Raw genomic sequence first — 55959 nt, 5'->3', positions numbered from 1 at the left:
CATCGGTCGGCAGTTGCGCCGCTGCAGACATTAACTGCCATTTTTTCGACAGCCATTTTTAGAGACTCAGGGAGTTCCAGATGATCCTTCGTCCCCTTTTCGCCGCCATCGGCCTGCTCTGTTGCACCTTGCCCGCCCTTGCCGACGGCCAGGTGCAGAAGCTGATCACGCCTGCCGACAAGACCCGCCTCGATAAATATGCAGAGACGCGCAAGGCAGCACTCGCCGAGGCGAAGGCGGGTAACGCGGCCGATGTCAAACAGCTCGATGCCTTGCTGGCCAAGCCGCTGGTGTCGTTCTCCGACAAGGACCTGACCGGCACCTGGAAGTGCCGCACGATCAAGGCCGGCGGTTTGAGCCCGCTCGTCATCTATGGCTGGTTCAAGTGCAAGGTGACCGACGATGGCTCCGGCTGGCGGCTGGCGAAAATCACCGGCTCGCAGCGAACCCAGGGCCGCTTCTTCGACGATGGCGAGAAGCGTGCGATCTATCTCGGCTCCGGCTCCGTCAACGACGACCGGGCAAAACCCTATGGCAGCGGTGCACAGACCGATCAGGTCGGCTATGCCTTCCGCACCGGCGCCGGCGAATGGCGCATCGAGCTTCCCGCCCCGTATTACGAATCGAAGCTCGATATCATCGAGTTCAAGCGTTGACGGAGTCCCTTGCCCCAATCGAAGGTTCCCGGCACACCAAGGATTAACCCGCCTGCCCTAAGGTCCGCCGTCTAAGCCGGTCCCTTGGAGCATGGCAAGATCAATGGCAGCGTCGGAATCCAATCCGAAACCGATCGTGGTCGTCACCGGCGGCGGCCAACATGTATGGGCCATGATCAACGCCATCGCCGATCGCGTCGGCCCTGTCAGCGTCGTCCTCGAAACCCCTGAATCCAAGAAGCAATTGCTGCTTGGCCGGGCCCGTCGCCAGGGCTGGGTCTCGGCTATCGGCCAGCTTGGCACGATGGTGCTGAGCCGGTTGGGCAAACGGTTCCTGATCGCTCACGCGGCGCGTTTGATCGCCGAGGAGAAGCTCGAGGTCGAGCCGCGGCCCGGCCAGGAAATCATCCAGGTGGCCTCGGCCAACGGGCCGGAGTGCTTGCAGGCGATCCAGAAGATCCAGCCTGGTGTCGTGCTGCTCAACGGGTGCCGGCTGATCTCGAAGGAGATGCTGAGCAAGATGCCTTGCCCGGTGCTCAACTATCATGCCGGCATCACACCGAAATATCGCGGCATGAATGGCGGCTATTGGGCGCTGACGTCAGGCGACCCGCAGAATTTCGGCACGACCGTCCATCTGGTCGACGCCGGCGTCGACACTGGCGGCGTCCTGAAACAGGCGCGCGGCAAGTCGAAAAAAGGCGATACGATTTCCAGCCACGCGCTGCGCCAGACGGCGTTCTCGCGCGACATCTGCGTCGAGGCCATCCGCGATGCGCTTGCCGGGAACCTCACGACGATCGATCCCGGCCTGCCTTCCAAACAGTGGTACCACCCGACCATCTGGTTCTATGTCTGGACAGGAATCCGAACCGGCATCTGGTAGCGCGTCCTCCGTCCGCGGCAGTATTTCCAGGTTGGCGGGCTCTTCGCCGGCACATGTCGAAATCGAATAAACACGCCTTTCATTTTACGACATTGAAATGCGTCGCTTTTGAATGCGCGCGCGTCGTCCCATAACAAGCGGGTCCATTGCGCTTGCGGCAATGCTCTGACATCGAGGAGCGAGAATTCATGGCCGATCTTATCGTCGTCTACTGGCGCGACATCCCTGCCCAGGTCATCGTCAAGAGGGGCCGGCAGAATGCCAAGCGCGAGCTGCCGCTGCGCTTCACCGAGGCCATCGATATGTGCGCCATGCGCACCGGCGCCGGCGGCACCGACGACTACCTGGCCGAATGGCGCAAGGCGGACCCGGTTCCTGTCGGCGACGATCTCGAAGCCGAAGTCGAAAAGGCTTTCCAGGACCTCGACACGAAATATGACCGTGAGCGGCTCGTCGCTCTGGTCAAGGCGGGCGGCAAAGAAAATGTCTGAGCAACAGCCGGCGGTTACCCAGGCCACCCTGGTCAAGAAGGCAGCGCCGAAATCCGACTACAAACCAGCCGACGTGTCGCCGCAGCGGCGCGTGCAACGCTCCTTTGCGGTCAGGTTGTGGTCGATCCGGCATTCGCGCCTGCTCGAATGGTTCTACAGCAGGTTCGCCGATGCCTTCCTGCTTTTGCATCCGCTCTGGAAAGGCCTCGGCTACGGACGCGTCGAGGCCCCAATCAAGTTCGTCGAAAAACGCGTCAAGGGTTTCATGTTCGACTGCCGCATGTGCGGCCAGTGCATCCTGTCGTCGACCGGCATGTCATGCCCGATGAATTGCCCCAAGCAGTTGCGCAACGGCCCCTGTGGCGGCGTGCGCGCCAACGGCAATTGCGAAGTCGAGCCGAATATGCCCTGCGTCTGGGTCAAGGCCTGGGAAGGTTCGCAGAACATGGTCAACTCCGACAAGATCCTGACGGTACAGAAGCCGGTCGATCAATCGTTGCGTGAGACGTCCGCCTGGCTGCGGGTGACCGCGCAGGCGGCGGCAGCCCGTGAAGCCGCGGCCGCGCCAAAGACCGGAGCCGCCGCATGACCCCCCGTCAGCGCGACGAGAACCCGGCCGGCATTCATCTGCCGCTCGACCCCCTGCCCGGCCACTCCTCGCGCGGCCGGCTGGAACGCGTGTTGCGTCGCGGCGAGTTCGCAGTGACCACGGAGCTCAATCCGCCCGACAGCGCCGACCCGGAAGACGTCTACAACAGGGCCAAGATCTTCGATGGCTGGGTCGACGCCATCAACGCCGTCGATGCATCCGGCGCCAATTGCCACATGTCCTCGGTCGGCATATGCGCGCTGCTGACCCGCATGGGTTATGCCCCGATCATGCAGATCGCCTGCCGTGACAAGAACCGCATCGCCATCCAGGGCGACGTGCTGGGCGGCGCGGCGATGGGGGTCGCCAACATGCTGTGCCTGACCGGCGACGGCGTGCAGGCCGGCGATCAGCCCGGTGCCAAGCCGGTGTTCGACCTCGATTCCATGTCGCTGCTCGAAACCGTCCGCATCATGCGCGACAACGGCAAGTTCCTGTCCGGCCGCAAGCTGACCACGCCGCCGCAGGTCTTCCTGGGCGCCGCCGTCAATCCGTTCGCGCCGCCCTTCGACTTCCGCCCGATCCATCTTGGCAAGAAGATCGCCGCCGGCGCGCAGTTCGTGCAGACGCAGTATTGTTTCGACGTGCCGATGTTCAAGACCTTCATGCAGAAGGCGCGGGACCTGGGGCATACGGAGAAGGTCTTCGTCCTGTGCGGCGTCGGCCCGCTCGCCTCGGCAAAGACGGCCAAGTGGATCCGTTCCAACGTGCCGGGCATCCACATCCCGGATGCCGTCATCAAGCGGCTGGAGGGCGCGCAGGACCAGAAGAAGGAAGGCAAGCAGCTCTGCACCGACATCATCAACGAGGTGAAGGAAATCCCCGGCGTCTCGGGCATCCATGTGATGGCCTACCGCCAGGAAGAATATGTCGCCGAGATCGTCGATGAATCGGGCGTGCTCAAGGGCCGCCAGCCCTGGAAGCGCGAAATCCGTCGCGACGACCAGATGGTTGCCGACCGGCTCGATCACATCCTGCACGACGAGATTACCGAAACCCAGGTGGACATGGTGAAGACCGCGCATTGATCCGCGCGGAGAGCGACCATTCGCTTGATCGACAAGAGATAACGATATAAAGAACTCTTTATATCACGACGGAGAGATTTCATGACCCGGACCATCGTCGCCTCGGCGACACGAGAAATCATCATCGGCTTCGACCAGCCCTTCTGCGTGATTGGCGAGCGCATCAACCCGACCGGCCGCAAGAAGCTTGCCGCCGAAATGGTGGTTGGCAATTTCGAGACCGTCATCAAGGACGCGCTGGAACAGGCCGCCTGCGGTGCCACCATGCTCGACGTCAATGCCGGTGTCACCTCGGTCAACCCCAACGAAACCGAGCCTGGCCTTTTGGTCCAGACGCTGGAGATCGTTCAGGGTCTCGTAGACCTGCCGCTGTCGATCGACTCATCCGTCACCGCCGCCATCGAGGCGGCGCTCAAGGTCGCCAAGGGCCGCCCGCTGGTCAACTCCGTCACCGGTGAGGAAGAAAAGCTCGAGGCCATCCTGCCCCTGGTCAAGAAATACAACGTGCCGGTCGTCGCCATCTCCAACGACGAGACCGGCATTTCGATGGATCCGGACGTACGCTTCGCCGTCGCCAAGAAGATCGTCGAGCGCTGCGCCGATTTCGGCATTCCCGCGCATGACGTCGTCGTCGACCCGCTGGTCATGCCGATCGGCGCGCTGGGCGATGCCGGCCGCCAGGTGTTCGCGCTGCTGCGCCGCCTGCGCGAGGAACTCAAGGTCAACACCACCTGCGGCCTGTCAAACATCTCGTTCGGCCTGCCGCACCGCCACGGCATCAACGCCGCCTTCATCCCGATGGTGATCGGCGCCGGCATGACCTCGGCGATCATGAACCCGGTGCGGCCGCAGGAAATGGAAGCCGTGCGCGGCGCCAACGTGCTGAACGGCACCGACGAGAACTGCACCAACTGGATCCGCACCTACAAGGACTACAAGCCGGCCGAGGGCGGCCATGCGGTTGCAGCCGCGACGCAGGTCAACGCGCCTGGCGATGGCGCTGCCGCTGGCGGGCGCCGCCGTGGCGGCCGTGAAGCCCGCATGGGCCGGGGATAAGCGCGCAATCGTGACCAAAACCGCAAACCAGGCTGGACCGATCGCATCATCGATGCGGTCGGACGGCTCTGCCTTGCGTTCAGGCCATGCCCAATACGACGTCGAACAGCGCCATTCCTGCCCACGATCCGAATATGCCGGTCACGCCGCCTATGATGAAATCATCGTCATAGGCAGGCCAGAACCCGTGCAGCACCAGTACCGCGACGATCGCGCCGAGAATTCCGGTCGCCAGATATTGCGGATTGCGCAGCCATGGCCCCTTGAGCAACCGCACCATGGTAAAAGCGGTGAATATGCCGGACAGCAGGAGATCGGACATGATTGGCCTCTGGACCATCAGACACTCCGCCCAAGACTGAAACGATCCGTTAAACGGTATCGACAATTCGTATCGAGACACGTGAACGCATGAACTCGCCTGCCAATATCACCGATCCACTCGTGCTGTTCATGCCGTCGGGCAAGCGCGGGCGGTTTCCTGTCGGCACGCCGGTGCTCGATGCCGCGCGCCAGCTCGGCGTCTATGTCGAGAGCGTCTGCGGCGGCCGCGCCACGTGCGGGCGCTGCCAGATCGAAGTGCAGGAAGGCAATTTCGCCAAGCACAAGATCGTCTCCTCCAACGACCACATATCGCCCAAGGGCCCCAAGGAAGAGCGCTACGAGCGCGTGCGCGGCCTGCCTGAACGGCGCCGCCTCTCCTGCTCGGCGCAAATCCTCGGCGACCTCGTCATCGACGTGCCGCAGGATACCGTCATCAATGCGCAGACCATCCGCAAGGATGCCGACACCAGGGTGATCGCCCGCGATACGGCTATCCGCATGTGCTACGTCGAAATCGAAGAACCCGACATGCACAAGCCGCTGGGCGACCTCGATCGGCTCAAGATCGCGCTGATGAAGGATTGGGGCTTCAAAAACCTCGAATTCGATTTCTACCTGCTGCCGCAGGTGCAGGGCATATTGCGCAAGGGCAACTGGGCTGCCACCGCCGCCATCCACAAGGATGCCGACAGCGACATCGCGCGGGTCATCGCGCTGTGGCCTGGCCTCAAGAACGAGGCCTATGGGCTGGCCTGCGATATCGGCTCGACCACCATCGCCATGCATCTGGTGTCGCTGCTGTCGGGCCGCGTCGCTGCCTCCTCCGGCACCTCGAACCCGCAGATCCGCTTCGGCGAGGATCTGATGAGCCGCGTCTCCTATGTGATGATGAACCCGGATGGCCGCGAGGGCATGACGGTCGCCGTGCGCGAGGCGATCTCCAGCCTTGTCGACAAGGTGTGCGCGGAAGGCAATGTCCAGCGCAACGACATCCTGGATTCCGTCTTCGTCGGCAATCCGATCATGCACCATCTGTTCCTCGGCATCGACCCGACCGAACTCGGCGGTGCCCCCTTCGCGCTCGCCGTCTCGGGCGCGGTGCGCATCAAGGCCTCCGACATCGGGCTCAAGCTCAACCAGGGAGCTCGCCTCTATATGCTGCCCTGCATCGCCGGCCATGTCGGCGCCGACGCGGCGGCGGTCACGCTGTCGGAAGGCCCGCATCGCCAGGACGAGATGATGCTGATCGTCGACGTCGGCACCAACGCCGAGATCGTGCTTGGCAATCGTGCGCGGGTTGTTGCCGCCTCCTCGCCAACCGGCCCGGCCTTTGAAGGCGCCGAAATCTCCGGCGGCCAGCGCGCGGCGCCGGGCGCCATCGAGCGCGTGCGCATCGATCCTGACACGCTGGAGCCGAAATACCGCGTCATCGGCTCGGAACTCTGGTCCGACGAGCCCGGTTTCCTCGACAGCGTGCAGGCGACCGGCGTCACCGGCATCTGCGGCTCCGGCATCATCGAGATCGTGGCCGAGATGTATCTTGCCGGCATCATTTCCGAAGATGGCGTCGTCGACGGATCGCTCGCCGCGCGTTCGCCGCGTGTCGTCGCCAACGGCCGCACCTTCTCCTATGTGCTGAAGGAAGGTGAGCCCAAGATCACCATTACCCAGACCGACGTGCGCGCCATCCAGCTGGCCAAGGCAGCGCTTTATGCCGGCACCAAGCTTTTGATGGAAAAGCAGAACACCGAGCATGTCGACCGCATCCATTTTGCTGGCGCTTTCGGCTCGTTCATCGATCCGAAATACGCCATGGTGCTGGGCCTGATCCCCGACTGCGACCTCGACAAGGTTTCGGCCGTCGGCAACGCCGCCGGCGCCGGCGCGCGCATGGCACTCTTGAACCGCGGCTATCGCCGCGAGATCGAGGAGACGGTGAGCCAGATCGAGAAGATCGAGACCGCGCTGGAATCGAAATTCCAGGAGCATTTCGTCTACGCCATGGCGCTGCCCAACAAGGTGGATCCGTTCCCGAAACTGTCGGCGGCGGTGAAACTGCCGCCGCGCAAGACGGTCAGCGAAGACGGTGTCGCCGGCGACGCCGCCCCGCGCCGGCGCTCGCGCGAAGGCCACGCGGCAAGGCGCGGCCGCGAGTAAGCGCGACTTTCAGCGGCCGCTTCAAACCTCAAACTCATTTGCATGCAAATGTTTCCGGATCGCCCGATCCGGAAACCGAAACGGCGTTTTCGTGAAATCCGGCCGATACATGCGTGATGCATTTACCCCGGCATAGAACGGCGCTCCAGGGATAATCCCGGCTCGCCGTTGTTCAAGGGAGATGAAAAATGCCGATGTTCGAAAATCTTGGCCGCTTCGGTGCGACCATCAGGAAGACCCATGCCAGGAACAAGGCGATCCGCGCGCTGAACAGCCTTCCGGCGCATGTCCAGAAGGACATCGGCTGGCCGGCCTCGCCGTCCAGTGATCCGCAGGCCGCGCTCATGTCGCTGCTTCTGGGCACGGGGCGCTGATGACCTTCGCCGACAAATGCAAATTGCTCGGCAGACGCCGGGGATCTCGGACATCCCCGGCGGCAACCGGCAACCGGCTGTGCGCCGCACTTTTGCCGCGCCGCTGAACGCGGTGGCGTTGGAACAAACGGCCTTGTGGCACTGCGTAAATCTTGACATTTTCGGCCGAGGTACGATCTTCGCAAGAGAGGGGGAATTCTCTTAGTCGGCTGCCGCCGGAATTCGTGTATCCGTATGCCAAGTTTGAAAAGCCACGTCGTGTCCTTCGTGCTCAGGTACAGCCGCAAAAAGGCCTTTTCCAGCCCGGAAAACCTGCAGCGCTGGATCGCGGCCGCGCGCAAGACCGAGGATCACCATCCGCCGGCCTCGCTGCAGCAGCGTTTCGACATCGAGACGCGCGCCGTCGACGGCTTCCCCGTCTACGAAATTGCCCCAAGAGCCGGCGAGCAGAAGCGGATCCTCTACCTGCATGGCGGCGCCTATGTGTTTGAGATTACGCCCTATCACTGGCATCTGATCGCCGACATGGCCGACCGGCTGGGCTACGGCATCACCGTGCCGATCTATCCCATCGCGCCCGAGCACGATTTCCATGCCATGTTCGGCATGGTCGGCGATGTCTATCGCCAGATGCTCGACGAGACGGAGGCGCAAGACATCATCTTCATGGGCGATTCCGCCGGCGGCAACATGGCCGTGGTGCTAACCATGATGGTAGCCGAAGAAGGCTTGTCCCTGCCGTCGCGCCATGTGCTGATCTCACCCGGCCTCGATATGTCGCTTTCCAACCCAAAGCTGTTCGAGGCAGAGCGGAACGACCCCTGGCTCGGGATTCCGGGCGGCCTCGAGGCGATCCGGATGTACAGTGCAGGCATCGACCGCAGCGACTGGCACATCAGCCCGGTCTATGGCGATCTCTCGGTACTGCCGAAAACGCTGATACTGACCGGCTCGCGCGATCTTCTGACCCCGGACAATCTGATCTTCGCCGAAAAGGCGCGTGCCGCCGGGGTCGAGGTCGATGTCATCCACGAGCAGGGCATGTTCCACGTCTGGCCGCTGATCGACATGCCGGAATCGCGGCGCGCGCGTCAGCACATCGCGGCGTTTCTCAATGAGAGCCCCTCGCCGGTCAGGCAAGACAGAAGCACAAGGTTCGAAGCGCCCTCCGCCGTGGCGGCGGAGTAGCGCTCCTGCTTTCTATCCGCCGGCGGATCAGAACTTGCCGGTTTCCCTGAAAACTTCGAAGGTCGCGCGGATATGGTCGGCCACCGCCTTGACCGGCGCGCTGGCGTCCGGCGCCACCACCATGGCCAGATTGTAGGTGCCGATATCGGGCATGCCATCCTTCGGGCAGAGCTCGACCATGTCGTTGCCGAGGAACGATCGTGGCAGTGGCGCGACCGCGAGGTCGGCCATGATGGCGGCACGCTGGCCTGCCGTATGCGCGCTCATATAGGCGACGCGGTAATTGCGGCCCTCGCGTCCCAGCGCATCGAGCGCGCCGGCCCGCCAGGCGCAACCTTCCTCCCACAGCGACACCGGCAGCGGCTCGCGCAGATGCGCGCAACCCCCCTTGGCGCCAGCCCAGACGATCGGCTCGGTCAAAAGCACTTCGGCGCCGAGCGCGCTGGTCTTGTAGGAATTGGTCAGAAGCGTGATGTCGAGCGCGCGGTCGTCCATGCGGCGGCGCAGATTGCTGCTCTGGTCGATGGTGACGTCGACGGCGATCGCGGGGTGCGACTGCGCGAAGCGCTTCAGCACATGCGGCAGCACGCGCTCGCCATAATCATCCGGTGAACCGAGCCGCACCACGCCGACAATCTCGGGAATGATGAACTTCGACACCACCTCGCGGTTGATCGACAGCAGGCGCCGGGCATAGCCGAGCAGCATCTCGCCATCCGTGGTCAGCGACACGGAACGGGCGTCGCGCGCGAACACCGAGCGGCCCAGGATGTCCTCCAGCTTCTTGATCTGCATGGAGACCGCGGACGGCGTGCGGAAGACGGCATTGGCGGCGGTGGTGAAGCTGCCGGTCTCGGCAATCGCCACGAAAGTGCGCAAAACGTCAAGATCGAGCAGCGGCAGCGGATGATTGAGCGGGGCGTTCATGGGGAACCAGCCTTCAATTTTTCTGATACAAAACATCATTCCATTTCGTTTGATTGAACACCGGATAAGGAGGATAGTCAACTCCATCGGTTGAGGTTGCTGCCACAAGCAGCCACGAGACGACCACGTCGCAGACCTGCAATCGACTTGAAATGGGGTTGAAACACGCCGCGTGTAGGGCCCCAAACATCAAAGGCCGGAATGTTTCTGGCCCGCCACCAAAGGAGAATGAAATGTCTATCCTGTCGTCCCTCGGTCGCATCGCGACTGAATTCAGCGCAGCCCGCGCCCGCTACCAGACCGAGCGCGCCATCCGCTCCCTGCCTATCGAACTGCAGAAGGATATCGGCTGGCCTGAAGCTTCCGACACCAAGACCGGCATTCGCAACGGCGCTGGATCCTGGGCTGGAGCGAAGTAAACCGTGTGTATCAAATGCTGACGGCCTGCCGCGCGCATCCAGCCCGGCAGGCCTTCTCTATTCCCCGTCAGCCCTCTGCACTTTATTTGCATTCAAATGAATTTTGGAGCCATGTCACCAACGCATGGCGCATATGAGCAAGCCGCATAGCGGCTCCATTTCAAATTAATGCCTTGTAAACAATCATAAATTCCGAGCAGCTTGCCCAAATTTGTCGCATTTGGTGTCGCATTTCATATCAAGCGCTTCGCTTTTGCGATTTAGTTTCTGCTCACTCAAGCCTATATGACCACCAGCAAACGAGCTGCCCCACTCCATCAAGCGAAGGCGACCCGTCTGAGCAACCGATTGGAGATGATCATGAAGCTTTTTGCCCGCCTCTTCGCCCGCCGCGAAATGAACCTGACGACCGCTCTCGAGCGTCAGCGCCTTGCCAACACCATGCCCGGCCAGACCGGTGCGATGGCCGCGGCGCGCCTTGGCTTCGTCGCCTGACCATTTTTCCAGGCAGCGCCTCCCTGCCGCTGCTTTAAAACTGTAACGCCGCCCGGCTCCAGCCAACGCGGCGTTTTTGTTTTGCCTTTGCGCATTAGCCCGTCGCGCGAACAGTTGCCGCCGATCCCCTGACCATCTTCCCGATGCATTGGCGCACAGCAATTGCCCATTTGCGACCATGTCGCAAATTTTGTCTCGCCAAGGCAGCGTAGCCGATTGACAGGCAAGGTTTTTCCTGATGTCGCTATGCTATTCGCGACATCCTGTTCGCGCCATGGCCAGATGAGGTTCCCCGTGAACGCCGTCAAGCATCCGATCAAGCGATCGTTTGTGTTCTTCCTTGTCCCCGATTTCACCATGATCGCTTTTGCGACCGCGCTCGATCCGCTGCGCTCGGCCAATCGAATGCTCGGCTACGAGGCCTATTGCTGGCGCCTCGCCAGCATCGACGGCAAGCCCGTGCGCGCCTCGAACGGCGTCGAATGCGCGGTCAACACCTCGCTGGAGGAAGAGCGCAAGAAGATGGCCGGACCCGAGCGGCCGAACATGGCCATCGTCTGCAGCGGCATCAATGTCGAGCGCTACCAGAACAAGTCGGCCTTCGCCTGGCTGCGCGAGGAATATAATCGCGGCGTCGCCGTTGGCGGCCTGTGCACCGGCGCGCACATCCTTGCCGCCGCCGGCCTCTTGTCCAACAAGCGCTGCGCCATCCATTGGGAAAACCTGCCGGGCTTTTCCGAGGCGTTTCCAAAGGCCAACGTCTTTGCCGACCTGTTCGAGATCGACCAGAACGTCTACACCTGCGCCGGCGGCACCGCCGCGCTCGACATGATGCTGAAGCTGATCGGCGACGATTTCGACGAAAGCCTCGTCAACCGGGTCTGCGAGCAGGTGCTGACCGACCGCGTGCGCAGCCCGACCGATCGCCAGCGCCTGCCGCTGCGTGCCCGCCTTGGCGTGCAGAACTCGAAGGTGCTGACCATCATCGAACTGATGGAAGGCAATCTCTCCGAGCCCCTGTCGCTGATCGAGATCGCCGACCATGTCGACCTGTCGCGCCGCCAGATCGAGCGGCTGTTCCGCACCGAGATGGGACGCTCTCCTGCCCGCTACTATCTGGAGATCCGGCTCGACCGCGCCAGGCATCTCTTGATCCAGTCCTCGATGCCGGTGGTCGAGGTGGCGGTTGCCTGCGGCTTCGTCTCGGCCTCGCATTTCTCCAAATGCTACCGCGAGCTCTACGCCCGTTCGCCGCAGCAGGAGCGTGTCGACCGCAAGCAACTGCTGGCGGCCTGATCCGAACGCTCCGGATCAGGCCTCGGCCGGCTGGCCCTGCGCCGTGCGCATCGCCTCGACCCGGATGTCCTCGGTCAGCCGCGCCTTCAGCGCCGAGAATTCCGGACTGGTCTTCAGCGTGTAGTGGCGCGGATGCGGCAGGTCGACGGCGACATCCGATTTGATGCGGCCGGGCCGCGCGGTCATCACGATGACGCGCGAGGCCATGAAGATTGCCTCCTCGATGTCGTGGGTGACGAACAGCACCGTCTTCTTGCGCCGCTCCCAGATGCCGAGCAACAGCTCCTGCATCAGCCCGCGCGTCTGGTTGTCGAGCGCGCCAAACGGTTCGTCCAGCAGCAGGATCTCCGGATCGTTGGCCAGCGCACGGGCAATCGCCGTACGCTGCTGCATGCCGCCGGAAAGCTGCTTTGGCCAATGGTTCTCGAACCCTTTCAGCCCGACAAGATCGACATAGGACGCGACAATGCCGTCCATTTCCTTTTGCGCCATGCCGCGTTCCCGCAGGCCGAAGGCGATGTTTTCCGCGACCGTCAGCCAGGGAAACAGCGTATAGGACTGAAAAACCATGCCGCGGTCCGGTCCTGGCCGGATCACCGCCTTGCCGCCGAGCAGCACGCGGCCCTCGCTCGGCGCTTCGAGACCGGCGACGATCCTCAACAGCGTCGACTTTCCGCAACCGGACGGCCCCAGAATGGTGATGAAATCATTGGCGGCGACCGCCAGGTCGACCGGCATCAGCGCCTTGACCGGCTGCCCCCCACGCACGCCCGCAAAGGTGCGCGATACGCCCTCGATGAGAAGCTTGCTCACGCCAGGCTCCACGGAAAGAGCCAGCGGTTGAAGGCCTTGAAAGCGAAATCGGACAACAGCCCGATCAGGCCGATGACGATGATGCCGAAGATGATCTGTCCGGTCGCCAGCCGCGACTGGCTGTTGATGATCATGTAGCCGATGCCTGACGACGAGCCGATCAGCTCGGCGACGATGACATAGGTCCACGCCCAGCCCAGCACCAGCCGCAGCGTCTCGGCGATTTCGGGCGCATTGGCCGGCATGATCACCCGTTTGACGATGCCGTTGTTGGTCGAGCCCAGCGTATAGGCGGCCTCGACCAGATCGCGCCGAGTGGACCCGACCTTGACGGCGACGATCAGGATGATCTGGAAGACCGAACCGACGAAGATGACCAGCAACTTTTCCAGCTCGCCAATGCCTGCCCACAGGATGAGCAGCGGAATGAAGGCCGAGGCCGGCAGATAGCGGGCAAAGGAGACGAAGGGTTCCAGGAAGGCCTCCACCGGCTTCCAGGCGCCCATGGCGATGCCGATAGGCACCGCGACCACCGACGCCAGCACAAAGCCGCCGAAGACCCGCCAGATCGTGATCAATATGTCGAGCCAGAAACGGTCCTCGACCAGCAGCCTCCAGCCGTCCCTGAGCATCGACAGCGGGTCGGCGAGGAAGATGCGATTGACGTGGCCGCCAAGCGTGATCCAGGCCCAGAAGGCAATAAACAGCACAAAGAAGGAAATGCCGAGCATGGTTCGCATGCCCGGCGAGACTGGATGCAAGGGGCGCATCTTCACATGGTCCCCATCAAATGGTCGCTTGTCCAGGAAAAGGCGGTGGCGCCAGGCACCGCCGCCTGATGGGCAAAAGCCTGCCGGGCGATCAGTTCGCCACCGCGCTGGTGTCGGCCAGCGTGGTGACATCGGGCGCTTGCTTGATCAGCCCCATCTGCAACAGCAGGTCGCCCGCCGTCTTGGAAAAGTCCGGGAATTCCTTGGTGAAGAACTCCTTGTTGGCGGCCTTGTCAGCCCACTTCAGGTACTTCGCCGAATCCTCGAATTCCTTGGCCGACTGTTTCACATCGGCACCCATGATCTCGTAGGATTTTTGCGGATCCTTCTTGATCAGGTCGAGCGCGTCGAAATAGCTGTCGGCGAGCGCCTTGGCGGCGTCGGGATTGGCCTTGAGGAATTCTGGAGTGCAGCCGACCGTGTCGAGCACCATCGGATAGTCGAGCGTGGTCGCCAGGATGTGGCCCTGGTCGGCCTTGTCGCGCACGGCGGAGATGAACGGCTCATAGGTGACCGCCGCGTCGTTCTGACCCGCAAGGAAGGCCTGCGCCGCCGCGTCCGGCTCCAGATTGACGACGGTGACGTCCTTGGTCGACATGCCGTTCTTGTTCAGCACCCAGGCCAGCAGGAAATAGGGCGACGTGCCGGGCGCCGAGGAGGCGACATTCTTGCCCTTGAGATCGGCGACGCTCTTGATGTCGTTGCGCACGACAATGCCGTCGGCCCCATAGGATTTGTCGAGCTGGAAGATCTGCTTGGTCGTCACCCCGCTGGCGTTCCACACCAACCAGGTCTCGACTGTTGTGGCTGCGCATTGCAGGTCGCCGCTGGCGATGGCGAGCGGACGGCTGGCTTGCGGCACCTTCTTCAAGGTCACGTCGAGGCCGTGCTTCTCGAAGAGGCCTGCCTGCTTGGCAAGCGTCAGCGGCGCAAAACCGGTCCAGCCGCTGATGCCGATGGTGACCGAAGTGGCGGCCATCACCGGCGCGGACAGGCCGGCGGCAAGCGTCAAGGTTACGGCAAGTACGGCGATCCTGTTCATGTCGGTTCCCCTTTTGTTTCTCTGGGGGAAATTGTTCACAGACGCCAATCGGCTTGTCAATCAACAGGAACGTGTTCGGCGGCAACGTCGTTGGGCCGCCTTGTCGCCGACGCTTGGCGAGGCTGCAGCCCCGGCGCGGTCAATAACCGTCGCAATAGCACTCGGCCGACGAGATGCGGTCGTTCCAGTCACCGCCCAGCTCGCGAGCCCGGCGCCTGATCTCGATCGATTCACCCCTCATATTCGTATCCTCATAGGCAACGAGCGTGCAGCCGCGGCGAACGAATACAGACGACACGCGGTCGTTCCAGAACTGGCCGCCACGAAAATTCACCGAATCGTCGGGGCCCATTTCGATCGACCGCCCACGAAAATTCACATGCTCGAACATGACGCAGGCAGGCTGGTCGTCATATTGGGCGCTGGCGCCGCCGGTAAAAAGCACGGACGCGACAGCAGTCAGGATGGCAAGGCGTTTCATCTGATGTTTCCTCGGTTCGACCGCGGCCCCCACCGGCTGGATAGCGCGGTCCGGCCGTTTTGCCAATGCTTCGGTCGGACAGGCCAATAACCAGGGGCGACTGAGGCACTTGAAACCCGCAGCGCAGCGGAAGGAGCATCCGGACCGTCACAGAGGCCACGTTGGGACGACCCGTCTCTGGACGTATCCAACCGGCGGTCTTTGTCATGACGCTCCACTCATGTTAGCCGCGTTTTCGCCCGTGAAATGGCTGGCCTGGAACGCTTTCCCAGGCAAGGAACCAGTCCAAAAAAGGTGTCCAGACTGTGACGATATTACTACAGCATTTTCAATGATATACGCCTACAAGCGACCCCATCGCGGGGTCGACACATGTTTAAAATATTCTACGCATCGGTGGCTCTCGTCGCTCTGACAGCACCAGCAGATGCCCAAAACGTTGACTGGACGGGCTATTATGCCGGCGCTGAAATTGGCGCAGGATTTTCGCACCCGGGCTTTAGCGGTGGTAATGTCGTCGGCGGTTCTGACTTCAACGATACTGCGTTTGTCGGCGGTGTCTTCGTCGGTCACGATTGGCAATCTGGCCAGTTTGTTTACGGCGGCGTGGCGAGCTTTGACTTCCTTGGTTTCCACAGCCAGACTGCCGAAGATCCGATATTTGGTGGCAAAACAAATTCGTATACTTATGATCTCGATTGGGTCGCTTCTGCCAGAGCACGCGCTGGCTTGCTAGCTTCGGACCAATTGTTGTTGTACGGAACGGCTGGTGTCGCAGTTACCCGCATCAAGACGTCATCGGATTTGTTTATTGTGGGCGCGGATACCGTGAACAAAACGCGTGTCGGCGGGGCATTTGGAGCGGGTTTTGAGTACGCCTTCGCTCCAAAATGGTCTTTCAAAACGGAATATGTCGAATATCTGTTCGACAAGGTCGAGGTAGCGAATTCAATTGATTTCAAACCGCGTTTCGGAACCCTGAATTTTGGGATTTCCTACCGGTTTTAGTTCTGCTTACGGCCAAACGATCTCGCGGTTTCTCGCACGAACTCCTTGGCAAGGCCGGGTCCTTCGAAAATGGGAAGTTTGGCCGCAACACGCACGCGGCTCTTAAACTCATCGATCGTCAGTGCGAAGATCAGTTGATCGAGCCTTTCTCCCGTCTTGGCGTCTAGACGGTGGGACCGCAATTCGCCCTCTTGGCGTAACATCCCAAGTCGGCAAGCAGTAACCGCCGCTTGATTGCGGGACAGCGGCTCAAACATCAGCTTTTGCAGGCCGCGCTCAGAAAACATGTGCCAGATCGCAAGCGTGACTGCTTCGAACGAAATTTGGAGCCGTCGATGGGCGATGTCCCCAACGATGAGATGCAATGATCCGACGCGGTGCCTTTGATCAATCTCTGCCATGATCAAGCCAATAGGCTCGTCGCTCTTGGTACGGATTGCCAGCAACATGCGCCGCACATTGTCGAAACTCGCGACATACGCTCGAAACGCCTCTGTGCTGAGCACTGTACCGGGCATATTCAACCCGGCTGCTACAGCCGGGTCGGCGAGCCAGCCTTCGATCCGTTTGTTCACCTCGTCTGGCCGTAAGGTGCGTATTCGACAGTATTCGCCGGATCGCTCAACAACTATCGGTTTGTGAGCTACTGCTTTGATCGATGAAAGGTTCAGGCGCTGGCCTGCCTGGGGCATTTTCGGCATAAGCGGACTCGCTCTCCCGGTGTAGAATTCTCAGCACACTACCGCGCCCCGTCAAAGCGCGCCTACCAGCTTCATTGCATAGCAGTGTTGGTCTCCACCGTTTGATATTCTCGCAGCCAACAGGCAAGCTTGAAAGGGACAAAAGGCTTTCGGCAAAGGCCATGCTCGGTGCGCAAAGAGCGTTAGCGGCTGTCCAACATCCAGCTGCGGTTGCGCCACATTTTCTCGCCGATCTGGCAGTCGGCGGGCGGCTTGTCCTGCGCCAGCACCACTGGCGGATGATCCGCCTCCTCCACCGCCCATTGCGGTGACGCCGGACCGGCGAGTTCGAGCACCAGCTTGCGGCGGATGGCTTCGGGAAATTGCGTCCAGTCGTTGACCGGGATCATGAAGGCGCCAGGGCCGCCGATGACGCAGTCGCTGTAGTAGCGGTCGAGATCGTTGACGTCGTACGCGCCGGAAAAGCCGCCCCGGGTCATCAGCGGCAGGCCGTTGATGACGATGCCTTGCCTGACCACGTCATCGCGGGTGAGATTGACCGGCGCACCCTGATTGTTGGGTCCGTCGCCGGAAATGTCGATGACACGCTTGGTTCCCTGGTAGCCGCTTTCGGCGAACAGATCGGCACCGAACTCCATCGCGCCGGAGATCGACGTGCGCCGCGCGCTGTCGGGAGGATGGGCATCGAGTTGCGCCACCACTTTTTCCGCATCGGCCCGGCTGGCAATCACCGTCCATGGCACGATGACCTTCTGCCATGTGGTGCCGGCCCATTCGACATAGGTGACGGCGATCTTGCCATAGGCGCCGTCGGCGATCGCCCGCAGCACATTCTCATGCGTCAGCGCCGCCGCGTAGCCGTGACGCTGGATCTCGAGCTCGTCCGCCGACATCGATAGCGAAACATCGACCGCCAGCACCAGCTCGACATCGACCGGCTCGTCCGCGCGCGATCCCGGCGCCAGCCACAGCATCAACGCCAGCGCGGCGCAGGCGGAAAGGAGATGTCTTGCGCGGGAACAAGCAGACATGCCGTAAGGGTAAGCGAAAACCGCGCGCTTAAAAAGACAAAAGCCCGGCTAGAAGCCAGGCTTTTGCAATCAATCCACTCTCGGCTCAAGATCAGCTGCGGGGCTTCAAATTCTCCGGATCGTAGAGCGGCTTGTAGCCGACACCGGCCACTTCGACCGGATAAGTCTCGCCGAAATACTCGACATTGAGCTTGCGGCCTTCCTGTGCATACGCGTGCGGCAGGTAGGCGAGCGCGATGTTCTTGCCGATGGTCGGGCCATAGGCAACCGAAGTGGTGAAGGAGCGGCGGCCGAGTTCGTCGACCAGCGTCTCTCCAGTGGCGGGATCCAGCACCGGCATGATGCCGACGGGATAACGCGCCACGCCCTTGGAATCGGTGTTCTCCGTCATCACCAGCGTGCACAAGGTCGCCGGTTGGTGCTCACGGGCCCGGTATTCGACATGCTTGGCCTTGCCGCAGAAATCGTTCTCCTTGACCTTCGGACGGGCGAGATCAGCTTCGAGCAGATTGTACTCGGTCAGAAGGTCGGCGTTCTGCAGCCGCAGGCTCTTTTCCATGCGCCGCGTATTGGCATAGGTCTCGACGCCGAACGGCATGACGCCGGTCGAGCGCAGCGCGTCCCATACGGCAAGCCCGTCCTCGTAACGCATATGCAGTTCCCAACCTTGCTCGCCGACATAGGAGATGCGGAACGCTGTGACATCCTTGCCGCCGATCCTGACCGGCTTGATCGCCGCGAAGGGGAAATTCTCGGGCGAAAGGCCCTCGGGGTTTTCGACCACCTTCTGCAAGGTGACGCGGGCATTCGGCCCCCAGATGCCGATCGTGACGTATTTCTCCGTGACGTCGGTGATCGTCGCGTCAAAGCCTTTGTCCTGCGCGGTTCGCTGCATATAGCGGAAATCGCGCGGACCGGCGTCGGCGCCATCGATCACTCGGCAGCGGTCGGCCATGCGGATCACGGTGAAGTCAGCGCGTACCATGCCTTCCTCGTCCAGGAAGTGGGTGTAGATGCCCTTGCCGATGTTGTTGTCGCCGCCGATCTTCGCCGCGCACAGCCACTCCAGCAGCGCCACATGGTCCGGTCCCTCGACGTCATACATCGAGAAGTGCGAGAGGTTGACGATGCCGCAATCCTCGCTCATCGCCAGATGTTCGGCATTGGAGACGCGCCAGAAATGGCGGTTGTCCCACTCGTTCTCGCGCACAGGCACCCGGTTGCCGTACTTTTCCAGCAGGTGCTCGTTGGCGGCGTAACCATGCGCACGCTCCCAGCCGCCAAGTTCCATGAAATAGCCGCCGAGCTCTTTCTCGCGCTCCCAGAACGGCGAGCGCCTGATGTTGCGGCCCTTGGAGAATGGCTCGCGCGGATGCACGGCCGGATTGTAGACCTTCATCGCCGTCTCGGTGCAGCGATCCCAGATGAACTGTTCCTTGGTCTGGTGCGGATAGAAGCGCGCATAGTCGATGGCGTGATGGTCGATCTCCGTGCGGCCGTCGGTCATCCAGTCGGCGATCAGCTTACCCATGCCTGGGCCGTCCTTGACCCAGATGGCGACGGCATACCAGAGGCCCCTCACCTTCTGGCTTTCGCCCATCGACGGGCCGCCATCGGCGGTGACTTGCAACAGGCCGTTGAAGGAATGGCTTTCGTTGTAGCCGAGTTCGCCGAGGATCGGCGTCAGTTCCATCGCGCGTTCGAGCGGCGCCAGGATCTGCTCCATGTCGAGGTCGCGCTGCGACGGCGACAGCCGCGCTTCATTCTTCTCAAGCAGGTCGCGTGGATGGCAGAGGCGCGGGTTGTTTTCTTCGTAATAGCCCCATTCGATCTGGCCGCCCTCGGCGGTCTTGGGATCGCCGGTATCGCGCATATAGGCCGAGTTGCCCTGGTCGCGCAGCAGCGGCCAGCCGATCTCCTTGCCGGTGCCGGCGAACTCATTGTAGGGGCCGAAGAAAGTCAGCGGATGGTCGATCGGCATGACCGGCAGGTCCTCGCCGACCATTTCCGCAATCAGCCGGCCCCAGATGCCGGCGCAGACGATGACATAGTCGGCTTCGATCGTACCGCGATCGGTCACCACGGCGCTGATGCGGCCATCCTTGACCACGAGCGACTTGGCCGGCGTATTGGCGAAGGATTTCAGCTTGCCCGAGGCTTCCGCCTGGTCGACGAGCTTGCCGGCAACGGTCTGCGAGCGCGGAATGACGAGGCCGGCATCCGGATCCCACAGGCCACCCTGCACCATGTCCTGCTCGATCAGCGGGAATTTTTCCTTGATCTCGGCCGGTTCGATCAGGCGCGCGCGTGTGCCGAAGGCCTTCGCCGAAGCGATCTTGCGCTTGATCTCGTCCATGCGGCCGTCGTCGCCGACACGGGCGACTTCGAGGCCGCCGATGCGCGCGTAATGGCCCATCTTCTCATAGAAATCGATGGAATAGAGCGTCGTCCAGCAGGACAGGAAATCGTGGCTGGTAGTGTAACAGAAGTCGGAGGCGTGCGCGGTCGAGCCAATGTCGGTCGGGATACCGGACTTGTCGATGCCGACAATGTCGTCCCAGCCGCGTTCGATCAGGTGATGCGCGATCGATGCGCCGACGATGCCGCCGAGGCCAATGATGACGACCTTCGCTTTTTTCGGAAACTCTGCCATTGCCCGCGACTCCAAGATGATAAAGCGGGCGCGCCGGCGCCCGTTCGAATGGCGCACAATATGCAGAGGACGATGATTGAGCTACCGCCTGTTTGCGACACGCCGCAGGTACGGCGCGACCCAACCCACAAGCGGACCGTCGAACGCGCTTATCTCAGCCGAATGCCCAGATATCCTCGGCCTGGAAGCCGACCTGATAGCCTGCCGTCTTCAGCTTGACCACGACCTGGCCGATCTCCGTGGCGGGCAGCGCGCCAACCTCGACCTTGATCATGCCCGGGCGGTAGCGCTTGAGGTCGAGCTGCTCGAAGACAATCCAGTCCGCGCCTTCGCAATCGACCAGGAATGCGTCGATATGGTCGATGCCGTTGCGGTCGAGCAGCGTCTGCAGCGTTTCCGAAGGCACTTCGATGTCCTTCAGGTGCGGTGCGAATTTGTTGAAGTTGGCGTCGGTCTCGCCCCAGGCATTCTTGCCCGACATCAGATTGGTGTCGGTGACCGAAGAGCAGCCGATGAACTCGATCGGTAGCGTGCCGGCCTCGAGGGCCGCGGCGTCGAAAGTGTGAACGGTGATCGTGCCCTTGGTCCTGGTGACCGCCACCGGCTCGATGATGAAACGGTCGGTATCGGGATAGTTGGCGCGCAGCCGCTTCTGATTGTACGGGATCGGCTCGACCAGCATGGCGCGGGCGCCGGAAATCTTGTGCAGCCACGGTGTGACATCGTCGAACAGCGCACCGTCGCAGGCGCCGACATTGACCATCTGGAACGGTCGCCCTGCTCCACCGAAGCGCGCTGTCAGCGCCGCCTTGGCGAGGAATTTCGTGCCGCGCAGCGACGGCCCGCGATCGAGCAGGCCAGAGGGAAGACCGAGCGACAAGACGGTGCGCGCCAGGCTGGATAGCGAACTCATGGCTTGTCTCCGGGAATGATTTGCAAGGCCACGCTCTGTTGGCCACGAACCGATACTGCCCACAGCGCCATGAACGGCGTCGCCAGCAGCAGGAAGGGCGGGATCAGATGCGGGAAATAGATGCGGGTGTCGTGGATCGGAAACACGGTGAACTTCGCCAGCGCACCCAGCACCAGGGCCGCGAACAGGATACCGGCACGACGGTCGAGACGAACACCGGCTCGGCCGGCGGCGAACCAGCCGGCCAGTGCCAGCACCGAAACGCCGACCCAGCTGTTGAGATTGACAGCGCGCAGCAGCGATGCGGCGAACGCCTTGAGATAGGCGGTGACCGAGAACGCCGGCTCGAACCCGTCCATATTGTAGTGCTGCTCGATGCTGGAGAACCACAGATGCGGCCACCAGCCGGGATGATGCGCCCAATGCGAAATGGCGAAATAGGCGACGAAGGACGCGGCAAAGCCGGCCAGCGCGCCCCATGCCCTCTGCCGGAACACGACCAGAAGCACAGCGAATATGGCAAGGAAAACAATATTGTCCGGCCGCACCATGAAAGCGAGGAAGAGCAGGATCGCGGTTGCCGCGTCGCGGCCACGCATATAGGCGTAGAGCCCGCCGAGCAGCAGTGCCGACGTCAGCAAATCCGGCGTCGCGGCACGCGCCGCATCGCCGAAATCAGCCATGATCAGCACCGCGCCGATCACCGGTGCCAAGGCCAAGGCCTTTGCCCAGCGCAGCCAGAGCAGCGTGATCACGCCGAACAGCAGCGCCGAGAACACCTGCACCAGGCGCATCGTCTCGACCGGCGACATCACGGCGCTCAGCGTCGACAGGATTTCGGCATAGAGGAACTTGATCCGGTACATGCCGAGCAGCGAATGGAAATCGGCGGCATTGTCCGTCATGTGGCTGCGGAAGCCGCCGCCATCATCGGTCAGCGTCTTGTACTCTGCGGCCGACACGCCCGCTTTGACCGTGCTGTAGGCGTAATCATGCAGCGCCTGCGCATCGGGATAGGTGCCCTCTTCGGCAATGGCGAGATAAGGCAGCATGTCCCAATTAGCGTCGGGCATTACCCATGCCGTGAACGCGGTCAGAAGCACGTAGAGGGCGAACGCCGCCGCGCCGATCGGTGCCGCCAGCCGCGCATAGGTCCCCTCGCCCCACGCCAGGCCGGTGTCGGCGAGCCGGTCGAGCGGGTTTTGCGGACTGGGCGACTTGGTCAGCATGAGGATGCTCAACGGACTTTGCGTTTAACGAACCTGGCTTTTGACGAAGTCCTTCACGATCGAAACGATGCCGCGCGACAACAGGCTGTCGAGAGCATCGACGAAGCGGTCGACATGCTCGCGCTGGCAGATCAGCGGCGGCTCGAGCCGGATGACGTTGCGATTGTACTCGGTGAAGGCGACGAGCACGTCGTAGTCGCGCAACAGCAGCGCGCCGACGAAACCCGACAGCGAGCCCTTCAGCTTGTCGTCGAGCACACTGACGATCGGGCGCAGCACCATCGGCAAGGTCTGCGAGAAGTCATGGAACTCCAGCCCGATCATGAAGCCTTTGCCGCGCACATCCTTGATGATCTTGGGATATTTGTCCTTGAGCGCCTGGAGGCGGGCGAGCAGATAGTCACCGGTGACGGCGGCATTGTCGATCAGCCCCTCGTCATAGAGCACGTTTAGGCCTTCGATCGAGGTGACGCAGGCCTCGCCCATGCCGCCAAAGGTCGCCATGGCATGGATCATCGCTGTCTTCGGCGTGCCATAGGCCTTCATGTAGACCTCGCGGCGCGCGATCATCGCGCCGACCGCCGCCTTGCCGGCGCCGAGCGACTTGGCCAACGCCGTCACGTCGGGAACGACGCCGTAATGCTCGAAGGCATAGAAGCGGCCGGAGCGGCCATAGCCGCACTGCACTTCGTCGGCGACCCACAGAACGCCATGCTGATCGCACAGCGCCCGCAGCTTCTGCCAGTATTGCGCCTCTGCCTGGATGATGCCGCCGCCACCCTGGATGGTTTCGAGCACGATGACGCCGACCTCTGGATCGCTGCGGAACAGGCGCTCGACCGCCTCGATGTCACCGAAGGGAATGCGCACCGTATTGTCGGCCACCTTGAAGTCGGCGCGGTAGAGCTGGCCATCGGTAATGCCGAGCACGCCCTTGGTCTTGCCGTGGAAGGAATTCTCGGCATAGACGATCTTCGGCCGCTTCGGACCGGCGGCGCGTTCGGCAAGCTTCACCGCCGCCTCCATCGCTTCGGAGCCGGACGACCCCAAAAACACCATGTCGAGATCGCCGGGTGAGCATTTGGCGATGTTGTGGGCGAGCGCAGCCGCGTATTGCGACATGAAGGCGATGGCGATCTCCTGGCGCTTCTCCTCCTGGAACTTCTTGCGTGCTTCGAGGATGCGCGGATGGTTGTGGCCGAAGGCCAACGAACCGAAGCCGCCGAAGAAATCGAGGATCTTGCGGCCGTTCTGGTCGATGTAGAACATGCCCTCGGCACGCTCGATCTTGATCTTGTGGAAGCCGAGCAACTTCATGAAATGCAACTGGCCGGGGTTGAGATGCGCCTTGAACAAATCGGTCATGCGGGCAACGTCCATCGCCTTGGCCTGCTCGACGCTGATCAGATCGGGTTTGGCGATGGTGGCGGGCGACAGCGCCGGCGCGCTGACCAGGGTGCGCGCATTCGCCTGTTCGGGCTTGGCCATGACGGTCATTTCAATCTCCTGTCCGCGCTGACGACCAGCGTCGTGCGCCGTGAACTGCTTGGCGAACCCGCTATTCGGCGGGCACATGTTTGGCGGCGACGGCGGGACCGGCCTTGTTGGCGCGGTATTCGCTGTAGGCGGCGATCAGCATGTCCTCGTCGCGATATTGCGGCACCCAGCCGAGCTGACGCTCGGCCTTGAACACGTCGAGCACGCACTCCTCGTCGGCGATCAGATATTGCTCCGGGTCCATGATCGGCATGTTCATCAGGTCGAGCAAATCGAGCGTGCGCTTGACCGCCCAGCCGGGCGTCGGGATCAGCAGCGACTTCGACCCGGCATGCCGGATCAGGTCGCCGAGCAGCTTCTTCACCGGCGGCGGATTGAGCGAGCCGAGATTATAGGCCTCATCAGGTACCCCGGCCTTCCAGGCCGCGCGCGCGGCTTCGGCGCAGTCGAACACCGAGATGAACTGATAGGGGTTTTTGCCCGAGCCGATCATCGGCACCGGAAGGTTCCAGTCGATCAGCTTGAACAGCTTTTCGAGGATGCCGAGCCGGCCGGGGCCGATGATCAGGCGCGGCCGGAACAGCGAGATCGACATGCCGCGCTGGCGCCATTCGGCGGCCAGTTCCTCGGTCTTCTGCTTCGACCAGCCATATTCGCCGAGCGGCGCGACCGGATGGTCCTCGGTCATCGGCTGGGTGATCGTGTGGCCGTAGATCATGTCGGTCGTGTAGTGGACAAGTTTTGGGGCACCTGCCTTGTCCATGGCCTGCATGATGTGCTCGGTGCCATGGAAGTTGACCGGGAAGAAGAAATCGTGCCGCTTGGCGCGCACCTGGATCGGCGACAGCATCTTGGCCGACAGATTGTAGACCATGTCGTCGGCCTTCAGCCCGACGGCGGCGACCGAGGCAGGATCGGTGACGTCGCAACGGGCGAACCGGACGTTGCGGTAATGCGGCAGGTCGCTCTTGACGATATCGGCGACGACGACCTCTTCGCCATCGGCCACGAGCTTCGGGGCAAGGTGACGACCGACGAAGCCGTCACCGCCGAAAATCACATGTCTCATCGAACGGTCTCGTTTGCAGGGATCTTGATGGAAGCGGTCTGGTCTTCATGCCCTCGCCCGCTTTGCGCAATCAGCACCGTGCCGACGCAGATGAAGGCGATGCCGGCGATGCGCCATCCATTGAGATCCTCGCGGAAGACGAAATAGGCGAAGACGGCGACAGCGACATAAGCCAGGCTGAGGAACGGATAGGCGAAGGAAAGCTCGACCTTGGACAGCACATAGAGGTGCGACGCCATGGAAATGACGAAGGTGCAAAGGCCGAGGAACACCCAGGGGCTGAAGACGATCTGTAGGAGCTTGACGAGCGGATTGACGCCCTCGAACGAGATCGGCCCAAGCGACATCATGCCTTGCTTCAGCATAAGCTGCGCAGCGGCATTGGTCATGACCGTAAAGAGTATGAAGACGATATATTTCATGCCAAATCACCCGCCCGTATCGTCGACTAATACAAACCTGAAAAGATTTCGTGAACTCACGATAGTGTTTTGAGTAAACTTCAGATTTAACTATTTGCTAACCACGATTTATTCCAATTTTATCTATTCGGCTGCTTCGGCGCCACGCCGTCTGAGGTCGATGCTGCCGGCCGTACGCGCCCAGAAATCGGACATGAAGGCGGGGTCGCGCAGCGCCTCCAGCCTCGGCCAGTCCGCGAAGGAGGCGGCGAAGGTCGCAGCGCTCATGCGCGCATCCTTGTAGGGGTTGACCGCCCCGCCCGCCTCGACCGTGATGCGGTCGAGCACGGCAAGCAGCCTCAACGTCTTTTCGCCTCGGTTGGGGAAATCCAGCGTCAGCGTATAACCTGGCCTGGGGAACGACAGCAGCGCCGGCGAGCGGATCGAACCGAAGCGTTTCAGTACGGTGAGGAACGACGCCTGCCCGACCTGCCGGGCAGCCGCGAGCAATTCCGGCACGACGATGCGCGCAGCCTGTTCCGGCACCACGCTCTGGTGCTGGAACAGCCCCTTGGGGCCATAAAGCCGGTTCCAGTCGCGCATACCGTCGAGCGGAAAGAAAAAACCGTGGTAGCTGGTCTGGCGCGGCACGGTCGCCCGGCCCTTCTTCCACCGGTAGGCGGCATTGAAAGCGGCCAGGAACGGCCGGTTGAGCACATTGAACGGCGGCTGGAACGGCACGGAAAGATTGCGGCCGGCGCGCGAGGCCACATGTGAACCATGCTCGGCGTGATTGCCGGTAAACAGCAGCCCGCGCCCGCTGCCGCGGCCGCCGGCGAGCTGGTCGATCCAGGCGACCGCATATTCATTGGCCAGATCCGCCGCAGCGGCCAGATCGAAAAATTCGCCGAGATCGCGGAACGGCGTCGCCTTCTCGACGATGTCGAGCGACTGCACCCGCATCAGCCGGATCGAGGCCGACAGGATCAGGCCGGTCAGCCCCATGCCGCCAATGGTCGCCGCAAACAGGCGCGGATTGTCCGCGGCCGAGCAGCGGTAGGTCTTGCCGTCGGAGCGCAGCAGCGTGAAGCTCTCGACGTGGCAGCCGAACGTACCGCGCCGGTGGTGGTTCTTGCCGTGCACGTCATTGGCGATGGCGCCGCCGAGCGTGACGAATTGCGTACCCGGGACCACCGCTGGAAAGAAGCCATGGGGTGCTGCATGCGCGATGATATCCGAAAGCAGCACGCCCGCGTCCGCTTCGAGCACACCGGTCTCGGCGTCGAAGGCGCGGATATGATCCAGGCTCCGCATGTCGACGACCACGCCGACATGGTTCTGGCAGGAATCGCCATAGGAACGACCATTGCCATAAGCGAGCAGCGATCCGTCCTTCGCCTGGCCGCCCTTCAGCAGCGCGATGGCATCGTCGGCGTGGATCGCTCGTGGTGTCGGCGGCGTGACGAGGCCGAAGCTCCGAAAATGTTCGGTCATGCCTACCAGCCTCCGATGACCAGCAGCACCGCGCCGATCAGAACCACGATCTGGCTGCGCCAGTCGCGGATGATGAAGACGACCGGGTCGTCATGCATCTCGTCGCGGCGTGCCAGGATCCAGACACGCATGGTGAGGTAAAGCACGATCGGCGGCAGAGGCCAGATCAGCCACGGATGCGGATAGAGTTCGCGCACCGCGACACTGTCCATATAGAGCGCCAGCACCAGCGCCGAGGAGAAGGCCGACGCCATGCCGGCCTGGGCGACGATCTCCTGGTCTTCGGTGCGATAGCCGCGGCCGGCAATGCGTTCGCCGGGCGGGATGGCGGTGGTTCTAAGTTCGACGAAGCGCTTCACCAGCGCCAATGACAGGAAAAAGAAGATCGAGAAGGCGAGCAGCCAGAACGAGACGTCGACGCCGGTCGCCGCCGCGCCGGCGATCACGCGGATCGTGTAGAGCCCGGCCAGCGTCAACACGTCGACCAGCAGCATGCGCTTGAACGACAGCGAATAGGCCGTGGTGACGACCATGTAGCCGCCAAGCACCGCCAGGAATTCGGGCGACAGGAAGAGCCCGGTGGCGATGCCGATCGCCAGCAGAACCGCGATCGCGCCGAGACCGAACGGGATCGACAGCGCGCCGCTGGCGAACGGCCGGTTGCGCTTGGTAACGTGCTTGCGGTCGAGCGCGAGGTCGAAGAAATCATTGAGGATGTAGATCGCCGACGCCACCGCGCTGAACGAGATGAACGCCAGCAGGCATTCCCAGATCATGTTGGAATTGAAATATTCGTGCGACAGCACCATCGGCACGGCGATCAGCGAGTTCTTCAGCCATTGGTGCACGCGCAGCATCTTGACGATGGTCCGCGTGGTCAGCTTTGGCGCCGGCATTGTTTCGGCGCCATGCGCCGCCTGCCAGCGCGCGGCATGGCGGTCGGGCGCGACAACGATTGCATTGCGCGCGGCGTCGAAGACCTGGAGGTCGTGGTGGCTGTTGCCGGCATAATCGAAGCCGCCATCGCCATAGGCAGCGACCAGCGAGGCGCGCTTCTTGCCCGAGGTGAGATTGTCGAGACCATCGGTCGCCAGCACCCGGTCGAAGATCCCGAGGTGGCAGGCAATGGCGTCGGCGAACTTACGCGGCGTGCCGGTTGCCAGCACGATCTTGCGGCCCTCGGCGTGCTCAGTGCGGAGCCGATCGAGCAGCGGCGCGCGATAAGGCAGCGACGCGGGGTCGATATCGATGTGCTGCGCGATGGCCTGCTTCAGCCGCGCCGGCCCGGCGGCCGCCCAGAACGGCACCAGCAAGATGTAGAGCGGATTCTTCTTGAGCAGAAGGAACAAGCCCTCCCACAACAGGTCGGTCGCGATCAGCGTGCCGTCGAGATCGACCGCAAGCGGTATTGCGTTCCTGTCCGACCGCGCATCCATCTACGTCCTGCCCCTGCCGCCGTTTTCCGGTAAACCGGAATCTCGTTGCGCACCGTGTTTCGGCGTCTTGGGGCTGGTATAGCGGGGTATAGCGTAGCGAACGTTAAAACGCCTGGTTGCAGGCGGCTGCCGCACAGGTATTTCCGGCGCCATTGTTAAGTAACTGCTACCGGAAACGATAAAAGGCCGAGCAAATGCCCGGCCTTTCCAACTATGCCCTTGTTATTACTTGATGCGGGCGACGCCGCCGGAAATCTCGAGGATTTCCGAACCCGTCAGGGCTTCAAGATCACCATTGGGCAAGGTAACGAAGCAGCCGCTCTGGCAGAACTCGACGGTTTCACCGGCGGCCAGCGCGAGTTCGGTCTTGCTGCCGCCCTCCGTCACGACCAGCGTGCGGGTCTCGGCGTCCTTGTTGACCGCGCTGGCGGCATGGGCCGAGCCGCTCACGGCGAGCATGGCGACGGCAGCGACGAGAGACTTCCACATTTTGCAATATCGGTGTTCCCACCGCCTCTGTTGCATTTCGCAAGGCATTTTCGCCCTTTGCATGGAGCTTATATGAGATGGAAGCTGAACCGCAACTGAATGCCGCATTCATGCCGCAATTGGCTTTGGGTTGTGCGCAGGCACGTCCAAGCCTGTTAATTTCGCCGACCGGCACGATATGATGCAGGAGGCGGCCAACGCGAAGAAATGACCATGCACGACAACTGGCTGGAAACGATCGGCGTTGCGGTTGAGTCGCGAAGGATTACCGCAGGTGTAACCCACTATGTGCCCGCATCCATCAACCATCGGCTTGGAGTCCATGTTGGAGCAGCAGTCAATGCGTCGTGCAACTGCGACGGCAAACATCACCGTCGGGTTCAGTCGGACGGCGACATCGACATCGTGCCCGCCGGGCTCGATGGCGACTGGCAGGATGACGCGGATTGCACCATCCTGCGACTGTGGGTCAGCCCGGCGCTGATCCGCCGTGCCGCCGAGGATCTCGAAATCGATCCGGACCGGGTCGTTATTCGTCCGCAGTTCCAGCGCCGCGACCCAAGGATCGAACATATCGCCCGTGCATTGGCGACCGGGCTGAGCCCGGACGTGCCATCCGACCGGGTGTATTTCGAAAGCCTCGCCAGGGCGTTGGCGGTGCGGGTCATCCAGGGTGCTGCATCAAGACCGGACGTTCGAGCCATGCAAGCGCTTTCCCCCGGCCAGAAGCACCGGCTGGCAGATTTCATCGAAGCCAAGCTCGATCAGGATCTTTCGCTGGATGAACTGGCGCAGGTGGCAGCCATTAGTGTCTCGCATCTGAAAGTGCTGTTTCGCCGCACCTTCGGCATGCCGCCCCACCGATATGTCATCCATCGCCGGGTCGAGCGGGCCAAAACGTTGCTGCACCAGGGGAAAATGCCGCTGAGCGAAATCGCGCTCGAAGCAGGTTTCGCACATCAGAGCCATATGGCCCAAAGCATGAAGCGCATCCTCGGCGTCACGCCGGGCGTCCTGATCCGCATGCGGCGCTAGCCGGCTGTCCGGCATTTTTTTCCCAGGTTTGTCAGTTTTCAGAACCGATCATCCGTTTTTGTCTTCCACCGTCCATATCTGGGCGACCTCAGCCCTCGGATCCGGCATTCCTGACCTCCCTTGTTGAGCATGAAGGATAAGGGCATGTTTGTCATTTTGGGTGCGGCAGGAAAAATCGGACGGGCCACTATCGGTGCGCTGCGTAGACATGACGTTCCGGTCAGAGCCGTGGTACGAAATTCCTCGCGCGGCGAAGAGTTCCGTGTCCTCGGCTGCGAGGTGGAAATTGCCGATCTGCGCGACGCCGCGGCCTTGGCGCGGGCAACAAAGGGCGCCACCGCCGTCCAAGTCATCTGCCCGACCGGTGTCCGGGCCGAAGATGCATCGGCGGAGATGGACGACACCATCAAATCCGTCGTCGACGCACTCGGTCAGACCCGGCCGCAGAGCATTCTGGCGATCTCGGACTATGGCGCCGAGCTCGCCGCCGGCACCGGCATCACGCTCGCCTTCCATCATCTGGAATCGCAACTGAAGACCATACCGGCGGCGCTCACGGTGCTGCGCTCAGCCGAGCACATGCAGAACTGGAACCGGCTGGTCGGCCGCGCGATCCAGACCGGCGTGCTGCCGAGCTTGCATCATCCCATCTCCAAACTGTTCCCGACGGTGTCGGCCGGCGATGTCGGCCTGTTGTCGGCCGATCTTCTCCTTTCCGGCAGCGGCGAGGCGCTGCGCGTGGTCCATGCCGAGGGACCCGATCGTTACAGCGCAACCGATGTGGCGCGGACGATTGGCGAGATAGCCGGCCGGGAGATCGTCGCACGCCAATTGCCGAGGCAGGACTGGGTTCCCGCGCTCGTCGGCGGCGGCATCAGCGCGAGTTACGCCGAACTGGTGGCGACGATGTTCGATGCTCACAATGCCGGCCGCATCGACATCGAACACGGCGTCGGCGAGATCAGGCGCGGCAAGACCGATCTGCGTACGGCATTGGCCGCCCTGATCGAGGGCCGCCAACCAGCCTAATGTGGATCGGGCTTACGCGGCTTCCGCCCCGCTTTGGTGAGCTTTTTCGCCTCGGCCGCGGCGTCCGCCTTCGCCTGCTCCTGTTCGGCGAAGTCGGCCTCGATCTTGTCATCGTCGGTCGGCCAGGCCTTGGGCTTGTACACCTCGACGACGGCGCGCGGCGTCGAGGGGATTTCGATGTGCTGGTCGCTGAATTTTTCCAGTACGGCGAAGCGGATGTCGTTCTGCACGCCACTGCCGTTCATGATGTCGGCCAGGAACACGCGGATTTCGAATTCCAGCGCGGCCGCGCCAAAATTGGCAAACAGCACGAAAGGCTCGGGGTTCTTCAGCACCATCGGATGGCTGCGCGCGATCTCGAGCAGGATGGCGTGCACCTGCTTGACGTCGCTGCCATAGGCGACGCCGACCCTGATCTCGACACGGCCAAGCTTGTTGCGGTGGGTCCAGTTGCCGACGGCGTTGTTGATCAGGTTCGAATTGGGCAGGATCACCGACTGCCGCTGGAACGTCTCGATCTCGGTGGCGCGCACGCTGATCTTCTTGACCGTGCCGCTGACGTCGCCGGCGACGATCCAGTCACCGACCTTGAACGGCCGCTCGGCCAAAAGGATCAGGCCGGAGACGAAATTAGACACCACATTCTGCAGGCCAAAGCCGATACCGAGAGAGAGGGCACCGGCGACCAGCGCAAGGCTGGAAAGATCGATGCCCGCCGCCGAGATGCCAACCAGCCCCGCCAGCGCCACGCCGGCATAGCCGACCGCCAGCCGGATCGAGTTGCGCACACCGGTATCGACCTTGCCGCGCGCCATCACCGAGCCATCGAGCCAGCCCTGGAACCAGCGCGTCAGGAAATAGCCGATGATGAAGACGACGATGCCCGAAAGGATACCGGTGACCGAAATCGTCACCGAGCCGATGGCGATCCCGGTCGCCAGCTTGTAGGCCCAGGCCTGGATATCGCCCGGCTGGAAACCCCACATCAAAAGGATAAGCGGCAGGAAAACCAGCACGATCAACAGGTTGATGGCAACGCTGACGACGAGGCCGAGCTGGTCGAGTGCGGTGTCCTCGTAGCTGGAATTGGCCGATAGCCAGCGCCCGACGGACGTGTTGGCGAACGCGCCTTCCTCGCCGATGGCACGCGCCGAGAGGAAGCCGATATAGGCGGTGATCAGCGCCGTGCCGGTGACCACGACCTGCAGCGAAACGAACAGCGCCAGGCCGATATAGCCAAGCAAGGCGGCGATGATGGTGAACAGGCCAAGCGCCAGCGCCAAATAGCGCAGCCATGCCGGCCATGGCCGCCAGCTGCCGTCCCGCGCCTTGAACGGCCGCAACATCGCCATCAGGATCAGGATGATGCCGACGACGATGGTGGCGACGAAACTGCGCGCGATGGTCAGCGACAGCGGCGATCCCATCTTGTCATTGATGATCGACAGGAACGTGTTGACGGAGATGACTACAGCCATGGCGGTGGCAAGGCGCACCAACCAGCGCGCCGGCACGGTTTCAACTGGGATCAGGCGCCAGTTCGGCAGCCGCGGCTCCAGCGCCGCATTGGTCAGCCGGTTGACGCAGAATATCACCCCGATGGCCGTCGCCAGCGCGTTGAGAAACAGACCAATATCGCCACGCAAAACGTTGTAATAGTTGAAAAAGAAGATGGTGGAGCCGAGAAACGCGGCGACCGCCAGCGTCGGCAGCAAGGTCGACCAGAAGGCCACCGAAAGGCGGCTGAGATACGACGGGTCTTCGTTGGCGGGGTCCGCTTCGAACACGCGCCCGAACAGCCGCCTACCGCCGACCAGCAGCACCAGCGCCAGCCCGAGCGCCACGAAGGTTGCCGCGAGGATGGCTTGGAACTTGAACTTGAAGGCGAAGCTCAGCCAGGACGACACCGCATTGTAGAAACTGGCGTATTCCTCCTGGGCGTCGGAAAAGACCTGCGGGCTCAGCGCATCGGACAACACGTAGCGCTTGGTCAAAAGGTTGCGGAACAAAGCGCTGCGCATATTGCCGATCCTGTCGATCAGCCCGCTGATGCGGATCGACAGGTTCTGTGCGCTGGCGACGACCGAATTGATCTCGGCCTTTTCCGAGGCAAGCGCCTGGCGCTCGCCGGTCACGATGTCGGGCTCTTGCGGCTGGCCCGCTGCTGGCGGCGGCCCAAGCACCTCGATGCGATTGTTGATGTCGGTGAGCCGCGTACGGAACGCCAGCGCACTGGTCAGTGCCGCCCGCGACAGATCCTCCAGTTGCAGGCGGATATCCACGAGCGAGGCATCATCCTCGCCGTCCTGCTGTATCTTCTTCTCGAGGTCGTCGGTCTTGGCCGTCAGGCCCTGGATGACTTTCTGCTGGTCGGTGACCAATCCGGCGGCGCCCTGGCCGAGCGCTTGCGCCATCGCCTCGAACGAAGGCGACGCCGAAACAACGAGCGCAAAGACCAGGATGAGGCGAAGCAATCTCAAAAGCATGACGTATTGGCGACTCACGGGCGGCAAGGCATTCAAAAGCCTGTCCTTGATAAAGACGGCCATATCGTGGGGCAAGCCGTCGCATCCGATCGCGCTTGGATCGCGATCCGAGCGTCGGCCAGTCGAAAGGCCATGGCGCAATATTGGCTTTGCGCATGCGGCCTGCTCTATAGTCTGCCGCATCGCCCGAACCGGATGACAATGATGGCAGAGTACTCGGCCTTTTCGCTGCTCGCGAACGCGCTCAAGGGAAACAAGGACTGGAAACCGGCCTGGCGCAAGCCGGACCCGAAGGCATCCTATGACGTCATCATCATCGGCGGCGGCGGGCATGGGCTGGCGACGGCCTATTATCTGGCCAAGGAACACGGCATCACCAATGTCGCCGTACTGGAAAAGGGCTGGCTCGGCTCCGGCAATGTCGGCCGCAACACCACGGCCGTGCGCTCGAACTATCTGCTGCCCGCCAACACCCGCTTCTACGAACATTCGATGAAGTTGTGGGAGGGCCTGTCGCACGAACTCAATTACAACGTCATGTTCTCGCAGCGCGGCTGCCTGAACCTGGCGCACACGCCGGCCCAGTTCGACGATTATGCCAGGCGCGGTAACGCCATGCGCCATCTCGGCGTCGACGCCGAATTGATGACGCCGGCCGAGATCAAGCGCCTGATCCCGGCACTCGACATCTCCAGCAACGCACGCTTTCCCGTGGTCGGCGGCCTGATGCAGCGGCGCGCCGGCACCGCCCGCCACGATGCCGTGGCCTGGGGTTATGCGCGCGGCGCCGACCGGCGCGGCGTCGACATCATCGAGAATTGCGAGGTCACCGGCTTCCTGCGCGATGGCGACCGCGTCACCGGCGTCACCACCTCACGTGGCGACATCCGGGCCAGGAAGGTCGCGGTCGCGGTAGCTGGCAGCACCGGGCGCGTCATGCAGCTTGCCGGTATCGCGACGATGCCGATCGAGAGCCATGTGCTGCAAGCCTTCGTCACCGAATCGCTAAAACCCTTCATCGACACGGTGGTGACCTTCGGCATGGGGCATTTCTACATGTCGCAGTCCGACAAAGGCGGCCTTGTCTATGGCGGCGATATCGACGGCTACAACAGCTACGCCCAACGCGGCAACCTGCCCATCGTCGACGAGGTGATGAGCGAGATGCTGGCGCTGTTCCCGGGCCTTGCGCGTGTGCGCATGCTGCGCTCCTGGGGTGGTGTGTGCGACATGTCGATGGACGGCTCGCCGATCATCACCGCCGGCCCCCTGCCCGGCATGTATCTCAATTGCGGCTGGTGCTATGGCGGCTTCAAGGCGACGCCGGCTTCGGGATGGACCTTCGCCTGGACCATCGCCAAGGACGAGCCGCACGAGTTCAACGCGCCCTTCACGCTCGACCGCTTCCACCGCGGCCTCGTCATCGACGACAAGGGCCAGGGCGCCAACCCGCGGCTCCATTAGACCATGATCCGGAAAAGTGGCTACCGGTTTTCCGACAAGATCATGGTCAAATAGAAAGACATAGTCCTGTGCTGATCACTTGCCCCTATTGCGGCCCGCGCGACGTCATCGAGTTCACCTATCAGGGTGACGGCAACCGCGAGCGCCCCGATCCCGCCTCGCAGAATTTCGAAGCATGGAACGCCTATGTCTACGACCGGCTGAACCCGGCCGGCGACCACAATGAGATCTGGCAGCATTCCGGGGGTTGCCGCGCGCATCTGAGGGTCGTACGCAACACGCTGACGCATGAGATTTTGAGCGTCGCCTTCGTACGCGGCGATCATGGCTCGACCGCGCGCCGCAAGGCGGAGGACAAGGCATGAGCCCGCGCCGCACCGACACTGGCGGCCGCATCGACAGGCTGAAGACGATCCGCTTCACCTTCGACGGCGTTGCCTATACCGGCCATGCCGGCGACACGCTGGCCTCCGCGCTATTGGCCAAGGGCGTCACGCTTTTCGGGCGGTCGTTCAAATACCATCGCCCGCGCGGCCTTCTCACGGCGGGCGTCGAGGAACCCAACGCACTGGTGACGGTGCTGAAGGGCGAGGTGCGAGAACCCAACATTCCGGCGACCATGGTCGAAATCCATGACGGGCTGGTCGCAATCAGCCAGAACCGCTTTCCCTCGCTCGCCTGGGACATCAACGCCGTCAACCAGCTCGGCGGCAAGATCCTGTCCGCCGGCTTCTACTACAAGACCTTCATGGGGCCGGTGATCGGTCCGCTGAAAGGCACGCGTTTCTGGATGTTCTGCGAGCATTTCATACGCCGCGCAGCCGGTCTCGGCAGCGCCGGATCGGCCAGGGACCCGGCCCGCTACGAGCGCATGAATGCCTTCTGCGACGTGCTTGTGGTCGGCTCCGGTCCTGCCGGCCTGATGGCTGCCAAGGCCGCCGCCGATCAGGGCGCCCGCGTCATCCTGGCCGATCTCGAGCCGCGTTTCGGCGGCTCGACCAACTGGTCGGATGAAACAATCGATGGCGCGCCGGCGGCCGATTGGGCGCGGCGCACCGTCACCCAGCTCGAAGGCCGCGACAATGTCCGGCTTCTGCCGCGCACCACGGTGTGGGGCTATTACGATAACAACACGCTTGCCGCGTTGGAACGGGTCAGCGACCACAAGGAGCAGCCCGCCAAGGGGGAGCCGCGCCATCGCTACTGGGCAATCCGCGCCAAATCCGTGGTGCTGGCCACCGGCGCCTTCGAGCGGCCTCTGGTCTTCCCGGGCAATGACAGGCCGGGCGTGATGCTGGCCCATGCCGCTGAGCGCTACGCCAACGAGTTCGGCGTGCTGCCCGGCGAGCGGATTGCGCTGTTCACCAACAATGACAGCGCCTATCGCGCGGCCATCGCTCTTAAGAAAGCCGGCGCCGCGATTGTCGCCATCGCCGACGTCAGGTCCGAGCTTTCAGCGGAGATGCGCAAGCTCGCCACCGAAGCCGAGGCCGAAATCTTTGCCGGTCACGCCGTCGTCGCCACCGAAGGCGGCAAGGCGCTGTCCGGCATCAAGGTCCAGCGTTTCGACATGGTCACCGGGGCGCTCACCGGCGAAGAGCGCAGCATCCATGCCGACTGCCTGCTGATGTCCGGGGGCTGGTCGCCGACCATCCATCTCGCCAGCCAGGCAGGCGCCAAGGCGGAATGGAATGCCGCACGGCAAGCCTTTCTGCCACCCAAGCCGACGCAACAATGGATCGGCGCCGGCGCCTTTACCGGCAGTTTTTCCACCGTCGAGGCGATCGCCGAAGGCCGTGCCGCCGGCCTTGCGGCGGCCGGTGGAACAGGCACGCCGGCGGCATTGCCAACTGTCGAAGCGGTAGCAGGCGATCCCGATCCGGCGCCCGTCTTCGAGATCAGGGCCAAGGGCAAGAGCTTTGTCGATTTCCAGCATGACGTGACATCGGAAGATGTCCGCCTGGCGCATCGCGAAGGTTTTGTCTCGGTCGAGCACCTGAAGCGCTACACCACGCTCGGCATGGCGACCGACCAGGGCAAGAGCTCCAATGTCCCCGGCCTTGCCATCATGGCCGAGGCGCTGGGCAAGCCGATCCCCGAAGTCGGCACGACCCGCTTCCGGCCACCCTTCGCGCCGGTATCGATCGGTTCGCTGGCGGCGGAGCGCTTTGGCGACCTGAGGCCGGAACGGCTGACGCCGATGCATGACTGGCACCTCGCCAATGGCGCGACCATGTACTCCGCCGGCCTCTGGTACAGGCCGATGATCTATGGCCATGCAGGCGAAACGGTCGAACAGGCCTATGTACGCGAAGCCAAGGCGACTCGCGAAAGCGCGGGGATTGTCGATGTCTCGACGCTCGGCAAGATCGCCGTGCAAGGCCCTGACGCCGCCGCCTTCCTCGACCGCGTCTACACCAACATGTTTTCGACGCTCGCCGTCGGCAAGGCGCGTTACGGGCTGATGCTGCGCGAGGACGGCCTTGCCTTCGACGACGGCACCACCTGGCGCCTTGGCGAACAGGACTTCCTGATGACCACCACCACCGCCAATGCCGGCAAGGTGATGCAGCATTTGGAATACTTCCTCGACGTGATCTGGCCGGAGCTGAAAGTCCACGTCACCTCGGTCACCGACGAATGGGCGGGGGCGGCGATCGGCGGGCCGAAGGCCAGGCAGATCCTCGCCGCCTGTGTCACCGGCACCGCTGTCGACAATGCGACACTGCCCTTCATGGGCATCGTGCGTGGCGAAATTGCCGGCGTGCCGGTGATGATATGCCGGCTTTCCTTCTCCGGTGAGATGGCCTTCGAGGTCTATTCCGGCGCCGGTCATGGCACCCATGTCTGGGAAGCGCTGGTCGAAGCCGGCAAGCCGTTCGGGCTGGTCACCTACGGACTCGAGGCTTTGGGCACGATGCGCATCGAAAAGGGCCACGTTACCGGCGCCGAGATCGACGGCCGCACCACGGCGCGGGACCTGCATCTCGACTGGATGCTGTCGAAGAAGAAGCCGTTCATCGGCTCGGCAATGATGGATCGCGAAGGCCTGATCGCGTCCGACCGGCTGGAGCTGGTCGGCCTGATCGCGCTCGACAACCGGCCGCTCAACGGCGGCGCGCACATTGTCGAGGCATTGGACGAAGCCAATCCGCACGGCTCGATCGGGCACATCACCGCCTGCTGCTATTCGCCGGCGCTCGGCAAGCACATCGCACTGGCCCTGGTCGAGGGCGGCAAGGCAAGGCATGGCACCCGCGCCCATGTTTCCGATCCCTTGCGCAACCGCTTCGGGCCGGTCGAGATCGTCTCCAACCATTTCTACGATCCGGAAGGGACCCGCATGCATGGTTGAGCGCCAATCCCCTCTCGAGCCGGAATTTCATGTCGGCTCGCATGGCAATTTCGAGCATGGCGTCGAGATCCTCCTGACCGAAACGCGGCCAGGCTCGATCGTGCAGCTCGCCGCCTGGCCGGGCGAAGAGAAGAGACTGATCGCGGCCATCCACACCGTCACCGGGCTTGCGCTGCCCGACGGTGCCGGGGGTGGCGTGAGCGACGGCGTCAAATCGGTTTTCGGCTTCGCGCCGGGAAAGTTCACCGTGGCCGATGACGCCGAAGGGCTCGCGGCGGCTTTTGCCAAGGCGGTGACGCCGGAAATCGGCACTGTGACCGACCTGTCGCATGGCCGCACCGCCATCCGTATCGCCGGACCGAAGGCTGAATGGGTGCTGGCGAAATTCTTCGCCATCGACTTCGCGCTGCCGGCCTTCCCGGTCGGCGCTGGCCGCTCGACCGCCCATCACGACGTCTTCGCCCAGATCCAGCGCACCGGCGCCGACCAGTTCGACATCTATGTCTTCCGCTCCTTCGCGCGTTCATTCTGGAAGGCGCTTTGCCATGCCAGCGAGGAAGTCGGCTACGAGGTGCAATAGGTCACCTCGCCCGGCTAGACTAGGATTGCTGCGCAACGACGTGCCAGTCGGCGTTCTGCAGCACAACGCGATAGCCGTCGCAATCCTCGAAGGTTACGCCCTGCCTGTCCCAATAGGGATTGAAGGACGCCACGGTGGCGTAGCCTTGGCTTTTCATGCGCTGGATGGCCGCTTCCCAGGCGTCACGGTCCGGCATGTAGAAGACGACCAGATTGTCCGCCGTGGGTGCCCTGCCGGCATCGTGACCATGGGCGTGGGTGAATTCGAAATGATAGGCCTCGCCGGGCAGCCCGAGCATGACGCCATCGAAGCCATCGTGGTCACTGAAGCGAAACAGCTCCTGAAGACCGAGACCATCCCGGTAGAAATGGATGACGGCCGCCAGGTCGTTCGTCGGGCGCGCCACACGCAGGACGAGATGAGGTTTCATTCACTGTCTCCTTTTTGGCTCTGATTGAAGTCGGATTGGGCCGGCTTTGGCGCAATCGTGCTTGCCCATTGCGTCACGACGAGGCCGCCGATGATCAGCGCAAGTCCGGCCAAACGAGCTGTTGTCGCGGGCCGATGGGCAAAGCCCATCAAGGCGAAGTGATCAATGAGCAGCGACGCGGCCATCTGGCCGGCAATGACGGCAACGATGAAGCTGGCAGCGCCGAGCCTGGGCGCCAGAAGCAGTGCGGCCGTGATGTAGACCACGCCAGCCGCGCCGCCGATCCACACCCACCACGGACCTTTGAGCGCCATCCCGACAGAGGGGACCGGCAGCCTGAAGGCGATCATGACCGGGACGATCAACACGGCGCTGACGCCCAGCGAGACCAAAGTAGCCCAGAGCGGATGGCCAAGCAGGCGGCCAAGCATTGCGTTTGCTCCTGCCTGGAAGGGCACCACGCCCCCGGCCAGCAAGGCGGCGACAAGAAAGGAAAAGCTGCTGGGCATGAGATTGTCTCCTTATCGATCATGCCGGATTAGACCATCAGGTTTTCGTATTGAAATTCGATTTTCGTACGATCAATATGCATGAAATGAATAATCTCGCCGGTATCGACCTGAACCTGCTCGTCGTGCTCGAGGCCTTGCTGGCCGAACGCCACGTCTCGCGAGCGGCAATCCGACTGAACAAGAGCCAGCCCGCCGTCAGCCATGCGCTCGCCAGGCTGCGCCACCTTCTCGACGACCCGCTGCTGGTCAGACGGCAAGGTGGCCTTGAGCCGACTGCGCGCGCCATAGAAATCACCCCTGCGCTCACCGAGGCGCTCGATCGCATGCGGCACCTTCTGGCGCCGGCTGGCTTCGACCCGGCGACGGCGCGCCGGACGTTTCGGCTCGCCATGTCGGACTATGGCGCGGCGGTCATCCTGCCGGCCCTGCTGCCGCTCGTGCGGGCGCAGGCGCCGCAAGTCGATCTGGTGGTCAGCCAGGCGAGCCGCGAGGTGATGGTTTCGCAAATCATCGACGGCGAGATCGATCTTGCCTTTGGCGTCTTCCCCGGCCTGGATCGGTCCGTTCGCTCGCATCGCCTGTTCGACGAGCGCTTCGCCTGTCTCGCCGACGCGGCGAGCCTCGGTGGCAGACAGGCGATGGATCTGGCGACCTATCTCGAACGGCCGCATGCGCTGGTCGATTTGCGGCCCGAGCGCCAGAGCGAGGTCGACAAGGCCCTGGCCGAATTGGGCCGCACGCGGCGGCTCTGCCTCGTCATCCCGCATTGGGGCGTGGCGCCGCGCCTGATCGCCGACACCGACCTGGTGCTTACCGTCGCCAGCCGGATCCTGCCGTCACCGGACGAACGGCTTTGCGTGTTCGCCCCACCTTTCGAAATCCCAGCCTTTCCATTCACCCAGGTCTGGCACGAGCGACGCGAAAGCGATCCCGCGCACCAGTGGTTGCGCTCGCGGCTACAGCATCTGTTCGACGACTGAACGTCCGAAGCGCGTCGGCACGCGAAGAAGACGAAGTCAGCCGCACACAGGTGCTTCTGGCCTCAATGCCGGCCGGTTCTGCCGCTAGAGAATCGCGCCGCTGGCGGCCATGATGCAAAGACGTGGCCGCCCAATCGGCCCAAAGGGTATGAAAACCCGTCTCAGACTCGGCACATTCGTTTGGTTCGAACATCCCCATGACCGCAGAACTATCCGCCGGCGCCACGGATCGCGCCGATGTGTCGGCCAGAGCCTTGCTCCTGCTGCCGCTGACGGTCGCCTGCGGCGTGTTCATGACCAGCCTCGACCAGAATGTCGTGGTGACGGCGCTGCCCGGCATCGGCGAAAGCCTCGCCCGCCCGCCGAGCCAGCTCGGCCTGTTGATCACGGTCTATGTCGCCAGCCTGATCATCTCGATGCCGCTCGGCGGCTGGGCTGCCGACCGCTTCGGCCTGCGCAACGTCTACTGCTTCGCCTTGCTAGTGTTCGCCGCCTCGTCGGCGCTCTGCGGCCTTTCTGATAACATCTGGACGCTGGTTGGCGCCCGCGCCCTGCAAGGCTTCGGCGGTGCGCTGATGGGCACGCTCGGCCAGGTCGTCATCCTGTCGAGCTTTCCGCGCAACCGGACGCTGAAGATCAACATGTACATCTCGGTCGCCAGCCAGACCGGACCGCTGGTTGGGCCGCTCGTCGGCGGCGCGCTGACCACCTACATTTCCTGGCGGTGGATCTTCTTCATCAATGTGCCGTTCGCACTGGCGGCGGCGATCCTTGCCGCCTCGCTGTTTCCGACGGTGACGAAACCGGTTCGCACGCGGTTCGATTTTCCTGGCTTCCTGCTGGTGGGCAGCGGCATGATCCTGCTGGTTTTCGGCATGGACTCGCTTGCTGCCAAGGACGCCGCCGGCAGCATGATTGCCGGTGAACTGGTGCTGGCCGTCGTCATCCTGTCGATCGCCTCGCTCTACTGCCTGCGCGTGCCCAACCCCCTGCTCGACCTCAAGCTCCTGCGCATCCGCACCTTCCGCATCTCGTTCCTCACCGGCGGCGGCCTGGACACGATCGGGCTGAGTTCCGTCGCCTTCCTGCTGCCACTGATGTTCCAGCTCGGCTTCGGCATGAGCGCGGTGCAGGCGGGATCGCTGACATTCATTGCCGCGCTCGGCTCGGTGGTCATGCGGTTCTTCATGCCGCGCGTTCTCAACCGGTTCGGCTTCCGCCGCGTGCTGGTCTTCAACACGCCGGTCGTTGCCGTCATGGTTGCCGGTTTCGCCTTGATGCAGGCTACAATGCCGGTCTGGATCGTGCTGACCTACATCTTCGCTTTCGGCGTTTTCCGTTCCATCCAATGGGCCTCGACCGGAAACCTCGCCTATTCCGACATCGCGCCCGAACAGCTCGCCCGCTTCAGTGCGCTCTACTACATTCTCTGGCAGCTGGCGGTCGCCATCAGCGTCGGCCTGGCGGCGGCCATGCTGTCATTCCTGGCCGGCGGCGGGCCCGCCGTGACCAATGATTTCCGGATCCTGTTCGCGATCGAGGGCGTCATCACGCTGTGCGCGCTGCTCGCCTATCTCAAGCTGACGCCACAGGACGGCGCCCATGTCAGCGGCCATGGCATGCGGATGAACACGGAATGATGCATATCGCCCGGGCCGTGCACCGGTGTCGAGGCAGACACGCATGAGAGAAAAATCAGTCGCCGGCGAAGCTATTCGCTGAACGTCACCCACTCTTCCAGCGGCACACGGTCGGTGCGGAAGGCGTTTTCCGGCTTGGACGTGTCCTCATGGCCCAGCGCCATACCACAGACGACGATCTCCTCGTCTGGAATGTTGAGCACCGGCCGGATCTGACGGTGATAGGGCGCGAACGCGGCCTGCGGGCACGTGTGCAGACCCCTGCCCCGCGCCGCGACCATGATGTTCTGCAGGAACATGCCGTAGTCGATCCACGAACCCTGGTTGAGCCGGCGATCGATGGTGAAGATCATGCCGACCGGCGCGTCGAAGAAGACGAAGTTGCGGTCGTGCTGTGCGCGCATCTTGTCGACCTCGCGGCGGCCGATGCCGAGCGCGCCATAGAGGCCGAAGCCATTGGCGCGGCGGCGGGTAAGATATGGCTCGAAGAACTGGGTGGGATAGTAGCGGTACTCGTCCCAGTCGGCCTTTTCGGCGCGGATACCGGAATTCAGGATAGCATCCGATATCTGTCGCTTGGTCTCGCCCTTGGTGACGTAGACCCGCCATGGCTGCATGTTGGTGCCCGACGGCGCACGCGCCGCAACCGCAAGAATGTCGCGGATGGTGTCGTCGTCGATCATGTCGGGCAGAAATGCGCGCACCGAACGGCGCGACATGATCGCCTCGTCGACGATCGCGGCCTCGTCAGCGATTCGAGCCTTCTTTTCCAACATGGGCCGTCCCTTAGCCATTGTGCCGATCGGACGTCCCCACTCGCCGCTCGCGGCGGAGCCTTTGCATGAACCGTCAAATTCCTGCAAGCAAATCTTGAGCATTGGTGAAAATCTACTTGATTTTTTCATGAGCCTGACCTCTCATGAAATTCAGATGGAATTTTTCATGAATGAGCGTTTTGCCCTCCACTAGCGCACGAACATTACAGGGACCTGACGAACGCGTGCTGGCCAGCGATATCCGCGCGCTGCGTCGCGCGCGCGGGCTGACGCTCGCCGAGATCGCCCTGAAACTCGGCCGTTCGGTCGGGTGGGTAAGCCAGGTCGAGCGCGGCCTGTCGACACCATCGGTCGGCGATCTCAGGGCCTTCGCCGAGCTGTTCGGCGTGCCGATCAGCCTGTTCTTCAGCCATGACGTGCCGGTCGAGAGCGAGCGCGGCGTGGTGGTGCGGGCCGGCAGGCGCCGCACGCTTGGCACCAGCGAATCCGGCCTGGTGGAAGAACTCCTGTCGCCCGATCTCGGTGGTAGCTTCGAGATGGTGCGTTCGATCTTCGCGCCGGGCGCGGAGATGAAGGCCGCGCAGCTGCGGCCGACCGAGGAAGCCGGCTATATCGCCTCGGGTATTTTCGAGATCGAGATAGAAGGCGTCTGGCACCGGCTCGGCGAAGGCGATTCCTTCCGCTTCGAAGGCAAGCCCTACCGCTGGCGCAATCCAGGCACCGAGCCGGCGGTTGTCATTTGGGTGGTTTCACCACCCGTCTATTGAAATGCGGATCGCCCAAAAGCGTGCAGCGCTCTTGGGAGACCTGCATCAAAACAAAAAATGGAAGCGCGATGCGCTTCAGTTTGGGAGAACAACATGGCGGGTTTGCCAAGCACGGCGCGCGTGGTGATCATCGGAGGTGGTGTCGTCGGCACCTCCTCGCTCTATCATCTCGCCAAGGCGGGCTGGACTGACTGCGTGCTTCTGGAAAAGAACGAGCTGACCTCGGGCTCGACCTGGCATGCCGCCGGCAATGTGCCGACCTTCTCCTCATCCTGGTCGCTGATGAACATGCAGCGCTATTCTACCGAGCTGTACCGTGGCCTCGCCGATGCTGTCGACTACCCCATGAACTATCACGTCACCGGATCGCTGCGGCTCGCTCACTCGAATGAGCGCATGCAGGAATTCCAGCGCGCCAAGGGCATGGGCCGCTACCAGGGCATGGACATCGACGTGGTCGGCGTCGACGAGATCAAGCGCCGCTACCCCTTCATCGAAACGCATGATTTGAAGGGCGCCCTCTACGACCCGAGCGACGGCGACATCGACCCGGCACAGTTGACGCAGGCGCTGGCAAAGGGCGCGCGCGATCTTGGCGCGAAAATCATCCGCTTCTGCCCGGTGTCAGGCGTACGCCGCGACAAGGACGAATGGGTGGTCGAGACCCCGCAAGGCGAGATCCGCTGCGAGATCGTCGTCAATGCCGCCGGTTATCGAGCGGCCGAAGTCGGCAAGATGTTCGGCCGCGAGGTGCCGATGATGGTGATGAGCCACCAGTACATTCTGTTCGAGGAGATCCCCGAACTCGCCGCCTGGTCGAAGGAACAGGGCAAGAAACTGCCGCTGCTGCGCGATGTCGACACCTCCTACTATCTGCGTCAGGAAAAATCCGGCATGAACCTCGGCCCCTATGAGCGCAATTGCCGCGCGCATTGGGCCACACCTGGCGATCCGATGCCGGACGATTTCTCCTTCCAGCTCTTCCCCGACGATCTCGACCGGCTGGAGCATTACCTAGCCGACGCCGTCGCCCGCGTCCCCATCCTGGGCACGGCCGGCCTGTCCAAGGTCATCAACGGCCCGATCCCCTATGCGCCGGACGGCAATCCGCTGATCGGCCCGATGCCCGGCGTTCCCAATGCCTTCGAGGCCTGCGTCTTCACCTTCGGCATCGCCCAGGGCGGCGGCGCCGGCAAAGTGCTGGCCGAATGGGTCACGCAAGGCCAGACCGAATGGGACATGTGGTCCTGCGATCCACGCCGCTTCACGTCCTTTGCCTCGGCACCGGACTATTGCGTCGCCAAGGGCCTTGAAATCTACGGCAACGAATACGCCATCCAGTTCCCCCGCCATGCCTGGCCGGAAGGGCGCGACAGAAAACTATCGCCGATCCACGACCGCACCAAGGCGCTCGGCGGCCGCTTCGATGCCTATAATGGCTGGGAGCGGGCCACCTGGTACGCGCAACCCGGCGACGACATCTCAGAGGAAGCCACGCTGACCTTCCGCCGTGAAGGCCCCTGGCAGCATCGCGTCCGCGAGGAATGCCTCGCCGTCCGCGACGCCGCCGGCATCCTCGATCTGCCCGGTTTCTCGCGCTTCAATCTCGAAGGCCCCGGTGCCGCCGAATGGTTGAGCCTGCAAGTCACGGGACTTGTGCCGAAGCCCGGCCGCATCGGGCTGGTCTATTTCGCCGACGACAAGGGCCGCATCGTCACCGAAATGTCGGTCGTGCGCCATGGCGAGGAGCAGATGACGCTGATCACCGCGGCGGTCGCGCAATGGCACGATTTCGAATGGCTGAAGTCGCGCATGCCAGGGGATGCACCCTTCACCTTGACCGACCGCACCGAGGACTACTCCACCCAGATCCTGGCCGGCCCCAACTCTCGCAAAATCCTCGCGGACGTCTGCGCCGCCGACCTTACTCTGCCCTGGCTGACGCATCAGGAAACCGAGATCGCCGGCCGCTGGGCAAAGCTGGTGCGCGTCTCCTTCGCCGGCGAACTCGGCTGGGAAATCCACACCAAGGTCGGCGACACATCAGCCATTTTCGACGCCATCTGGGCGGCCGGGCAAAAACACGGACTGAAACCGTTCGGCATGTACGCGCTGGATTCGCTCAGGCTCGAAAAAGGTTACCGCGCCTGGAAGGGTGATCTCTCGACCGACTATTCCATCCTGCAAGGCGGGCTCGAGCGCTTCGTCAAATGGGAAAAGCCCGACTTCCGTGGCAAGGCCGCGCTGCAGAACGAGAAGCAGCAAGGCGTGAAGAAGCGCTTCGTCACGCTGGTCGTCGAGAACCCCGGCGATTGCGACGCGCCCTATATGTCGACGCTGTGGCACGGCGGTCAGATCGTCGGCGAGACCACGTCGGGCGGCTGGGGCCATCGCATCGACAAGTCGATCGCGCTCGGCATGCTGCGCATGGATTTGACCGAGCCCGGTACTTCCGTCGAGGTCGAAATCTTCGGCGACCGGTTCAAGGCGGTCGTACAGAACGACGAACCGCTCTGGGATCCCAGAAACGAGAGGCTGCGCGCATGAAGACGGTCATCCTCACCGATGGCGGCATGGGCCAGGAGCTGGTCCGCCGCAGCAAATCCGAGCCGACGCCGTTGTGGTCGGCCAAGGTGCTGATCGACGAACCAGACCTGGTACGCGGCCTGCATGCCGAGTTCATCCGCGCTGGCGCCCGCGTCATCACCATCAACACCTATTCGGCAACGCCCGAACGCCTGGCGCGCGAGGGCGCCGAGGAGTTGTTCAAGCCGCTGCAGAAGCGTGGCATCGAACTGGCAAGGCAAGCTTGTGACGAGGCCGGCGACGCGGCCATTGCCGGCTGCCTGTCGCCGCTGTTCGGCAGCTATGCCCCGGCGCTGACCATTTCCTACCAGGAGACGCTCGACATCTACCGCCGCATCGTCGCCGAGCAGGCCGATGGCGTCGATCTCTTCCTGTGCGAGACCATGGCGTCAGCCGATGAAGCACGCGCGGCGGTCACCGCGGCCTCCGAGAGCGGCAAGCCGGTCTGGGTGTCGTGGACGCTCGCCGATCACGGAACGCCGCGGCTGCGCAGCGGCGAGACGATCGCGGCGGCGGTTGGAGCGCTCGACGATCTGCCCGTGGCGGCGCGGCTGCTCAACTGCTGCCGGCCGGAAGCAATCGCCGCCGCCCTACCCGAACTGATCGAGTTCGGCGGCCCGGTTGGCGCCTATGCCAATGGCTTCACATCCACCGAAGCGCTGAAGCATGGCGGCACCGTGGATGTATTGCATGCCCGCCACGACCTTGGCCCTGACGCCTACGCCGACCAGGCCATCGGCTGGGTCGAAGCCGGCGCCCGCATCGTCGGCGGCTGCTGCGAAGTCGGCCCCGCCCATATCGCAGCCCTGCGTGAAAAACTCGAACAGGCCGGCTACCAGATATCGGGAGTTCAGTGATGCCCAGACCATCATCGCGCATTTCCGGCATCGTGCCTTCCGGAAAGGATGGCTGGGAAGTCCACTCGGCCGCCTGGGCCCGCAAGGCGGCTGGCGAGGACATCATCATGCTGTCGGTTGGCGACCACGACTTCGACACGCCTTCGCAGACGATCGAAGCCTGCGTGAGGGCGGTTCGCGGCAGCAACCACCACTATACGCCGTTGCCCGGCCTGCCGCGCCTGCGCCAGGCGATGGCGGCAGCCTCCAGCGCCTGCACCGGCGTCGAGACGACACCGGACCAGGTCATCGCCACGCCGGGCGGCCAGGCGGCGCTCTACGCAGCCGTGCAGGCCGTGCTCGACCAGGGCGACCACGCCATCGTCGTTGCCCCCTATTACGCCACCTACCCCAATACGTTCAGCGCTGCCGGTGCCAGCTTCACCGTCGTCGAGACACCGGCCGAGGATGGCTTCCAACCGCGTGCGGACATGATCCGCGCAGCACTGAAGCCCAACACGCGCGCCATCCTGATCAACACGCCGAACAACCCGACAGGCGCCGTCTATTCGCGCGAGCGGCTTGAACAGGTGGCGCAAATCTGCCGCGAGCATGACCTTTGGCTGCTCTCCGACGAGGTCTACTGGACGCTGGGCGGCGGCGAGCATGTCTCGCCGCGCTCGCTGCCCGGCATGGCCGAACGCACATTGGTCATCAATTCCATGTCCAAGAGCCACGGCATGACCGGCTGGCGCATGGGCTGGCTGACCGGCCCGCAAGACATGATCACGCTGCTCGTCAATCTCAATCTGGTGACGACCTATGGCCTGCCGGCCTTCATCTCGATCGCCTGCGCCGAGGCGCTCGAAAACCACTACGGTGTCAAGGACATCGCCGAGCGCTACGCGGCGCGCCGCACCATCTTCCTCGATGCCGTGCGCGGCATGAACGACGTCACCGTGCGTGGCTCCGAAGGCGGCATGTACGTCATGCTCGACATATCCGAGGTCGAACCGGACGACGAGAAATTCGCCTGGGCCCTTCTCGACAAGGAGAATGTCGGCGTAATGCCCGGCTCCAGCTTCGGCGAAGCCGCCGCCGGCCATATCCGCATCAGCCTCTGCCAGCCGGAGCCGGTGCTGCAAGACGCGGCGGCTCGGCTGCGCCGCTTTGCTTCCACCTATCGCCGCGAGGCCGCATGACCAAGACCATCCCCACAAAGGCCATCCCTGCCAAAGCAAGGGCGGTGATCATCGGCGGCGGCGTTTCCGGCTGCTCGGTCGCCTACCATCTGGCCAAGCTCGGCTGGACCGACATCGTGCTTCTGGAACGCAAGCAGCTGACGTCGGGCACGACCTGGCACGCCGCCGGCCTGATCGGCCAATTGCGCGGCTCGCAGAACATGACGCGGCTGGCGAAATACTCGGCCGACCTCTACGTCAAGCTGGAGGCCGAAACCGAGGTCGGCACCGGCATGCGCCAGGTCGGCTCGATCACCGTCGCGCTGACCGAGGAGCGCAAGCACGAGATCTACCGGCAGGCGTCGCTCGCCCGCGCCTTCGACGTCGACGTGCGCGAGATTTCTCCCAGGGAAGTCAAGGAGATGTACCCGCATCTCAATGTCTCCGACGTGGTCGGCGCCGTGCATCTGCCGCTCGATGGCCAGTGCGACCCCGCCAACATCGCCATGGCGCTGGCCAAGGGCGCGCGCCAGCGCGGCGCCACCATCGTCGAGAATGTGAAGGTGACGAAAGTCCATGCCAAAGCCGGCCGCGTCACCGGCGTGTCCTGGGCACAGGGCGAGGACCAAGGCACCATCGAGGCCGACATCGTCGTCAACTGCGCCGGCATGTGGGCGCGCGAATTGGGCGCCCGGAACGGCGTCACCATCCCCCTGCACGCTTGCGAGCATTTCTACCTCGTCACCGAGCCGATCCCCGGCCTCTCTCGCCTGCCGGTGCTGCGTGTGCCGGACGAGTGCGCCTACTACAAGGAAGATGCCGGCAAGATGATGCTCGGCGCCTTCGAACCGGTGGCCAAGCCCTGGGGCATGGACGGCATTCGCGAGGACTTCTGCTTCGACCAGTTGCCCGAGGACATGGATCACTTCGAACCCATCCTCGAAATGGGTGTCAACCGCATGCCGATGCTGGCGACCGCCGGCATCCATACCTTCTTCAATGGTCCTGAAAGCTTTACCCCCGACGACCGCTACTATCTCGGCGAGGCGCCGGAATTGTCCGGCTACTGGATGGCGACCGGCTACAACTCGATCGGCATCGTCTCCTCCGGCGGCGCCGGCATGGCGCTGGCGCAATGGATCAACGACGGTGAGGCGCCCTTCGATCTCTGGGAAGTCGACATTCGCCGCGCCCAGCCTTTCCAGAAGAACCGCCGCTATCTCAAGGAGCGAGTCTCCGAAACGCTCGGCCTGCTCTATGCCGACCATTTCCCCTATCGGCAAATGGCGACTTCGAGGAATGTCAGGCGCTCGCCGCTGCATGAGCATTTGAAAGCGCGCGGGGCCGTGTTCGGCGAGGTCGCCGGCTGGGAGCGCGCCAACTGGTTCGCCCGCGAAGGACAGGAGCGCGAATACCGCTATTCCTGGAAGCGGCAGAACTGGTTCGACAACCAGCGCGAGGAGCATCTGGCCGTCCGCAACAAGGTCGGCCTGTTCGACATGACCTCGTTCGGCAAGATCCGTGTCGAGGGCCGCGACGCCTGCGCCTTCCTGCAAAGGCTGTGCGCCAACGACATGGACGTGGTACCGGGCAAGATCGTCTACACCCAGATGCTCAACCAGCGCGGTGGCATCGAGAGCGATCTCACCGTGTCCAGGCTCTCGGAGACGGCCTATTTCCTCGTCGTGCCCGGAGCGACGTTGCAGCGCGACCTGGCGTGGCTGCGCCGGCATGTCGGCGAGAAGTTCGTTGTCGTCACCGACGTGACGGCTGCCGAAAGCGTGCTTTGCCTGATGGGGCCGGATGCGCGAAAGCTGATCCAGAAAGTCAGCCCGAACGATTTCTCCAACGAGAACAATCCGTTCGGCACGTTCCAGGAGATCGAGATCGGCATGGGCCTCGCCCGCGCCCACCGCGTCACCTATGTCGGCGAACTCGGCTGGGAGCTCTATGTCTCGACCGACCAGGCCGCCCACGTCTTCGAGGCGATCGACGAGGCCGGCGCCGATGTCGGGTTGAAACTCTGCGGCCTGCACACGCTCGATTCCTGCCGCATCGAAAAGGCTTTCCGCCATTTCGGCCACGACATCACCGACGAGGACAATGTGCTGGAAGCCGGCCTCGGCTTCGCCGTGAAGACGGTCAAGGGCGATTTTCTCGGCCGCGATGCGGTGCTGAAGAAGAAGGACGCCGGATTAAGCCGCCGGCTGGTTCAGTTCCGCCTGAAGGACCCGCAACCCTTGCTCTTCCACAACGAGGCGATCCTGCGCGATGGCAAGATCGTCGGCCCCATCACCTCGGGCAATTACGGCCACCACCTCGGCGGCGCGATCGGGCTGGGCTATGTGCCGTGCCAGGGTGAAGGCGAGGCTGACGTTCTAGCCTCGTCCTACGAGATCGAAATCGCCGGCGAGCGTTTCGCGGCGGAGGCATCGGTGAAACCGATGTATGATCCGAAGGCGGAGCGGGTGAAGATGTAGCGCCTCTTCCTTCTCCCCGTTCAACGGGGAGAAGGACGCTGATCGCTTAAAACCGCTCCAGCTTCGCCCTTACCTTGACCAGGAACGCGGCCCTTGTCCGTGGCGTCGAGGCATCCATCAGATAATGCGCCAGGAAGAAGGTCCGGCAGCGCGTCGCGCAGAGCGCCCGCATGCCGCGCAGCAACGTCTTGCGTCCGGGCTGGCCGACGACGACGCTCCACCAGGTCGGCGCGCCGCAAGTCGTGATGACGCCGACCTTGGTGACATGCGTCATCAGCGACTTGATGCCTCCCTTGCCCACCGGCAGCTTGAAAGCGATGTCGGTTGCCCAGACGCGGTCGAGCCAGCCCTTCAGCATCGCCGGCAGCCCATACCACCAGGTCGGATAGACGAAGAGGATCGCCTCGGCCCAGCCGAGCAGTTCGAAATGTGGCTTCAGCGCCGGATCCTGCGGCGCCTGGTTGTTGTAACTGCGCCGCTCCTCGCAGCTCATCACCGGATCGAACTTTTCCGCGTAGAGGTCGAGCAACCGCACCTCCCAGCCCCTTGCCTTCAGCACCTCTACGGCCGTGTCGCGTATCGAAGCGCAAAAACTCTCCGGCACCGGATGGCAGTAGACCACGAGCGCGCGCATCAGAAACTGTCCATGCTGGCCGCGACCTTTGTCGTGAAAGCCTTGCGCGTTTCATCGGTCGACAAGTTCATCGAATAATGCGCGAGATAGCTCACCGGTGCGCCCGGTTTGACGGTGGCGCGCAGCATGCGTTTCACCACCTTACGCGGCGGATCCCCCATCAGGATGGCGCGAAACCGGCTGCCGCCATAGGTAGTGACGGCAGCGACTTTGCCGATGTTGTGCAGCGTCGGCCGCACCTTGCCGTCGACCAGCTTGAACGACACGCCGGGCAGGAAGACACGGTCGAAAAACCCCTTCAGGATTGCCGGATAGCCGTAATTCCAGACTGGAAACGACAGCACCAGCGCCTCAGCCTTTTGCAGCCTTTCGACATAGCCGGCAACGGCATCTCCCGGCCCACGCTGATCATGATAGCCGAGCCGTTCGGCGCGCGTCAGCCTGGGGTCGAAATCCTCGGCATAGAGATCGCAGTCATCGACACTATGGCCCGCCGCCGTCAGCCGCTCGACAATCGTCCGGTGCAGGCCGGCATTGAAGCTGGTTTCGACCGGATGAGCGTAGAGGACGAGGATGTTCATCAGCCGGCCTTTTGCAGCCCCTTGAACAAAAAAGTTCGGCCAGAGCGATAATCATAGTCCGGATTTTCCCAGGCGATCATCTTGCCCGGGTTGAGCAAGCCTTGCGGGTCGGTCTCGCGCTTGAAGGCGAGTTGTACGGCATCCGTCTGCTTCATGCCGCCCTCTTCCAGCGTGTAGCGGTGCGGATTGAAAATCGGGCAGCCATTCTGCTCGTGCAGGCGCACGATCTCGTCGAGCCGCGCTTCGGTGGTGAACTTAACCAATGGCAGGCCGAAGCAGGTGATGTTGCCGTCCAGCCGCACGAATTCGAGATGCGAGAACACTTCGCCGGGAAACATCGCATCCATCTTCTCGACCAGCGCCAGCTGGTTGGGAAAGGGATAGAGCGACTGCAGATAGGTGATCGCAGGGTCGACGCGCAACGCTCTTAGCGTGGTGTGGTTCCAGGCCAGTTCATAGGCCGGCGGCAGGCCCTTTTTGTCCTCCGGCGTCGCTGTGGCGGCGTTGAAGATCACTTCCCCGCCGGCGCGTCGGGTGAAGGCGAGGAACGCATCCAGCCCATGCCGCGCCACCATGACGACGCAGATGCTCTGCCCCTCCCTGAAGAACTTCTGATGCCGCTTGAAATAGAGCTGCGGCACGGGTGCGGCAATCGGCGTGATCAGCTTGGTCAGGATGCCATCCTGGCAGGCCAGCGCGTTGCCGTAGCGCGCCGCACCCATGAAGGCATCGAAGCCGACGATGACGTCGACCCACTCATAGGCCGCGGTCAGCGGCATCTCGACTTCGGTGATGATGCCGTTGGTGCCATAGGCGTGGGTTACCTTGTGCAGATCCTCGCCGGTGAGTTCGAGCACCTTCGGCTCGGCCTCCATGGTCACCACGCGCAGGCGCAGCACATTGCCGAAATCGCGCAAACCGCCGAAATTGATCGAACCGACACCACCCGAGCCGCCGGCGATGAAGCCGCCGATCGAGGCGGTGTTGTAGGTCGAGGGAGAGAGCCGCAGTTCTTGCCCGGAATGCGCCCGCGTCGCCTTGTCGATATCGGCCAGGATCGCCCCCGGCCCGGTCACCACGCGTCCTGGCCCGATCGATTTGACCTCGTTCATTTCGGCGAGGTTGAGCACCACGCCGCCCGACAGCGGCATCGCCTGGCCATAATTGCCGGTGCCGCTGCCTCGCGGGGTCACCGGCACGCCATGCCGGTGGCAGGCGGCCAGCACGCGGATCAGTTCGGCCTCGGTCTTCGGCGTTACGATCAGGTCGCCGGTAACATTGTCGAGCTGCTGTTTCAGCACCGGGCTGTACCAGTAAAAGTCGCGGCTCTTCTGCTGGACGATGGCTGGATTGTCGTCGAGCTTCAGCCCGTCGAGATCGCGCTTGAGCGCCGAGACATCCATCATTCCACCATCAGTCCGTCGAGTTCGGCATAGTCGGGCAATTGCCGGTCGATCGCCAGCCCGCCACGCACGACGATGCGATCCGATTCGGGCCGCGACAGCAATTCCGTCCAGCTTCGACCTTTGAACAGGATGAAATCGGCATCGCCACCGGCGGCAAGCGTGCCGAAACCGTCGAGCCGCATCACCTTGGCTGGCGTCGCGGCAACCGTCTGCGGCCAGTCGGCGACCGGATGGTCGAAATGCAGGATGCGCGTCGCCATGCGGTAGACTTCCAGCATGTCGAGATCGCCGTAGGCGTAGAACGGGTCACGGGTATTGTCCGAAGCGACGGCGACCGCAATGCCCCTCGCCTTCATCTCATGCAGCAGCGTCACGCCGCGCCAGCGCGGCGTGGTGTGGTCCGAGCGGCGGTCCTGCAGATAGAGATTACACATCGGCAACGACACCACTGCCAGCCCGGCTTTCGCCACCTTGTCCAGCGTATCGAGCACCTCGAGATCGGGTTGCCGTGCCAGCGAGCAGCAATGGCCGACGAGGATATTGCCCTCGAAGCCGCTCCACAGGGCCGCCTCGGCGATCTTCTTCAACGAGATGGCGGCGATATCGTCGGTCTCGTCGGCATGGAAATCAAGGTCGAGCCCATGCTTGATCGCTTGCGCGAACACATGGTCGAGCAGTTCTTCCAGATCCGGCACCATATAGGTAACGACGCCGAGCACGCCCTTGGCGGCAGCCACCCGTTTCGCCAGCCTGTCGAACCATTTCTTGTCGCGCACGCCCTCGATGCCGAGCAGACAGGCGCCCTGCAACTCGATGCGGCCGCGCCATGTCTCGCGCATCGTTTCGAACACCGGCCAGGAGATTTCCTCCTGCGGCGCGACGCTGTCGAGATGGGTGCGCAGCGCCTTGGTGCCATGCGCGTAGGCCGATCGCAGCGAGAAATCCATGCGCTTGGCGAGGTCCTCGGCGCTCCAGCGCGCGACGCGGTCGGCGCCGGCGGCATTGAGCGCGCCCGTGAAGGTGCCATCAGGATTGGGCTTTCGCGGCCAGATATGCCCTTTGTCGATATGCGTGTGGCAATCGACGAAGCAGGGCAGCACGATACGGCCGGCGAGATCGACAGCACCGCTGGATATGGCTGCACGATCATGCGCTGCGACGGCGGAAATCTTGCCATCTGCCACAGCGATATCAGCGAGCGCAAAGCCGTCGCTGTCATAAGTCGCGGCGAGCCCTGGCGTCAGGGACGCGTGAAGCCGGGCTTTGGCGAGCCGGTATGAGACTGCATTGGGAATCAAGGGCCTACCGCTCCTGCTTCAGCGCGCTCTCGTGCCAGCGCCGCAAGATGAGATGCGAAATCAGCGACAGCACGAGGAAGATCAGGATGCCGGTCAGCGAGATCAGGAACAGCGCCGCGAACAGCCGGGGCGCGTTGAGCCGGTAACCGGCCTCGATGATGCGCGAGGCCAGCCCCGAGGACTGGCCGGTGGCGCCGGCGACGAACTCGGCCACCACGGCGCCGATCAGCGACAGGCCGCCGGCGATCTTCAAACCGCCGAGGAAATACGGCATCGCCGCCGGCAGTCTGAGATAGCGCAACTGCTGCCAGCGCGTCGCGCCATTGAGCTTGAACAGGTCGCGCAGATTGCGGTCGACGGAGTTGAGGCCGAGCGTGGTGTTGGACAGGATCGGAAAGAAGGCGACGATCCAGGCGCACAGCAGAAGCTTGGTCGTCTGGTTGTTCACATAGATGTTGATCAGCGGAAAGATCGCCACGATCGGCGTCACCTGCAGCACGATGGCGAACGGAAAGAACGACATCTCCACCCACTTCGATTGCGCGAACAGCACCGACAGGCCGACGCCGCCGATGACCGCCAAAGCCAGACTGAGGAAGGTGATGCGCAAGGTGACCAGCAGCGAGGAGAACAAAAGACCGGCGTCGTTGAAGAGTGTTTGCAGCACCACGCCGGGACGCGGCAGGATATATTGCGGGATCTCGTTCCACACGCAGATGCGGTCCCACAGGCAGATCGCCAGGATCATGATCGCCAGCGGCAACAGCCATCGGCCGATGCGCTCGAAGCGCTCCTGGCGCACCCGGCGCGCTTCCTCCGGGTCGAGTTTGAGAACCCCTTCGTCAATGACCGTCATGATGCGGTCCCGCTGTCTGGTTGATGGCACCGATCAGGACATCGGACGCTTGCCGGCACAAGGCCGCATAGTCC

53 protein-coding genes (1 of these 53 cut by a window edge) are annotated in these 55959 nt (G+C 63.0%); 26 read left to right on the top strand and 27 right to left on the bottom strand.

Translation table 11 applies throughout. From position 1 onward, the window contains the following. The first annotated feature begins 80 nt into the window (after window positions 1–80). The 6 genes from EB233_RS17030 (at window position 81) to EB233_RS17005 (ending at window position 4766) form a co-directional block, all read left to right on the top strand. Complete coding sequence (locus tag EB233_RS17030) at window positions 81–656, top strand: DUF4893 domain-containing protein (RefSeq protein ID WP_064988348.1); 576 nt, start codon at window positions 81–83, stop codon at window positions 654–656. 103 nt (window positions 657–759) lie between these two features. Further along, window positions 760–1542: a formyl transferase gene (locus EB233_RS17025; protein WP_064988347.1), complete on the top strand. Its 783-nt coding sequence runs from the start codon at window positions 760–762 to the stop codon at window positions 1540–1542. A gap of 188 nt (window positions 1543–1730) precedes the next feature. After that, on the top strand, window positions 1731–2033 hold the full coding sequence (locus EB233_RS17020; protein WP_064988346.1) for a virulence factor: 303 nt from the start codon (window positions 1731–1733) through the stop codon (window positions 2031–2033). Then, window positions 2026–2622 carry a methylenetetrahydrofolate reductase C-terminal domain-containing protein gene (locus tag EB233_RS17015; RefSeq protein ID WP_064988345.1) on the top strand — a complete coding sequence of 199 codons (597 nt, stop codon included), beginning with the start codon at window positions 2026–2028 and terminating at the stop codon, window positions 2620–2622. The genes EB233_RS17020 and EB233_RS17015 overlap by 8 nt, the downstream gene beginning before the upstream one ends. Further along, window positions 2619–3710: a methylenetetrahydrofolate reductase gene (locus EB233_RS17010; protein WP_064988344.1), complete on the top strand. Its 1092-nt coding sequence runs from the start codon at window positions 2619–2621 to the stop codon at window positions 3708–3710. Before EB233_RS17015 ends, EB233_RS17010 begins: the two co-directional genes overlap by 4 nt. Before the next feature lie 81 nt (window positions 3711–3791). Further along, window positions 3792–4766: a methyltetrahydrofolate cobalamin methyltransferase gene (locus EB233_RS17005; RefSeq protein ID WP_027051337.1), complete on the top strand. Its 975-nt coding sequence runs from the start codon at window positions 3792–3794 to the stop codon at window positions 4764–4766. Window positions 4767–4845: 79 nt separating this feature from the next. Here the strand turns inward: EB233_RS17005 and EB233_RS17000 are convergent, their stop codons facing one another. Continuing rightward, on the bottom strand, window positions 4846–5106 hold the full coding sequence (locus EB233_RS17000) for a hypothetical protein (RefSeq protein ID WP_064988343.1): 261 nt from the start codon (window positions 5104–5106) through the stop codon (window positions 4846–4848). A 71-nt stretch (window positions 5107–5177) separates the two neighbouring features. Here EB233_RS17000 and EB233_RS16995 point away from each other — a divergent pair, with 71 nt between their 5' ends. From EB233_RS16995 to EB233_RS16985, 3 genes are all read left to right on the top strand, one after another. Beyond that, window positions 5178–7247, top strand: coding sequence for an ASKHA domain-containing protein (locus EB233_RS16995; protein WP_064988342.1), 2070 nt, complete (start codon window positions 5178–5180; stop codon window positions 7245–7247). 188 nt (window positions 7248–7435) lie between these two features. Next, window positions 7436–7621 (top strand): hypothetical protein, encoded by a 186-nt coding sequence (locus EB233_RS16990; RefSeq protein WP_027051334.1) that lies wholly within the window; start codon window positions 7436–7438, stop codon window positions 7619–7621. A gap of 234 nt (window positions 7622–7855) precedes the next feature. Beyond that, window positions 7856–8809 (top strand): alpha/beta hydrolase, encoded by a 954-nt coding sequence (locus tag EB233_RS16985; RefSeq protein WP_064988341.1) that lies wholly within the window; start codon window positions 7856–7858, stop codon window positions 8807–8809. Between the two features lie 27 nt (window positions 8810–8836). Here EB233_RS16985 and EB233_RS16980 read toward each other — a convergent pair whose 3' ends face one another. After that, complete coding sequence (locus EB233_RS16980) at window positions 8837–9736, bottom strand: LysR substrate-binding domain-containing protein (RefSeq protein ID WP_027051331.1); 900 nt, start codon at window positions 9734–9736, stop codon at window positions 8837–8839. A gap of 233 nt (window positions 9737–9969) precedes the next feature. Here EB233_RS16980 and EB233_RS16975 point away from each other — a divergent pair, with 233 nt between their 5' ends. The 3 genes from EB233_RS16975 (at window position 9970) to EB233_RS16970 (ending at window position 11946) form a co-directional block, all read left to right on the top strand. Beyond that, window positions 9970–10155 (top strand): hypothetical protein, encoded by a 186-nt coding sequence (locus EB233_RS16975; protein WP_027043895.1) that lies wholly within the window; start codon window positions 9970–9972, stop codon window positions 10153–10155. A gap of 360 nt (window positions 10156–10515) precedes the next feature. Continuing rightward, on the top strand, window positions 10516–10650 hold the full coding sequence (locus EB233_RS32165; protein ID WP_013894968.1) for a hypothetical protein: 135 nt from the start codon (window positions 10516–10518) through the stop codon (window positions 10648–10650). A 282-nt stretch (window positions 10651–10932) separates the two neighbouring features. Continuing rightward, complete coding sequence (locus tag EB233_RS16970) at window positions 10933–11946, top strand: GlxA family transcriptional regulator (protein WP_425487707.1); 1014 nt, start codon at window positions 10933–10935, stop codon at window positions 11944–11946. A gap of 15 nt (window positions 11947–11961) precedes the next feature. Here the strand turns inward: EB233_RS16970 and EB233_RS16965 are convergent, their stop codons facing one another. From EB233_RS16965 to EB233_RS16950, 4 genes are all read right to left on the bottom strand, one after another. Further along, window positions 11962–12759, bottom strand: coding sequence for an ABC transporter ATP-binding protein (locus tag EB233_RS16965; protein ID WP_064988809.1), 798 nt, complete (start codon window positions 12757–12759; stop codon window positions 11962–11964). Then, complete coding sequence (locus EB233_RS16960; protein WP_064988340.1) at window positions 12756–13529, bottom strand: ABC transporter permease; 774 nt, start codon at window positions 13527–13529, stop codon at window positions 12756–12758. The genes EB233_RS16965 and EB233_RS16960 overlap by 4 nt, the downstream gene beginning before the upstream one ends. Before the next feature lie 91 nt (window positions 13530–13620). Next, the gene (locus EB233_RS16955; protein WP_064988339.1) at window positions 13621–14571 is read right to left on the bottom strand and encodes an ABC transporter substrate-binding protein; all 951 of its coding nucleotides are present in this window, start codon (window positions 14569–14571) and stop codon (window positions 13621–13623) included. A 139-nt stretch (window positions 14572–14710) separates the two neighbouring features. Then, entirely contained in the window at window positions 14711–15052 is a 342-nt protein-coding gene (locus EB233_RS16950) for a peptidase inhibitor family I36 protein (protein WP_027051325.1), read from the bottom strand. Window positions 15053–15424: 372 nt separating this feature from the next. Here EB233_RS16950 and EB233_RS16945 point away from each other — a divergent pair, with 372 nt between their 5' ends. Continuing rightward, entirely contained in the window at window positions 15425–16060 is a 636-nt protein-coding gene (locus tag EB233_RS16945; RefSeq protein ID WP_064988338.1) for an outer membrane protein, read from the top strand. On the opposite strand, the gene EB233_RS16940 is transcribed toward EB233_RS16945, so the two are convergent. The 11 genes from EB233_RS16940 to EB233_RS16890 form a co-directional block, all read right to left on the bottom strand. Further along, the gene (locus tag EB233_RS16940; protein ID WP_064988337.1) at window positions 16057–16761 is read right to left on the bottom strand and encodes a GNAT family N-acetyltransferase; all 705 of its coding nucleotides are present in this window, start codon (window positions 16759–16761) and stop codon (window positions 16057–16059) included. The genes EB233_RS16945 and EB233_RS16940 overlap by 4 nt on opposite strands. 182 nt (window positions 16762–16943) lie before the next feature. Beyond that, the gene (locus EB233_RS16935; RefSeq protein ID WP_064988336.1) at window positions 16944–17792 is read right to left on the bottom strand and encodes a DUF1194 domain-containing protein; all 849 of its coding nucleotides are present in this window, start codon (window positions 17790–17792) and stop codon (window positions 16944–16946) included. A gap of 91 nt (window positions 17793–17883) precedes the next feature. Continuing rightward, complete coding sequence (locus tag EB233_RS16930) at window positions 17884–20445, bottom strand: GcvT family protein (protein WP_064988335.1); 2562 nt, start codon at window positions 20443–20445, stop codon at window positions 17884–17886. A gap of 154 nt (window positions 20446–20599) precedes the next feature. Then, window positions 20600–21358, bottom strand: coding sequence for an FkbM family methyltransferase (locus EB233_RS16925; RefSeq protein ID WP_064988334.1), 759 nt, complete (start codon window positions 21356–21358; stop codon window positions 20600–20602). Continuing rightward, entirely contained in the window at window positions 21355–22587 is a 1233-nt protein-coding gene (locus EB233_RS16920; protein WP_064988808.1) for a glycosyltransferase 87 family protein, read from the bottom strand. Before EB233_RS16920 ends, EB233_RS16925 begins: the two co-directional genes overlap by 4 nt. 24 nt (window positions 22588–22611) lie before the next feature. Further along, on the bottom strand, window positions 22612–24084 hold the full coding sequence (locus EB233_RS16915) for an aspartate aminotransferase family protein (RefSeq protein ID WP_064988333.1): 1473 nt from the start codon (window positions 24082–24084) through the stop codon (window positions 22612–22614). A 61-nt stretch (window positions 24085–24145) separates the two neighbouring features. Then, window positions 24146–25153 carry an NAD-dependent epimerase/dehydratase family protein gene (locus EB233_RS16910; protein ID WP_064988332.1) on the bottom strand — a complete coding sequence of 336 codons (1008 nt, stop codon included), beginning with the start codon at window positions 25151–25153 and terminating at the stop codon, window positions 24146–24148. Continuing rightward, on the bottom strand, window positions 25150–25575 hold the full coding sequence (locus EB233_RS16905; RefSeq protein WP_064988331.1) for an EamA family transporter: 426 nt from the start codon (window positions 25573–25575) through the stop codon (window positions 25150–25152). The genes EB233_RS16910 and EB233_RS16905 overlap by 4 nt, the downstream gene beginning before the upstream one ends. Before the next feature lie 123 nt (window positions 25576–25698). Next, window positions 25699–27048: an FAD-binding oxidoreductase gene (locus EB233_RS16900; protein WP_064988330.1), complete on the bottom strand. Its 1350-nt coding sequence runs from the start codon at window positions 27046–27048 to the stop codon at window positions 25699–25701. Window positions 27049–27050: 2 nt separating this feature from the next. Continuing rightward, entirely contained in the window at window positions 27051–28484 is a 1434-nt protein-coding gene (locus EB233_RS16895; RefSeq protein ID WP_064988329.1) for a UbiA family prenyltransferase, read from the bottom strand. Between the two features lie 225 nt (window positions 28485–28709). Next, entirely contained in the window at window positions 28710–28973 is a 264-nt protein-coding gene (locus EB233_RS16890) for a hypothetical protein (protein ID WP_027051313.1), read from the bottom strand. 213 nt (window positions 28974–29186) lie between these two features. Here EB233_RS16890 and EB233_RS16885 point away from each other — a divergent pair, with 213 nt between their 5' ends. Together EB233_RS16885 and EB233_RS16880 are read left to right on the top strand one after the other, a co-directional pair. Next, window positions 29187–30008 (top strand): helix-turn-helix domain-containing protein, encoded by an 822-nt coding sequence (locus tag EB233_RS16885; protein WP_064988807.1) that lies wholly within the window; start codon window positions 29187–29189, stop codon window positions 30006–30008. A gap of 144 nt (window positions 30009–30152) precedes the next feature. Beyond that, window positions 30153–31037: an NAD(P)H-binding protein gene (locus tag EB233_RS16880; protein WP_064988806.1), complete on the top strand. Its 885-nt coding sequence runs from the start codon at window positions 30153–30155 to the stop codon at window positions 31035–31037. On the opposite strand, the gene EB233_RS16875 is transcribed toward EB233_RS16880, so the two are convergent. Next, window positions 31034–33523 (bottom strand): mechanosensitive ion channel family protein, encoded by a 2490-nt coding sequence (locus tag EB233_RS16875; protein WP_027051310.1) that lies wholly within the window; start codon window positions 33521–33523, stop codon window positions 31034–31036. The genes EB233_RS16880 and EB233_RS16875 overlap by 4 nt on opposite strands. A gap of 204 nt (window positions 33524–33727) precedes the next feature. Between EB233_RS16875 and EB233_RS16870 the strand changes: the two genes are divergently transcribed. The 4 genes from EB233_RS16870 (at window position 33728) to EB233_RS16855 (ending at window position 38922) form a co-directional block, all read left to right on the top strand. Next, window positions 33728–34987 carry a sarcosine oxidase subunit beta gene (locus EB233_RS16870; protein WP_064988805.1) on the top strand — a complete coding sequence of 420 codons (1260 nt, stop codon included), beginning with the start codon at window positions 33728–33730 and terminating at the stop codon, window positions 34985–34987. 68 nt (window positions 34988–35055) lie between these two features. Further along, window positions 35056–35352 carry a sarcosine oxidase subunit delta gene (locus EB233_RS16865; RefSeq protein WP_064988328.1) on the top strand — a complete coding sequence of 99 codons (297 nt, stop codon included), beginning with the start codon at window positions 35056–35058 and terminating at the stop codon, window positions 35350–35352. Beyond that, window positions 35349–38342 (top strand): sarcosine oxidase subunit alpha, encoded by a 2994-nt coding sequence (locus EB233_RS16860; protein ID WP_064988327.1) that lies wholly within the window; start codon window positions 35349–35351, stop codon window positions 38340–38342. Before EB233_RS16865 ends, EB233_RS16860 begins: the two co-directional genes overlap by 4 nt. Next, on the top strand, window positions 38335–38922 hold the full coding sequence (locus EB233_RS16855) for a sarcosine oxidase subunit gamma (RefSeq protein WP_064988326.1): 588 nt from the start codon (window positions 38335–38337) through the stop codon (window positions 38920–38922). Before EB233_RS16860 ends, EB233_RS16855 begins: the two co-directional genes overlap by 8 nt. 19 nt (window positions 38923–38941) lie before the next feature. Here EB233_RS16855 and EB233_RS16850 read toward each other — a convergent pair whose 3' ends face one another. Together EB233_RS16850 and EB233_RS16845 are read right to left on the bottom strand one after the other, a co-directional pair. Next, the gene (locus tag EB233_RS16850) at window positions 38942–39352 is read right to left on the bottom strand and encodes a VOC family protein (protein ID WP_064988325.1); all 411 of its coding nucleotides are present in this window, start codon (window positions 39350–39352) and stop codon (window positions 38942–38944) included. Further along, complete coding sequence (locus EB233_RS16845) at window positions 39349–39861, bottom strand: DMT family transporter (protein WP_064988324.1); 513 nt, start codon at window positions 39859–39861, stop codon at window positions 39349–39351. The genes EB233_RS16850 and EB233_RS16845 overlap by 4 nt, the downstream gene beginning before the upstream one ends. Before the next feature lie 86 nt (window positions 39862–39947). Here EB233_RS16845 and EB233_RS16840 point away from each other — a divergent pair, with 86 nt between their 5' ends. Continuing rightward, complete coding sequence (locus EB233_RS16840) at window positions 39948–40844, top strand: LysR family transcriptional regulator (RefSeq protein WP_064988804.1); 897 nt, start codon at window positions 39948–39950, stop codon at window positions 40842–40844. Between the two features lie 197 nt (window positions 40845–41041). Further along, window positions 41042–42484 (top strand): MFS transporter, encoded by a 1443-nt coding sequence (locus EB233_RS16835; RefSeq protein ID WP_064988323.1) that lies wholly within the window; start codon window positions 41042–41044, stop codon window positions 42482–42484. Window positions 42485–42555: 71 nt separating this feature from the next. On the opposite strand, the gene EB233_RS16830 is transcribed toward EB233_RS16835, so the two are convergent. Further along, on the bottom strand, window positions 42556–43260 hold the full coding sequence (locus EB233_RS16830; RefSeq protein WP_027051301.1) for a nitroreductase: 705 nt from the start codon (window positions 43258–43260) through the stop codon (window positions 42556–42558). 170 nt (window positions 43261–43430) lie between these two features. Between EB233_RS16830 and EB233_RS16825 the strand changes: the two genes are divergently transcribed. From EB233_RS16825 to EB233_RS16805, 5 genes are all read left to right on the top strand, one after another. Beyond that, on the top strand, window positions 43431–44027 hold the full coding sequence (locus EB233_RS16825) for a helix-turn-helix domain-containing protein (RefSeq protein ID WP_081293938.1): 597 nt from the start codon (window positions 43431–43433) through the stop codon (window positions 44025–44027). Between the two features lie 93 nt (window positions 44028–44120). Next, window positions 44121–46574, top strand: a complete 2454-nt coding sequence (locus EB233_RS16820) for a GcvT family protein (protein ID WP_064988320.1) — start codon at window positions 44121–44123, stop codon at window positions 46572–46574. After that, a complete protein-coding gene (locus EB233_RS16815; protein ID WP_064988319.1) occupies window positions 46571–47470 on the top strand; it encodes a homocysteine S-methyltransferase family protein in 900 nt (299 codons plus the stop codon). Before EB233_RS16820 ends, EB233_RS16815 begins: the two co-directional genes overlap by 4 nt. Then, the gene (locus EB233_RS16810) at window positions 47470–48651 is read left to right on the top strand and encodes a pyridoxal phosphate-dependent aminotransferase (protein WP_064988318.1); all 1182 of its coding nucleotides are present in this window, start codon (window positions 47470–47472) and stop codon (window positions 48649–48651) included. Before EB233_RS16815 ends, EB233_RS16810 begins: the two co-directional genes overlap by 1 nt. Next, window positions 48648–51110 (top strand): GcvT family protein, encoded by a 2463-nt coding sequence (locus EB233_RS16805; RefSeq protein ID WP_064988317.1) that lies wholly within the window; start codon window positions 48648–48650, stop codon window positions 51108–51110. The genes EB233_RS16810 and EB233_RS16805 overlap by 4 nt, the downstream gene beginning before the upstream one ends. A 46-nt stretch (window positions 51111–51156) precedes the next feature. Here the strand turns inward: EB233_RS16805 and EB233_RS16800 are convergent, their stop codons facing one another. The 6 genes in view from EB233_RS16800 to EB233_RS16775 are tightly spaced (at most 4 nt apart) and all read right to left on the bottom strand, a layout consistent with a single transcriptional unit that may run on beyond the window. Then, window positions 51157–51744 carry an NAD(P)H-dependent oxidoreductase gene (locus EB233_RS16800; RefSeq protein ID WP_064988316.1) on the bottom strand — a complete coding sequence of 196 codons (588 nt, stop codon included), beginning with the start codon at window positions 51742–51744 and terminating at the stop codon, window positions 51157–51159. Then, window positions 51744–52325, bottom strand: coding sequence for an NAD(P)H-dependent oxidoreductase (locus EB233_RS16795; RefSeq protein WP_064988315.1), 582 nt, complete (start codon window positions 52323–52325; stop codon window positions 51744–51746). Before EB233_RS16795 ends, EB233_RS16800 begins: the two co-directional genes overlap by 1 nt. Further along, window positions 52325–53728 (bottom strand): FAD-binding oxidoreductase, encoded by a 1404-nt coding sequence (locus tag EB233_RS16790; RefSeq protein WP_064988314.1) that lies wholly within the window; start codon window positions 53726–53728, stop codon window positions 52325–52327. Before EB233_RS16790 ends, EB233_RS16795 begins: the two co-directional genes overlap by 1 nt. Next, entirely contained in the window at window positions 53728–55029 is a 1302-nt protein-coding gene (locus EB233_RS16785) for a cytosine deaminase (RefSeq protein WP_064988313.1), read from the bottom strand. The genes EB233_RS16790 and EB233_RS16785 overlap by 1 nt, the downstream gene beginning before the upstream one ends. A 4-nt stretch (window positions 55030–55033) precedes the next feature. Next, window positions 55034–55885, bottom strand: coding sequence for an ABC transporter permease (locus EB233_RS16780; protein WP_064988312.1), 852 nt, complete (start codon window positions 55883–55885; stop codon window positions 55034–55036). Continuing rightward, window positions 55872–55959, bottom strand: partial view of an ABC transporter ATP-binding protein gene (locus tag EB233_RS16775; RefSeq protein ID WP_064988311.1) — the 3' end only. It continues 737 nt past the right edge of the window; the window shows 88 of its 825 coding nt (coding positions 738–825); its start codon lies beyond the right edge, outside the window — the gene reads right to left on this strand; it ends in the stop codon at window positions 55872–55874. The genes EB233_RS16780 and EB233_RS16775 overlap by 14 nt, the downstream gene beginning before the upstream one ends.

It is taken from the genome of Mesorhizobium erdmanii (genome assembly GCF_013170725.1).
In the GTDB taxonomy this organism is placed as follows: Bacteria; Pseudomonadota; Alphaproteobacteria; order Rhizobiales; family Rhizobiaceae; genus Mesorhizobium; species Mesorhizobium erdmanii.
This window is presented reverse-complemented; position numbering and strand designations above follow the sequence as displayed.

What these genes read in the sequence shown, in the direction of transcription:
- EB233_RS17030 (WP_064988348.1), top strand. Translation starts at nt 81, where the DNA reads ATGATCCTTCGTCCCCTTTTCGCCGCCATCGGCCTGCTCTGTTGCACC.
- EB233_RS17025 (WP_064988347.1), top strand. Translation starts at nt 760, where the DNA reads ATGGCAGCGTCGGAATCCAATCCGAAACCGATCGTGGTCGTCACCGGC.
- EB233_RS17020 (WP_064988346.1), top strand. Translation starts at nt 1,731, where the DNA reads ATGGCCGATCTTATCGTCGTCTACTGGCGCGACATCCCTGCCCAGGTC.
- EB233_RS17015 (WP_064988345.1), top strand. Translation starts at nt 2,026, where the DNA reads ATGTCTGAGCAACAGCCGGCGGTTACCCAGGCCACCCTGGTCAAGAAG.
- EB233_RS17010 (WP_064988344.1), top strand. Translation starts at nt 2,619, where the DNA reads ATGACCCCCCGTCAGCGCGACGAGAACCCGGCCGGCATTCATCTGCCG.
- EB233_RS17005 (WP_027051337.1), top strand. Translation starts at nt 3,792, where the DNA reads ATGACCCGGACCATCGTCGCCTCGGCGACACGAGAAATCATCATCGGC.
- EB233_RS17000 (WP_064988343.1), bottom strand. Translation starts at nt 5,106, where the DNA reads ATGGTCCAGAGGCCAATCATGTCCGATCTCCTGCTGTCCGGCATATTC.
- EB233_RS16995 (WP_064988342.1), top strand. Translation starts at nt 5,178, where the DNA reads ATGAACTCGCCTGCCAATATCACCGATCCACTCGTGCTGTTCATGCCG.
- EB233_RS16990 (WP_027051334.1), top strand. Translation starts at nt 7,436, where the DNA reads ATGCCGATGTTCGAAAATCTTGGCCGCTTCGGTGCGACCATCAGGAAG.
- EB233_RS16985 (WP_064988341.1), top strand. Translation starts at nt 7,856, where the DNA reads ATGCCAAGTTTGAAAAGCCACGTCGTGTCCTTCGTGCTCAGGTACAGC.
- EB233_RS16980 (WP_027051331.1), bottom strand. Translation starts at nt 9,736, where the DNA reads ATGAACGCCCCGCTCAATCATCCGCTGCCGCTGCTCGATCTTGACGTT.
- EB233_RS16975 (WP_027043895.1), top strand. Translation starts at nt 9,970, where the DNA reads ATGTCTATCCTGTCGTCCCTCGGTCGCATCGCGACTGAATTCAGCGCA.
- EB233_RS32165 (WP_013894968.1), top strand. Translation starts at nt 10,516, where the DNA reads ATGAAGCTTTTTGCCCGCCTCTTCGCCCGCCGCGAAATGAACCTGACG.
- EB233_RS16970 (WP_425487707.1), top strand. Translation starts at nt 10,933, where the DNA reads ATGAGGTTCCCCGTGAACGCCGTCAAGCATCCGATCAAGCGATCGTTT.
- EB233_RS16960 (WP_064988340.1), bottom strand. Translation starts at nt 13,529, where the DNA reads ATGCGCCCCTTGCATCCAGTCTCGCCGGGCATGCGAACCATGCTCGGC.
- EB233_RS16955 (WP_064988339.1), bottom strand. Translation starts at nt 14,571, where the DNA reads ATGAACAGGATCGCCGTACTTGCCGTAACCTTGACGCTTGCCGCCGGC.
- EB233_RS16950 (WP_027051325.1), bottom strand. Translation starts at nt 15,052, where the DNA reads ATGAAACGCCTTGCCATCCTGACTGCTGTCGCGTCCGTGCTTTTTACC.
- EB233_RS16945 (WP_064988338.1), top strand. Translation starts at nt 15,425, where the DNA reads ATGTTTAAAATATTCTACGCATCGGTGGCTCTCGTCGCTCTGACAGCA.
- EB233_RS16940 (WP_064988337.1), bottom strand. Translation starts at nt 16,761, where the DNA reads ATGCCGAAAATGCCCCAGGCAGGCCAGCGCCTGAACCTTTCATCGATC.
- EB233_RS16935 (WP_064988336.1), bottom strand. Translation starts at nt 17,792, where the DNA reads ATGTCTGCTTGTTCCCGCGCAAGACATCTCCTTTCCGCCTGCGCCGCG.
- EB233_RS16930 (WP_064988335.1), bottom strand. Translation starts at nt 20,445, where the DNA reads ATGGCAGAGTTTCCGAAAAAAGCGAAGGTCGTCATCATTGGCCTCGGC.
- EB233_RS16925 (WP_064988334.1), bottom strand. Translation starts at nt 21,358, where the DNA reads ATGAGTTCGCTATCCAGCCTGGCGCGCACCGTCTTGTCGCTCGGTCTT.
- EB233_RS16920 (WP_064988808.1), bottom strand. Translation starts at nt 22,587, where the DNA reads ATGCTGACCAAGTCGCCCAGTCCGCAAAACCCGCTCGACCGGCTCGCC.
- EB233_RS16915 (WP_064988333.1), bottom strand. Translation starts at nt 24,084, where the DNA reads ATGACCGTCATGGCCAAGCCCGAACAGGCGAATGCGCGCACCCTGGTC.
- EB233_RS16910 (WP_064988332.1), bottom strand. Translation starts at nt 25,153, where the DNA reads ATGAGACATGTGATTTTCGGCGGTGACGGCTTCGTCGGTCGTCACCTT.
- EB233_RS16905 (WP_064988331.1), bottom strand. Translation starts at nt 25,575, where the DNA reads ATGAAATATATCGTCTTCATACTCTTTACGGTCATGACCAATGCCGCT.
- EB233_RS16900 (WP_064988330.1), bottom strand. Translation starts at nt 27,048, where the DNA reads ATGACCGAACATTTTCGGAGCTTCGGCCTCGTCACGCCGCCGACACCA.
- EB233_RS16895 (WP_064988329.1), bottom strand. Translation starts at nt 28,484, where the DNA reads ATGGATGCGCGGTCGGACAGGAACGCAATACCGCTTGCGGTCGATCTC.
- EB233_RS16890 (WP_027051313.1), bottom strand. Translation starts at nt 28,973, where the DNA reads ATGTGGAAGTCTCTCGTCGCTGCCGTCGCCATGCTCGCCGTGAGCGGC.
- EB233_RS16885 (WP_064988807.1), top strand. Translation starts at nt 29,187, where the DNA reads ATGCACGACAACTGGCTGGAAACGATCGGCGTTGCGGTTGAGTCGCGA.
- EB233_RS16880 (WP_064988806.1), top strand. Translation starts at nt 30,153, where the DNA reads ATGTTTGTCATTTTGGGTGCGGCAGGAAAAATCGGACGGGCCACTATC.
- EB233_RS16875 (WP_027051310.1), bottom strand. Translation starts at nt 33,523, where the DNA reads ATGCTTTTGAGATTGCTTCGCCTCATCCTGGTCTTTGCGCTCGTTGTT.
- EB233_RS16870 (WP_064988805.1), top strand. Translation starts at nt 33,728, where the DNA reads ATGGCAGAGTACTCGGCCTTTTCGCTGCTCGCGAACGCGCTCAAGGGA.
- EB233_RS16860 (WP_064988327.1), top strand. Translation starts at nt 35,349, where the DNA reads ATGAGCCCGCGCCGCACCGACACTGGCGGCCGCATCGACAGGCTGAAG.
- EB233_RS16855 (WP_064988326.1), top strand. Translation starts at nt 38,335, where the DNA reads ATGGTTGAGCGCCAATCCCCTCTCGAGCCGGAATTTCATGTCGGCTCG.
- EB233_RS16850 (WP_064988325.1), bottom strand. Translation starts at nt 39,352, where the DNA reads ATGAAACCTCATCTCGTCCTGCGTGTGGCGCGCCCGACGAACGACCTG.
- EB233_RS16845 (WP_064988324.1), bottom strand. Translation starts at nt 39,861, where the DNA reads ATGCCCAGCAGCTTTTCCTTTCTTGTCGCCGCCTTGCTGGCCGGGGGC.
- EB233_RS16840 (WP_064988804.1), top strand. Translation starts at nt 39,948, where the DNA reads ATGAATAATCTCGCCGGTATCGACCTGAACCTGCTCGTCGTGCTCGAG.
- EB233_RS16835 (WP_064988323.1), top strand. Translation starts at nt 41,042, where the DNA reads ATGACCGCAGAACTATCCGCCGGCGCCACGGATCGCGCCGATGTGTCG.
- EB233_RS16830 (WP_027051301.1), bottom strand. Translation starts at nt 43,260, where the DNA reads ATGTTGGAAAAGAAGGCTCGAATCGCTGACGAGGCCGCGATCGTCGAC.
- EB233_RS16825 (WP_081293938.1), top strand. Translation starts at nt 43,431, where the DNA reads ATGAGCGTTTTGCCCTCCACTAGCGCACGAACATTACAGGGACCTGAC.
- EB233_RS16820 (WP_064988320.1), top strand. Translation starts at nt 44,121, where the DNA reads ATGGCGGGTTTGCCAAGCACGGCGCGCGTGGTGATCATCGGAGGTGGT.
- EB233_RS16815 (WP_064988319.1), top strand. Translation starts at nt 46,571, where the DNA reads ATGAAGACGGTCATCCTCACCGATGGCGGCATGGGCCAGGAGCTGGTC.
- EB233_RS16810 (WP_064988318.1), top strand. Translation starts at nt 47,470, where the DNA reads ATGCCCAGACCATCATCGCGCATTTCCGGCATCGTGCCTTCCGGAAAG.
- EB233_RS16805 (WP_064988317.1), top strand. Translation starts at nt 48,648, where the DNA reads ATGACCAAGACCATCCCCACAAAGGCCATCCCTGCCAAAGCAAGGGCG.
- EB233_RS16800 (WP_064988316.1), bottom strand. Translation starts at nt 51,744, where the DNA reads ATGCGCGCGCTCGTGGTCTACTGCCATCCGGTGCCGGAGAGTTTTTGC.
- EB233_RS16795 (WP_064988315.1), bottom strand. Translation starts at nt 52,325, where the DNA reads ATGAACATCCTCGTCCTCTACGCTCATCCGGTCGAAACCAGCTTCAAT.
- EB233_RS16790 (WP_064988314.1), bottom strand. Translation starts at nt 53,728, where the DNA reads ATGGATGTCTCGGCGCTCAAGCGCGATCTCGACGGGCTGAAGCTCGAC.
- EB233_RS16780 (WP_064988312.1), bottom strand. Translation starts at nt 55,885, where the DNA reads ATGACGGTCATTGACGAAGGGGTTCTCAAACTCGACCCGGAGGAAGCG.